Genomic DNA, 56,084 nt, shown 5'->3' with positions numbered 1-56,084 from the left:
GGTGAGCCAGGCGGGTGGCGTCAGGTGTTGCTGGTGCCCCAGTCGTCCCCGCCGCCGTCGTGCGAGCTGCGCTCCCGGAGCGACCGCACCCGGCCCGCGACCGCCTCCGGCATCCGCTCGCCGACCTTGACACTCACCGTGTGATACGCCACTCCGGCGTAGTGCCGGCCCTGCTGGGCGGCCGTCTCGGCGGTGTTGCGCACGGCGGGGTTCTGCGCGACCTGGCGCGCGGACTTCTTCAACTGCTCGTAACGCTCCCGCCCGGCCCGCGTGCCCAGTACATAACCCACGGCGAGTCCGACGACGAACGTGAGCCGGTAGCGCATGACAGCCACCCTCTCCCTTGTGTAGGTCCCTGGCACGGTCAGCGGCGCCGGGGGGAACCGATTGGCGGAGCACCCCCCTGCTTGCGCTAATGTATGTGTCGCAGCGAGCGAGCGCCCCCTGGCGAATACCCAGGTAGGTACGTTCGATGCAACGAGGCATTCCTCCGTAGCTCAATTGGCAGAGCAGCCGGCTGTTAACCGGCAGGTTACTGGTTCGAGTCCAGTCGGGGGAGCTCGGTCCTCCGTAGCTCAATTGGCAGAGCAGCCGGCTGTTAACCGGCAGGTTACTGGTTCGAGTCCAGTCGGGGGAGCATCGTGAACGAGGACCCCTAGAGGGTCCTTTTTCATGTGGTGTCACGCCCCCGCCGGCACGTCCCCCGCCGACGTCACCCCGACAGGGAACCGCGCAGGCCGCAGCGCAGTCTCCATGGTCATGCAGGGCCGACCAGCCGGAGCGTGAGATCGTATGAGCGGCTATGCTGCGGCAGACGGCGCGCACACATGTACGCGACACGCCGCTATGGGGCGGTAGCTCAGCCGGTTAGAGCAGCGGACTCATAATCCGTCGGCCGTGGGTTCGAGTCCCACCCGCCCCACTCTTCGCTACGCGAGCAGAATGCTTTCCACCTGCGGCACAGCATCAGGCCCCTTCCTGCGGAGGGGCCTTCGTCGTCTTGAGAAGGCTGAGGGCATGACAAGCCTCGACCATCCCCGACTCTCCGGGCTGGGGCGGAATCCGGCGGCCCCTCAGGACGTCCTGGTGCGCCTGGCCGCGCACAAGGCCGGGCGGCACGGGATGGCGTTGCGGCGCGGGCGGTTGGAGGACGTCGTGGTCGAGGCGCTGCTGACGCACGGCGGTGGCGACAGCGCGGTGGGCCTGCACGGGGACCGGATCTCCCCGGAGATGCGCCGGAGGATCACCGGGCATCCCGATCCGGCGATCCGGGACGCGTTCCCGGACTTCGTCCGCGGCACGGTGGAGCGCGAGGTGTCGATCGGCATCGACGCGCTGGAGGAGGCGTACGGCCGGCCCCGGACGGCACTCGTCGGCGCACCGAGTCCGAGCCTGCGGGCCGCGGTCGCCCGCGCCTGGTACGACCGCCCTCTCGCGGTACAGGCGGAACTGCTCGCCGACCCGGACCCGAAGGTCCGTGCGACGGCCACGGAGCATGAGCAGCCGGGTGTCCCGCCCGAGTGGAGGGACCGTTGCCTGGCCGACCCCGCCGTGCGCGTCAACGTGGCGCGGCATGTGCCGTTCACGGCGGAGCAGTTCGGGCAGCTCGTCCGGAGCGGGGACCTGGAGGTCCAGCGGGCCGTCGCCGAGAACCCGCACCTGCCGACGGAGACGGTCGCCCATCTCCTGCACGTCGACGACCCGCACGTACGGGTCGGGGTGGCGCGGAGTCGCCATGTGGACGGAGAGACCCGGGACCGCCTGTACGCCCTGGTTGAAGCCGAACGCGCGGCCGGGGACATCGAGGCCGAGATTGCCCTGACCTGGAACTCCCCCGGCCCGACCTGGCTGCGCGACGTGCCCCTTGCCGAGCGGCTGACCTACCTGGACTGCCCGCACACGGAATTCCGGCGTGTCCTGGCCTCCTGCCGTGACCTGCCCGAAGTGGCGTGGCGCCGCCTGGACGACGACCCCGAACTCGCGGTCCGCCGCGCCGCCGCCCGCCGTCCTGACACCCCACCACAGGTCCTGGAGCGTCTGGTACGCGCCCACGGCGACGTGTTCCACATCCGCCCCCTGCACGTGGACCACCCCAACTTCCCCCGCCACCTCCTGCGCACCTTCACCGACGAACCGACCCCGAACGCCCGCTACCTCGCCCTCCAGGACCCGGAACTCCCGGTCCCGGACCTCCGCCGACTGGCCACCGCCGCGGAGCCCTTCATACGCCGAGGAGTCGCACGCCACCCCAACATCACGGCCACCCTGCTGGAAGACCTGCTCTCGGACCCGGACCCCCAGGTCACGGACGAGGCCGCGGCCAACACCACGCTGCCACCGCCCCGTATGTATCGGATCCTCGCTGCGGCGGGCTTGTGACCCCTTGAGGGGCTCAGAGTTCCGGAGCGAGAAGCGTCAGCCGCAGCAGCGCGGCGGCGGCCAGGTACGCGATGACGACCAGATACGCCGTGCCGAGATGACCGACGGTCAGGACGAGCCTGCACACCAGGAGCCGAACCCGGCCTGGGCACGGTCCGGACAGGTGGACGGAGGTGCCGAAGTGTTCACCCGGGTGCTTCCTTCGCTTGATCCACGTTCTGGTCGAAGCCCCAGGGTGCCATTCACGCTTCGAAGCCGAGACCCCCCGCGTTACCTCAACAGAACTCAATTCTCCGGGAGCACCCCCTTGGCAACCCACCGCCTGACCGAACTCCCCGTCGACGTGCTGAAGGTGATCGAGGAAGCCGTGGGTCCCGTGGTCGGCGTCGAGATGGTGGGGGCCGGGCACAACAGTGAGATCGCTGCCCGGCTGCGTCTGGGCAGCGGAGGCTCCGTCTTCGTCAAGGGGCTCAGTCAGGACCATCCGCGCGTCTGGACTCAGCGGCGTGAGGCAGACGTCAATCACGCGACCTGTGGACTTGCCCCCGCTCTGCTTCGGCATATCCGGCGAGGTGGGTGGGACCTCTTGGTCTTCGAGGACCTCGGGGGACGGCACGCCGACTACGCGCCGGGATCCCCGGACATCGCACTCGTGCTGCGGGCCATGCGGAGTCTCGCCTCCGCCGTGGCGCCTCCGGACGTCGAGATCAAGACCATGTCGCAGCGCATGAGCAGCTACGTCACTGACCCTGACGACATGCGGTTCTTCGAGGGGCGGGCCCTGCTGCACACCGACTGGAAACCGGACAACGTCCTCGTCGCCGACGGGCGTGCCCGGCTCGTGGACTGGGCGTGGGCCTCCAGTGGGGCGCCCTGGATCGACCCCGCGTTGTGGGTGGTCTGGCTCATCGTCTCTGGGCACAGTGCCGGGGAGGCCGAGAGCCTGGCGGCGCTGCACCCCGCCTGGAACAGCACACCGGCGCACCACATCGACGCCTTCGCTCGCGCCCAGGAGCGGCTGTGGGAATCTATCGCGCGGAGCGACAGGCCCCACGAGTGGACGCATCAGGTGCATGCTGCGGCGGTGGTCTGGGTGGGGCATCGGTCCGCTTGACGTACACGTCACCCTCGGGAGTCTTGGACCATGACCCGCACCACCCCACCCCGCCCCCTCGACGTGGAAGCGGTCTTCCCGGAGCTCGGTGTCTTGCGTCGGGGCGCCACTCGGCTGCATCCGCGGCGCGGGGTTCCGACGGTGCGGGACAGTTCCGTCGGTGGACCGTTGCTGTGGCCCGACGGTGAGCCCTGGCCGGTCTGCGCGATTCCGCACAAGCGCGGCAGTGGCTACCGCTACTCCGATGTGGTGCGGGAGCGGGAGATCCTTGAGCGGGCCTGGCGGCGTGATCCGCGGTTCGGGCCGAATGCCGAGGAGGTCGATGAACTCGCCGGGTTCAGGCGTGGGCGGCATGCCCCGCATCTTGCCGACACGGACCCGGTTCCCATGATCGCCGTGGCCCAGTTGTACCGGCGTGACGTCCCCGGCCTGCCCGATATAGGGGAGGGGGACCTGCTCCAGGTGTTCTGGTGCGGTTTCGAGCGGCACGGGGACAGCCGTCACGACCTCCATGTGGAGTTGCGTTGGCGTCACTCCGAAGACGTCACTTCGCCGTTGGCGGAGCAGCCCGCTCCTCAAGTCGTGGGGCGGCGGGAACTCGTCCCCGCTCCCTGCGTGCTGCATCCCGAGGAGATCGTCGAGCACCCGGACCTCATGGCCCTCGCCCCCTCGCTGCGGGACCGTATCGACGTATGGGAAGGCCCGGAGGACGACGGAGGGCCTCAGTACCTCTCGGACGCGTCCACGGCTCCCGGCTGGAAGGTCGGCGGCCACATCGCCTGGCCGCTCACGGGACCGCGGCCGCTGCCCTGTTCCGTCTGCGGCGCGGAACTCGGTCCGCTCCTGACGGTCGACCACACCGAATGGGACCCCAGTACGAGGAGTTGGATCCCCTATGAGGACCGGGGGGAGGCGGACAGCATGGGGGCCAATGTCCCTACCGCGGTCTCACCGGGGCGCGGCCGGCTGACCATCGCCGCGTGCCCCCGCGACCCGCACCACCCCCTCGGCCTTGTCGGCCAGTAGCAGAGGATCAGTTCCGGAGATCGATCATGCGTACGGGCTGGCCGGTCGTGCGGGCGATCGTCTCGAAGTCGCGGTCGTGGTGGAGCAGTGTCAGCCCCGCCTCTTCCGCGGCAGCGGCCACCAGAAGGTCGACGGGGCCCGCGCTGCGGTGTTCGCCCTTGGCGGTGAGCAACTCCTGGACGACGCGTGCGCGTCGGAAGACGCCGTCGGGCATGGGGCACCAGGTGTAGTGAGCGTCGAGCGCGTGCTTCACGCGTTCCCGGTCCGCCGCCGAGCGCGCGGAGTAGAGGACTTCCAGTTCGGTGATGTCGCACAGGGCGACGAGTCCCGCGCCGATTCTGTCGTCCCACTCGGCCGTGGTCCGGCCGAGGAGAACGCGGGCGAGGGCGGAGGTGTCGATCAGGTAGTCGGCGACGGTCACTCGTCGGCTCCCGCGTCGCGGACGTCGCCCGGCTCGCCGACGGGACGGTACTTGCCCTTGTCGAGAAGCAGGCTGATGTCCAGGGCGCCTTCGGCGGTCAGTTCGCGCGCTTGCTCCAGGGCGCGCAGTCGCCGGTAGCGGGCCGTGACCTCCCGCAGGGCGGTGTTGATGGTGTCGCGCTTGGTCGTGGTGCCGAGCTCCTTGGCGGCGGCTTCCAGGGCCTCGTCGTCGAGATCGATCACGGTGCGGCTCATCCCGCCCCCTTATATACAGAGTCTTATATCAAGATACATGGCTCGGTATGTATTGGGTGCGAAGGCCGTCACTCGGCGTTCGTGCAGATGATTTCGTCCCGCGGCGTGTAGTGCGTGTGGAAGGGCTCTCGCTTTACTTCCTTGCCGTTCTGGTGGAAGACGCGGTCCACCTCGACGTCGAAGCCCTCCAGGGGGGTTTGCGGGACGCAGCGAGGGTCGTTGTTGACCATGTGGGCCGGCTGGTGGATGTTCGTGCGGGGGCCCGTCACCGAGGTGATCGCGTCGTACTTCTTCGTGCCCAGGAAGTTGATCGTCACCGAGTGGTCCGTGGACTCGGCCTGGATGTAGAGGGTGTGGCCCAGGTCGTTGGTGAAGCGGAGGTCGAGGCTGCCCCAGGCGACCGTCGCCTCGCGGCCCTCGGGGTAGCGCTCGATGTAGAAGGAGTGGGCGCCGTGTTCGACGGGCTTGACGCCGGCGAAGAACATCGCGTTGTAGACGGTCGTGGCGACCGCGGAGACGCCGCCGCCCGGGGCCTTCGTGAACTGGTCGTCGAGGATCATGATGCCCTCGACGAAACCGTTGCTCTCGGTGCGCTGGCCGACGGTGCGGTTGAAGCTCCAGGTCTCGCCCGGGGCGACGACGGAGCCGTTGATGAGTTCCACGGCCCGGCCGATGTTCTTCGTGCGGTACGGGGCCGGTTCGAAGTTGACCGTGAAGGAGGAGAGTTTTTCCTTCACGCCCAGGCGGGCGGCGTTCGCCCCGGTCAGCTTCGGCTCGGTGCGGATCGCCGCCACCTCGCCGGTGCGGGCCGCCGTGCCCGTCTTGGTGAGCAGGGGGAGGACCGCCTTGCCCAGGGCCTTGTCGGTGATGCGGATGCCGGTGCGGCCGTTGTCCGTGACCACGGCGCGGTCGCCGTTCAGGGCGAATGTGGCGTTCGCGGGTGTCGTCGTGACGCCGGCCAGGGCGCGTTGTACCGCGGGGGCGGAGTACAAACCCTTGGCGTCCAGGTGCGGGGTCAGGCTGCCGGAGGCGTCCGGGCGCAGGGTCAGGTGTGCGGCGAGGTCGGCGGGGGCGATCGTGATGCGTCTGCCCTCCGTGGTGAGGGTGACGGGAGCGGACACGGCCGGCTGCGCGATGTCGCGTATCGCCCGGCGTACCTCCTGCGCGTTCACCTTCGGCTCGGTCTCGTGGACCGGCAGGGCCGTCACCGCGTTCGCCGTGTCGCGCAGGAACGCGCTCCGGAGCGTGTCCACCGCCGCGTCCACGTCCAAGGCCGCCCCGCGCTGCGGCGTGACCTGCTGGATCTTGGTGCCGGAGAAGGAGACGGCGCCGTCCCGGACCTTCTGGTCGAGGGTCTTCGCCAGCTTGCCGAGCGTCGTGCGCGCCTTGTCCTCGTCCACGTCCACGACCGGCTCGACGGCCCCGCCGCCGCCCGAGCTGAACAGGCCGCCGATCACGCTGACCGGGTCGGAGGCCGTGCGTGACGCACGGTCCACGGTCCGCTCGGCGTCGTAGCTGATCCCCGCCTGCCGCGCGTCGACGGTTCCGCTGCGGTCGCCGACCGTCACGGACAGTTCCCGCGGGGCCGCCGCCGTCAGGCGTGCGTCCAGCTTGTGGACGGCCTCCGTACGGCTGAGGCCCCCGATGTCCACCCCGCGCACCGTCGTGCCCGCCTCGATGTCACCGCCCGTGAGCAGCAGCCCGGCCAGATACACACCTCCGACGCCGACGGTCAGCGCACCGCCCACGAGGGCGAGGGGCGGCACGGAGGCTATTCGGGGGCGGGGGCGCATGGATCTCCAAGAACGGACGGAGCAGAGGGGACTGCGGACGGATTAGCAGCGGCCCAATGTACCCATTCGTCGATATAGGTGCATATGTCATGCGACACCTTGTGGGTCGGCTCACATCGGTCAGAAGCGCAGCGGCACCACCGACGGCAGCTCCGGGTACACATGGCGCCACTGGCCCGTCACGCAGTCCACGACCTTCGTCTCGTCCTCGGCGGAGGCCGCGAAGTCGGCGAGGTTGCGCTCCCTGGTCGTCACGTGCACGCCCTGGCGTCTCACGCAGGCGCTGACCGCCGCCCTCAGCGGGCGGGCCATGACCTGGGTGTGGGCCTCCACGAAGGCCGGTTCGACCATCGACAGATGCGCGAGGTTGCAGGTCTGGACGGCCTCGTTGTAAGTGGTCGGGTCGCCGCTGGGCGTGATGTCGTAGATCAGCGTGAGGCCGTCCGCCGGGCTGCGGACCGGGGCGCCCACCGGGTATCCGGCGTCCCGTACGCAGGAGACGAACCGGTTCACCGCCGTACGGTATTCCGCGGCCGTGACCTTTCCGTCGCCCAGGGCCCATTCCTGGCCGGGGAGCGGTATGTCGCCGGAGTGCTCCCGGCCGCCGTCGCCGGCCGGGGCACAGCCCACGGCGACGGCGGCCAGGATCCCCGCGACGGCGATCGTCGCTCGGCGCACGGGTCAGGACCTGGTGACGTTGCAGGAGTCGCATCCCCAGTGCAGGCCGTAGCGGTCGGCCACCGGGTTGGTCGTGTCGGTGGCGTACGCGCGGCTGCTGGTGCCGTACACGCGGGGCGTCCAGTAGCCGTTGTTGCGCTCCAGGGCGGAGCTCAGCCGGCCCGCGCAGTCGCCCGACGCCTTCACGGTCAGCGCCCAGTTGTAGCTTCCGGTCCAGCCGCTGGAGACCCGGTTGGTGCCACAACTGCGCGACACCTCACGGTTGTTGCCCAGGGCATGGGCGTCGGTCGCGGCGATCACCGGCGCGACGACCATCATCGCCGTCACGGCGGCGGCCGCGGCGGACCTCCGCGGGGAGAAGGAGAATCTGCCTGCCATCGTCCTCACGCTTCCTTCCATGAAAGGGAGTTGTGCGTTCGGAGGGAACGCTACGGACGCCGTTCGCGTCGGCGTACCTATTGCGTGTTCAGGCAAAGGCGGCGCAACCGGGCCTGATGCGTGCCCGGTTCACGCGCCGTGCACCAGTTCCGTACCCAGGCGGGTGCGGGTGTGCAGGACGGACGCGCCCAGCCGTTCCGTCGCCACCAGGCCCGCCCGGCGCAGCGCGGCCGCGTGCCGGCTGGCCGTCGACGCGGAGACGCACAGCCGGCCGGCCAACGCGGTGGTGCTGTGGCCCGTGTCCAGGAAGCGCAGCGCGGCCGCGCGGGTCGGGCCGATCAGCTCCTCCAGGCCCTGTCCGACGCCCCGTTCCGCCGACGACGTCCGCGGGATCCACAGCGCGGTGCGCGCGACCGGATAGATCAGCACCGGTGGCAGTTCGGGGTCGGCGAAGCCGATCGGGTGGTTGTGGCAGAAGAAGCTGGGGACCAGGTAGAGGCCGCGCCCGGCGAGCCGGACGTTCCGGGCCACCGGGTAGCTGACCTCCAGCACGGGAGGGCGCCAACGCAGGCCGGGACAGAGGTCGTTGAGCATGGCCTCGCTGCCCTGCTCCAGGAGTACCGCGGCCCGGCGGGCCATGTCACGGCGGGCCCAGGCGAGCGGACCGGGGGCGTACGGGGCGAGCGCGACGGCGTGATAGCGGCGCAGGGCCGCGCCGAGCCGGTGCAGCGCGGGAGGCCGCCCGGCTCCGATGCCGTCGAGCCGCCCCGACGGACAGGACCGCGCCTCCAGCAGCCGGTCGATCTCGGCGCGCAGCCGGCGTCTCGCCGTGGACAGCACCCCGTCGATCCCGGTCTCCAGGGCCGTGGTGTGTCCGGGCGGGGTCAGGAAGTCGGGAAAGTAGGAGCTGATGGGCGCGATCGCCGTGAGCAGCCGGATGTCCGGGCCGAGCCCGGCGTCGGCCAGCGCCCGGCAGGCGGTCCGCCGCCACGGCGCGAAGAACGGGTCGGGACTGGCGAGTTGATGAAGACTCAGGACGGTCTCCCACATGACGTCCGGCTGTGTGGCCAGACGTAAGCGGCCGAGATCGGCACTGCTGAAGTGGATGCGAAGCACGGGTCCCCCTCCGGTCGCACGGCAGAGCTGAAGGCTCTGCGACTCCATGAGAAGCGAGCGGAGTAAACGTCCCCTAGGCGATTCCTTGCCGTCGTCGGCCGGGTGTCGCTGCATAGGGTGGAGCCCATGTCCACCACGACACCCGGTCAGACACCGTCCGTTGACACCGAGGAGCTGCTCGCCGACCCCTACGCGGTGTACGCGCGGCTGCGGGAGGCGGGGCCCGTCCACCGCTTCACCGGGACGGACGGTCTCCCCGCCTGGCTGGTCACCCGCTACGACGACGTGCGCCACGCCCTCGCCGATCCGCGGCTCTCCCTCGACAAGAGCCGTGCGAAACCCGGAGGTTACCGCGGACTCGCGCTGCCCCCGGCGCTCGACGCCAACCTGCTGAACATGGACCCGCCGGACCACACCCGCATCCGCCGGCTGGTGGTGAAGGCGTTCACCCCGCGCCGGATCGCCGCACTGCGCGAGCCCGTCCGCAGGACCGCGCACACGCTCCTCGACGCCGTCGAACCGCTGGGCCGCGCCGACCTGATCGCCGCGTACGCCGCCCCGCTGCCGATCACCGTCATCTGCGAACTGCTGGGCGTGGCCGAGGCCGACCGGCCGGACTTCCGGAACTGGACCGACGCCATCGTGATCCCCGACCCCGCCCGGCCGGAGCGGGCCAAGGACGCCGTCCGCGCGCTGATCGGCTTCCTCGCCCGTCTCCTCGCCGCCAAGCGGGCCGACCCCGCCGACGATCTGCTCTCCGACCTGGTCGCCGTACGCGACGACGAGGACCGGCTCAGCGAGGACGAGTTGATGTCGCTGGCCTTCCTCATCCTGTTCGCCGGGTACGAGAACACCGTCCACCTGATCGCGAACGCCACCCTCGCCCTGCTCACCCACCCCGGCCAACTGGCCGAGATCCGCGCCGAACCCGGGCGGCTCGGCGACGCGGTGTGGGAACTCGCCCGCTACGACGGTCCCGTCCCGCTCGCCATCCGGCGCTTCCCCGTCGAGGACGTCACCATCGGCGGGGTCACCGTCCCGGCCGGGGAGACCGTGCTGCTGTCGCTGGCCGCCGCGCACCGGGACCCGCGCCGGTTCGCCGACCCCGACACGCTCGACCTCGGCCGCGACGTCACCGGCCATCTCGCGCTCGGGCACGGCATCCACTACTGCCTCGGTGCGCCGCTCGCCCGGCTGGAGGCCGAGATCGCCTTGTCCGTCCTTCTGGAACGCTTCCCCCGGCTGGCGCTCGACGGATCACCGGACGAGGTGGAGTGGCGGCCTTCGATGCGGTCGCGGGGGCTGCGGGCGCTGCCAGTGCAGTTCTAGCCCCCGCGCTCACACCCCCGCCCCGACCTCCTCCGTCTCCCCCCGTGCCAGCGCCCTGTTCCGTCGTACCGACGACACGAACGACGCCGCGATCAGCAGGACGCCGATCAGTCCGGTGACGATCTCGTTCACCTCGTACCGGACGGTGACCAGCAGGATCCCCGCCAGCGCGCCGATCGCGTAGTGGGCGCCGTGCTCCAGATAGACGTAGTCGTCCAGGGTGCCCTGCCGGACCAGGTGGACGGTGAGCGAGCGCACGTACATCGCGCCGATGCCGAGCCCGAGGGCCATCCAGAAGATGTGGTTGGTGACGGCGAACGCGCCGATCACGCCGTCGAAGGAGAAGGAGGCGTCCAGGACCTCCAGATAGAGGAAGAGGAAGAACGCGGCCTTCCCGGCGAGGGCGACGGCGGACACCGGCCGGTCACCGGACGACGATTCCTCGTCCTCCAGCCGGCTCTCGAAATAGCCCGAGAGGCCGCCCACCACGAGATACGTGACCAGCCCGGCCACGCCCGCGAGCAGCACGGTCGCCGACTTGTCGGTGTGCCCCGTGCTGATGTGCGCGTGCGTCGCGAAGGCCGTCGCGGTGATCAGCAGCGCGCCCAGCGCGACACAGACCGACAGCATGTCGACCTTGCCGAGCCTGGCCAGCGGGCGTTCCAGCCGGGTGAGCCACTTGATGTCCCGGTCCTCCAAGACGAAGTCCAGGAAGATCATCAGCAGGAACATGCCGCCGAAGGCCGCGATCGCAGGGTGGGCGTCGGTGACCAGGGCCTCGTACCGCGCCGGTTCGTCGAGGGCGAGCCGGACCGCCTCCACCGGGCCGGTCTCGGCGCTGACCGCCACGATCACCACCGGGAAGACCAGCCGCATCCCGAAGACCGCGACCAGGATGCCGACGGTGAGGAAGACCTTCTGCCAGAAGGCGTTCATCTTCTTCAGGACCCCGGCGTTGACCACCGCGTTGTCGAAGGACAGCGATATCTCCAGCACGGAGAGGATCAGGACGATCCCGAACGCCTCCCAGCCCCACTGCCAGGCCGCGAAGGCGAGTCCGAGCGCCGTGACGGCGAACGACCAGCCGAATGTCCGCAGGATCATGCGCCGACCGCCGCCTTCACCGCGAGGACCGGGCAGCCGGCGCCCAGCAGGATCCGCTGGGCCGTCGAGCCCAGGAGCAGCTTGCCGACCGGGCTGCGCCGCCGCAGTCCGATCACCACCAGGGACACGTCGGCCCCTCCGGCGAGGTGGAGGAGCTCCTCGGCCGGGTCGCCGCCGCCGAGCATCTGGCGCAGGTCGAAGTCGATGCCGAGGGCGCCCAGGTCCTCGCGGACATGGTCCAGATCCGGTTCCTGAGCGAACCCGGGATCCACCGTCGCGTCCGCCCGCGAGGTGTTCACCACCAGCAGCTTCTCCCCGCGCCGCCGCGCCTCGTCGATCCCCGCGCGCAGGGCGGCCTCCCCCTCGGGCGAGGGGACGTATCCCACCAGGACGGTCATGCTCGTACTTCCTCTCGGGAGGACAGGGGACGTCGGACGAACCGCCGCAGCAGCGGCCAGACCAGCACCAGGGCGATCACCGTGTAGACGGTGTACGACACCGGGCCGCCCACCAGCCCCGACAGTTCGCCGCCGGACAGTTGGAGGGAGCGCCGGCCCTGGAGTTCGGCGCGCGGGCCGAGGATCACGCCGATGATCAGCGGCAGGACCGGCAGTCCGAAGCGGCGCATCGCGAAGCCGAGGAGTCCGAGGATCAGCAGCAGGAACAGGTCCAGCGGTTGGGCGTTGACGGCGTACGCGCCCATCGACGCGAAGAACAGGATGCCCGCGTAGAGGTAGGGGCGCGGGATCCGCAGCAGTCCGGTCCAGGCGGGCGCGAGCGGCAGGTTGAGCAGGAGCAGCAGCAGATTGCCGACGAACAGGCTGGCGATCAGCACCCACACCAGGCTCGCCTCGCGCTCGAACAGCAGGGGGCCGGGCTGGATGCCGTACGACTGGAAGGCGGCGAGCATCACGGCGGCGGTGGCGTTGGTGGGCAGGCCGATGGCCAGCATGGGGACCAACGTGCCCGCCGCGGAGGCGTTGTTGGCGGCCTCCGGTCCGGCGACGCCCTCGATGGCGCCCTTGCCGAACTCCTCGGGGTGCCGGCTGAGCCGTTTCTCCGTGGCGTAGGACAGGAAGGTGGGGATCTCGGCGCCGCCGGCCGGCAGCGCGCCGAAGGGGAAGCCGTACGCGGTGCCGCGCAGCCAGGGTTTCCAGGACCGTTTCCAGTCGTCGCGGCCCATCCACGGCCGGCCGACCGGGACGATCTCGGCGGGTCTGCGCCGCAGATGCGCGGCCACCCACAGCGCCTCGCCGACGGCGAAGATGCCCACGGCGACCACCACCACGTCGATGCCGTCGGCGAGTTGGGGGATGCCGAGGGTCAGCCGCTGCTGTCCGGACACCGCGTCGATGCCGACCAGGCCGATGGTCAGGCCGAGGAGGAGGGAGGCCAGACCGCGCAGCCGGGAGGCGCCGAGGACGGAGGTGACCGCGACGAACGACAGCAGCATCAGGGCGAAGTAGTCGGGGGCGCCGAGGGAGACCGCGAAGTCGACCACGAACGGGGTGACCAGGACCAGCAGCAGGGTGCCGATGGTGCCCGCAACGAACGAGCCGATCGCGGCGGTGGCCAGGGCCTGCGCGGCCCGGCCCGCCTTCGCCATCTTGTTGCCCTCGACGGCCGTCACCACCGACGACGACTCGCCGGGCGTGTTCAGCAGGATGGAGGTGGTCGAGCCGCCGTACATGCCGCCGTAGAAGATGCCGGCGAACATGATGAACGCCTGGACCGGCTCCATGCCGTAGGTGACGGGCAGCAGCAGGGCGACGGTCATCGCTGGGCCGATGCCGGGCAGGACGCCGACGGCGGTGCCGATGACGACGCCGATCAGGGCGAGCAGCAGGTTCATCGGGGCGAGGACGTCCGCGAAGCCCTGCATGAGGTTGTCGAGGTTGTTCAGGCTGTCCATCACTCGTCCGTCACAGGATTCCTTGCAGGACACCGGCCGGGAGGTTCACACCGAGCCCGATGGCGAAGGCGTAGAACGTGCCGAGCGACAGTGCCGCCGCGATCGCCAGATTGCGCAGGTGGTGCCGGTTGCCGAGGGCGAAGGCGCTGCCCCAGAAGAGCAGGGCGCCGCTGATCACCCAGCCGAGCCGCTCGATCAGCACCGCGTTCACCACGAACGCGCCGGTCAGCAGGGCGACCGTGCGCCAGTCGCCGCCCCGCGTCAGGTCGACGTCCTCGCCGCTCTCCGGCTCGCCGCGGCCGCCGCGCGCCACGTCGACGGCGTACAGGACGGCGACGATCACCAGCGCGACGCCGAGGGCCAGCGGGACCGCGCGCGGGCCGACCGGGTCGATGCCGCTGGTGAGGTGCGGGATGCCGAGGCCGTCCACGACCACCGCCGTGCCCAGCAGGGCGAGGAAGGCGCACACGCCGTACTGCGCGCGGTCCTCGCCCCGGGGCGGACGGGTGTCCCGGAGGACCGGCTCGTCCGTCTCATTCGTCTTGGTGCTCATGCCAGGCCGAGCTCGGTGAGCAGGCTGGCCACGGACTTGTCCTGGTTCTTCAGATAGACGCCGAAGTCGTCACCGGTGACGAAGGCGTCCGTCCAGCCGCGCTTGGTCAGCTCCGTCCGCCACTGCTTCGAGTCGTGCATCCGCGTGACGCTGTCGACCCAGGTCTTCTTCTCGGCGTCGCTGATCCCGGGAGGGGCCACGATCCCGCGCCAGTTGGTGAAGACCAGGTCGATCCCGGAGTCCTTGAGGGTGGGGGCCTCGGCGACCGCGTCGATCGGCTCCTCGCTGGTCACCGCGAGGATCCGGACCTGCCCTGCCTCGATCTGGTCGAGGAACTCGCCGAACCCGCTGGCCCCGAAGGCGATCTTGTTGCCGAGGACGGCCGGCAGCAGCTCGCCGCCGCCGTCGTAGGAGACGTAGTTGACGTCCTTGGGCTTGATGCCCACCGCCCGCGCGAGCTGCATCGGCAGCAGGTGGTCCGGGCCGCCCGGCGAGGAACCGCCGCCCACGGCGACCGACTTGGGGTCGTTCTTCCACGCGGTGACCAGATCGCCGATCGTCTTGTACGGCGAGTCCTTCGCGACGACGATCGCCCCGGCCTCCTCGATCAGCTTGGCGATCGGGGTGGTGTGCGTCAGCTTGGCCGAGGACTTCGAGGTGTACGCCGCCCCGACGACACCCAGGCCCATCTGCATGGCCAGCTTGCCGTTGCCGTCCTCGTTCACCAGCCGCTGGAGGCCCACCGTGCCGCCGGCGCCGGGCAGGTTGTACACCTGCATCCCGGTCGCCACGTCGGCGTCCTGCATCACCTGCGCGACGGTGCGGGCGGTGACGTCGTAGCCGCTGCCCGGGGTGTTGGGCACCATCAGCCGCAGCCCGCCGACGGGCTTGCCGCTCGCGCCCCCGCTCCCCGCGCCCTTGTCGGCGGTGGCCCCGCAGGCACTGACGGCGAGCAGCGACACCGCGACGAGGACAGGGGCGAGAACACGGGAGGGGAGACGGGCGGGAACACGGGCGGGAACACGGTCGGCAGCAGGGGCGGGAGCGGAGAGAAACGCGGCTCTGCGAGATCTCATGGCTCATCTCTTTCGCTTGGGCGGGTCCGGCGCCATGATTGTGCGATCCCTCGGACACCCCGTCTGCCTTGTGTGACCATTGAAGGTTGAGTTCATTGTGGTCGTGACGTCCCGCCGCCCCACGCTCGCCGGTGAGCTGCTGGTCCTCCAGCTCGCCATCGTGGTGGTCGTGCTCGTCGCGGTCGCCGCGGTGTCGCTGGCGCAGTCCAAGGCGACGTTCGACCGCGTCGAGGGCCGCCGGGTCACCGCCCTCGCCGAGGAACTGGCCGGAAACCCCCTGCTGCGCAGCCAGCTCGTCAGCCCCGCGCCCGCCGAGACGCTCGCGCCGCTGCTCCAGACCCGGCGCACCCAGTCGAACGTCTCCTCCGTCACCGTCGCCGACGCGTCCGGCGAGATCGTCGCCGCCACCGACCCCACCCTGATCGGCACCCCGCTGCCGGTCGCCGGCCCCGAACCGGCCCAAGCGCGCGGCTGGTCGGGGGAGTTGGAGGTGGACGGGGTGCGTGAACTGGTGGCCCAGGTGCCGGTGCTCGGCGACGACCGGGACCGGCTCGGCGACCATCTCGGCACGGTCATGATCGGCCGGGTCTCCCCGACCGTCTGGCAGCGGCTGAGCGGCGCCTCCTCCTATCTGCTCGCCTACCTCGGCATCGCGAGCGTCCTCGGCGTGGCCGGATCCTGGCTGCTGGCCCGGCGGATCAAACGCCAGACCCTCGGCCTGGAACCGCGCGAGATCGCCGGTCTCGCCGAACACCGCGAGGCCATGCTGTTCGGCCTCGCCGAGGGCGTCGTCGCGCTCGACCCGCAGCTACGGCTCACCCTGGTCAACGAGGTCGGCCGCGCCCTCCTCGACCTGCCCGAGGACTGCGTCGGCAGCAGCCTGTCCGACCTCGGCATCGAGGGGCGGCTGTACGACGTCCTGGCGGGCGGCACGGGAGGGGAGCGGCGGGACGACGGTGCGCCCCGCGGGGAGGTGGCGCCGAGGGACGAGGTGGTGCTGCGCCGGGGCCGGGTGCTGGTGATGAACCGGATGGACGTCACCAAGGACGGCCGTCGCCTCGGCTCGGTCACCACCCTCCGCGACCGCACCGAACTCGCCCAGTTGGAGCGCGAGTTGGGCTCCTTCCGGAGCAGTACCGAACTGCTGCGGGCGCAGGCCCACGAGTTCTCCAACCAGTTGCACACCATCTCCGGGCTGATCCAGATCGGCGAGCACGACGAGGTCGTACGGTACGTCCGCGCCCTGCGCCGGCACCGGGACTCGCTCGATCTGACCCTCACCAGCCGGGTCCGGGACCGGGCGGTCGCCGCGCTGCTGATGGCGAAGTCCGCGCTGGCCGCCGAACGCAAGGTGCGGCTGCGGATCTCGGAACGCACCGCGCTGGACAAGCTGGACCCGGCCGACTCGGCGGACGTGGCGACCGTGCTCGGCAACCTCGTCGACAACGCCCTCGACGCCGCCGCCACGTCGGCCGGCGACCAGGACGACGACGCCTGGGTGGAGGTCGAACTGCGCCAGGACACCTCCAGCGTGGAGATCGTCGTCCGCGACTCGGGCCCCGGCATCGCCCCCGAGCTGGCGCAGGAGGTGTTCCTGCACGGCTTCACCACCAAGGCCGCGCGCGGCGGCGACCGGGGGATCGGGCTGGCGCTCACCCGGCTGGTGTGCACCCGCCGGGGCGGCGAGGTGTCGGTGTCCAACACACAGGAAGGCGCGATGTTCGTCGCCTGGATGTCCGTGGGCCGGCCGACCGGTCCGCAGCCGGAGGGAGTCCGATGATCGACGTGCTCGTGGTGGAGGACGACTTCATGGTGGCGCGGATCCACCGCGGATTCGTGGACGGCGTCGACGGTTTCCGGGTGGTCGGCACCGCCGACTGCGGCGAACAGGCGCTCACCGCCGCCGCCGAACTCCAGCCCGACCTGGTCCTGCTCGACCTGTATCTGCCGGACATGTTCGGCCTGGACGTCGTCCCGCGGCTGCGCACCGCAGGACACGACTGCGACGTGATGGTGATCAGCGCCGCCCGGGAGGCGGAGGCGGTCCGCGCCGCCGTCCGCCAGGGCGTGGTCGACTATCTGCTGAAACCCTTCGACGCCGAGGACCTCAGGGAACGGCTGGCGCGCTACCGCTCCCGGCGCGGCGACCTGGCCGCCGGGACGGTCCGCGGACAGGCCGACGTCGACCGGGCGCTCGGCCGGGTCGCGGCACCGGTGGCGGCGCCCACGCTCCCCAAGGGCATGAGCGTCGAGACGTCCGAACTCGTCGAACGCGCCCTGCGCGCGGCCGACGGCACCCTGTCCGCGGCCGAGTGCGCCACCCGGGTCGGCGTCTCCCGGGTGAGCGCCCGCCGCTACCTGGAGCACCTCACCGTCACCGGCCGCGCGGAGGTCACCCTGCGGTACGGACAGGCGGGCCGGCCGGAGCGGCGCTACCACTGGCGGGTGCCGTAGGGGTGGACTCGGGGCGGCGTCGGCGGTCCTCGGCGTGCGCCGGGGCGCGGGCACCGCAGACTGGCCGTCGGCGTTTCCACAGATCACGCAGAACGGCCTGGAGGGCTGACCGCATGCACTACCTGATCCTGGGCCTCGTCAGCCTGTACGCCGGGCTCCGGGTGCTCGCGCTACGGCGCCGGATGCTCTCCGCGGCCACGGCCGGCGGGCCCGCCCCGAAGCTGATCCTGCGTCCGCCGGTGCTCGCCGCGATCGCCGCGGTCGTCGTCGTGGGCGGCGCCTTCCTGGTGGCCGGAGGGGCGCTCACGCTCGCCCAGGGAGGCTGAGCGCGGCGCCCGGGACCGCATGGCCCGCCCGGCATATTCACTGACGTGGGCATGCCTCGGTGGTGAGGTGGGTAAGGGACCGTCGGGAGGGGCGTCCTCCCGAACCGAGGCTCCGACGACGAGTCCCGATGCACCCAGGAGGGCGTCATGAACCGACAGACCCGCGTGCGTGTCATCCGCCGCCCGGCCACCCCTCGCGACATGCCGATCGACCGGCGCACCCCCTCGGGACGACTGCTGCCGTACTGAGCTACCCGGCCGCGGGCCGACGCCCCAACACCGCCAGCACGGACTCCAGTTGGCGCAGCGGCTCCGCCCCCACGATCCGCAGGACGACCGTGTCCGCGCCGGCCGTCGCCAGGTCGGCGACGCGGGCCGCGGCCTGTGCCGCGGTGCCGGAGACGGTGAAGACCTCCTCCGGCGGCCGGCCCAGCCAGGCGCCGTGACCCTCGACGTGCGGACGCAGCGTCCGGGACACCTCGGCCGGGTCGTCCCCGGCGTGGGCGAAGGCGAACACCGTCAGGGTGTGCCCGGGGCCCGCGCCGCCCTCGGCCGTCAGCGCCCGGATCTCCGCCAGGTCCCGCGGACCGTGCCCCTCGGCGACCAGCGTGCCGTCGGCGACCCGCCCGGACAGCTCCAGCGACCGGGGCCGCACCACACCGGCGACGACGGGCGGGACTTCGGCGGGCGGGTGCACCAACTCGATCCCGTCCAGCCGTACTTCACGCCCGTCCAGCGTGACGCGCTGCCCGCTGAGCAGCGCCCGTACGGACGTGATCGTCTCCTCCAGGAGCGCCAGCGGGGAGCGGGGCGCGACCCCGGCCTGGGCCATCCACTCCCGCACCCCGTGACCGATGCCCGCCACCAGCCGGCCCGGGAACACCCGGGCCAGGGTGGCCAGTTCCATCGCCAGCAGCGCCGGGCTGCGCAGCGGGGCGGGCGCGATCCCGAGCCCCACCCGCAGCCGTTCCGTCGCGCCCAGGGCCACGGCCGCCGCCGACACCCCGCCGTTCCAGCCGAGGTCCTCCACCACCCACAGGTCGTCCACCCCGAGCGCCTCGGCCGCCCGCGCGAACGCGGGCAGTCCGGCCGGGTCCCGGTCGCGGTCGTACATCACGCCGATCCGTACGTTCGTCATACGGCGGAACCTAGCGGAACCCGTAGAGCCGCCGGTGGCGGGTCAGGTCGCCAGGGGGTCCAGGGCGAGGGCGGCGATGCGGCCCTCCAGCATGGCGCCCAGGCCCTGGGCGGCGCAGATGTCGGGGCGTTCGGCGATGTGCACCGGCATACCGGTGGCCTGGCGGAGCATGTGGTCGAAGCCGGGCAGCAGCGCGGAGCCGCCGACCATCATGATGCCCCGGTCCGCGAGGTCGGCGACCAGATCGGGCGGGCAGTCCCGCAGCACCCGGCCGATACCGTCGAGGACCGCCGTCAGCGGGGTCTCGATGGCGTCCCGCACGGCCGTCGTGTCGACCTTGACCGAACGGGCCAGGCCGGTGGCCACGTCCCGGCCGTGGATCTCCGTGATCTGGGGACCGTAGGGGCTCAGGCCGTTGCCGGACAGGGCGAGCTGGAGCGGCCGTACGGACTGGCTGGGGAGCATCAGCTCGTGCTCGTGGCGCAGGTGCTGCACGATCGCGTGGTCCACCGCCTCGCCGCCGACCGGGACGCGCTCGGCGGTCACGATCGAGCCCAGGGAGAGCACGGCGACCTGCGTCGCGGCCGCCCCGCACACCATGATCATGGTGGCTTCGGGGCGTTCCACGGGCAGCCCGCAGCCGACGGCGGCGGCGATCAGCGTGTCGACGAGTTCCACGCGCCGGGCGCCCAGGCCGACCAGCGTCTCGATCGCCGCGCGCTGCGCGAGCGGATCGGCGTCGTGCGGGGTGCAGGCGGCGCCCCGCAGGAACGGCTTGCGGCGCAACTGGCGGCGGACCTTGTCGCCGAGCAGATGCCGCAGCATGCGCTGGGCCATGTCGATGTCGACGACCGTGCCGCCGGAGACCGGGCGCATCACCCGGATGTAGTGCGGGGTGCGGCCCGTCATCCGCTCCGCGAACTCGCCGACGGCGATCAGCGCGCCGGTGCGGGTGTTCACGGCGGCGACGGACGGCTGGTCCACGACCAGCCCGGCCCCCTTCACATACACCCGGGTCCGCGCCGCACCGAGGTCGACGGCGAAGTGGCAGCGGCGTAGCTGCTCCAGACTGGCGGTCATGGCAGGTCCTCCCGAGAGCGCAGACCGTGGGGGCCGCCGGGCGGGCGGGCCTCGTGTGCGTGGGGCCGCCTTGCGATCGGCCTCCTTCGCATCGTGCGCGGGCGCGGTGCGGGCCGCCTTTTCAGGTGGGCCGGGCGGGGCGCGCCCGAACGGGGGTTCCTCCCGCCGGGGCACCCGTCACAGGGCCCGGGCCGCCTCCAGGACCGGGGTGAGGGAGGGCACCGTCAGCGCGCAGCCCGCCTCGCGCAGCCGCTGCTCGATCGTGGGGTTGCGGGCCAGGCCCACGAACCGCAGGCCCACCTGCTGGGCGGCGGTCAGCTCGGCGACCGTGGAGCCGATCAGCACGGCGGCGCGCGCCGCCCCGTCCCCGGGCGGCAGCGCGCGCCGCAGACAGTCGGGGTGCGGCATCAGCCGGGTGAGGTCGGCGGCGCGGCCGTGCACCCCGGCCCGCAGCGGCATCAGGATCCCCTCCAGATACCGGTGGACGGCCGGTGCGCAGACGTCCGTGACGACACCGACCCGGCGCCCCGAATGGTGCAGGGCGCGGACCAGCGCGGCGGAGCGGTGCGTGACCGGCGCGTCCGGTACGGCGAGCAGCTCCAGCTCGTCCAGCCGGTCCCGCAGCAGCGGGCCGAGCCGGTCGTGCGCGAAGGCGCGCAGCACGTCCAGCGGATGCACGAACAGCTCCCGCGCCGCACCCCGGTCGCCCGCCGCACGCCCGGCCAGGGCGTCCTCGGGGTTGCGGTGCTCGACCACGAGCGCCATCAGGTCCCGGGCCGCGTCCCGGGCGGCCGCCGCCGGGAACAGCCTGGTCAACGGCCCGTCGAAGCCGAGCAGTACGGTCTCGGCGTCGGCCAGCAGCTCCGACAGCGGGACGGCGGCGGGGCCGGGCCCGGGCCCCGGTACCTCGGGCGGCGGGGCGTGTTCCGGGGCGAGGGTGGCCGTGCAGATCACCTCGACGCCCGGGACCGGCCAGCGGCCGAGCTGGGAGTTGAGGGCCCGTTGCGCACCGGCGGGGCGGCGCGGGGAGTGGTGCCGGGTGATCCGCGGACCGGCCGCCGCCAGATGGTCCAGCAGCCGCGCCTGTACGTCGGTGACCTCGGCCCGTACGAACGCCACCGGGTCGGTGACCCGCCAGGTCAGCGCCACGGCCGCGGTGAAGGTGCCCTTGCCCGAGCTGGGCAGCGGCAGATGGTGCAGCGCGTGCCGGGGGGTGAGGTCGACCTCGTAGTAGCTGGCGGGGCGGCGCGGTCCGGCACCGTACGGCGCCGCCGGGTCGAGGAGCGCCGGCGGGACACCCGGCCGGGTGTGCACGACGGCCGTCCGGCCGGGCGCGGGGACGCCGAGCTGCCGCAGATCACGGGTGATGAGCGGGCCCCGGACCAGGTCACGGGGCTCCTCCGCCGGGGGCAGCGGGCAGTACCAGGCGACGGGCGGGGCGCCCGGGCCGTCGCCGTACACGGGGTGGAAGCGGTGCGGTCCTGCGGCGGCGGAACTCCCGGCGAACGCCTCGAAGAGGGCGGGCGGGACGGTGAGGACGACGGGGGCCGGGTGGTCCGGCGGGGCGGCGCCGGCCGTCTCCCCGTCCCGGAACGTCACCCGCAGCCGAGGGGGGTCGGCCAGCTCGGCGAGCGGGCCGGGCAGCCAGCGCAGGGCCGCCGCGAGGAGGGGGAGGAGATACGCGTCGGGGGTGAACTCGACGGCGTACCCGTCCGGTCGGACCCGCATCTCGTACTGCTGCGCCGTCAGAGCACCCCGGGTGAGGACCTCGTGGACGGCGTATTCGAGGGTGATCCGGGACTCGGGGCGGGCGGTGAGGTCGGCGGTGGTCTCGATGAGGAGGGTGGGGGTGGCCGCGGGCGGGTGGTCGGCGGCGTGGCGTTCCCGGAGCCGGTCGTGGAGCTCCCGCAGCCGGGTCCGGGCGGCCTGGGCGGCGGGCCCGGGGACGCCGTCCAGGGGGTCGCCGTGGAAGAGGGCGAGGGCGTCGGAGGGGTCGGCCTCCTCGCAGGTGAGGGCGTCGATGTCGATGCCGGGGGCGTGCAGGGCGTGGCCGTCGGACGGGGAGGCCAGGGTGCCGGGGCCGAGCAGCTCGGCCAGCTCTCTGGCCAGCAGGTCGACGCGGGCGGAGGACCCGGCCCCCGGCTCCTCCCAGAGTCCGGCGGCCAGTTGGTCGTAGGAGATACGGCGTCCGGGGCGCTGGGCCAGCATGCACAGCAGTGCCTGGGCCTCCGGGGAGGGGAGGGGCAGGGACTCGTCGTGGCGTGTGATGCGCAGGGGGCCCAGCATGCGGATCCTCAGGGGGCCGGGGTCGAGGCCCACCAGCTCCGGTGTCCGGTGGTCGCCGTCCTGGACCAGGGCCCGTCGGGTCTCCGCGGGCACGCCGGGCAGGGTTCGGGCCAGCCCGGTCAGCAGACGGCGCAGGTCGTCCCGGTCGGACTCGGGACCCAGGTGTCCGGGCTTCTCGCCCAGGGCGAACCGGCTGAGGACGACCGTGCCGTCCGGCCGCAGCAGCAGGCCGTCGCGGTCGCCCTGGCCGCGCACCAGCCCGTGCCGGTGCAGAGTCCGCAGCCCTTCGTCGGCACCTCGGGCCAGCCGGACGAACACCGCCACGGACACCCCCGGACCGCTCCCGCGGATCAACTCGGTCAGTGTCACCCCGTCCACGAACTCCGCCACCAGATAAGGGGTTTTGCCCTCGACGCCGTAGTCCAGGATCCGCACCACATGGGGATCCTCGATGCCGGCCAGGGTCTCCGCCTCGCGCAGGAACCGCTCCTGCGGGGCCGGTTGCGGTGGGTAGCGGTGGACGACGACGGGACGGTCGGTGTGTTCGTCCACCGCCCGCCACATCCGCTGCCCGGGCCCCCGCCGCCCGAGCAGCCGGTACCGTCCCGCCACCAGCCCCGCATCCGGTGCCGGTGTGCCGCCCAGACGGCGTACCGTCTCCTCGCTCACCGTCGCGAACGCCGGGCCGGGGTCGGCGGTGCCCGTGCCGCCGCCGGGGGTCGCGCGGAACTCGCCCGCCGTCAGACCCGCGCGGGCGTCGATCAAGTGGCCCATCCGGTCCAGGAGTTCACGGGTGCGGCCGCGCGTCGTGCGAGGCAGGGTGCGCAGCAGGAGGTCGCGGACGCCGGGGCGGAAGTCGTAGGAGCCGGGCGGACCCGGTACCGCCGTGAGCATGCCGCTCAGGATGACCTCGGCGAGATGCTGCGGGCGCGGATCGCGTTCCACGGCCCGCTGCACGAGCCGCATCACCGGCACCGACGGCACGGCCAGCGCCAGATGCCCGGCGAGCCGGAACGCCTCCGGGGACGCCGTCGCCCGGAACCGCAGGACGAGGTCCTGGGCCGGCGGCACGACGGACGCCTCGGGCGGCACCGGCGCGGGCGCCACCGGCAGCCGGGCCGCCGCGCCCGGCACGTGACCGCCGCCCGGACTCGCCACCAGGGAGGCCCAGTTGGCGAGCCACGGCGCCCCCGGCTCCAGGACGGGCAGCGGGACCGCGCCCGGGGGTGCCGGTGCCGTGTCGGTGTCGTAGGGGGTGAACGTCAGGGCGGACAGCGGGGCCGCCGCGCCGGGGGACAGCAGCAGGCCCGGTTCCGCGGGCAACGCCGTGGTCGCCCACAGGTGTTCGGGCAGCGGCTGGACGACGGCCAGCGGCATCCGGGACGCCCAGTGCCGCAGGGTGCGGTACCAGCGGGCGCCCGCCGGGCCCGCGTGCCACTGCGGGCCCGTGCAGTCGCTGACGACGAGGGTGACGGTACGGCCGTCCCCCGGGTCGGGGACGTGCCGGGCGAGGCCGTCGGGGGTCGCGGTGTGCAGGGTGACCGTGCGGAAGACGCCCGACTGGGCCAGCACGGTGTGCAGTTCACGCACCAGGGGCCGCCAGACCGGCATGGTCGGGCCCGTGTCGTGCACCAGGCTGAGCCGCAGCCAGCGGTCCCGGGCCGGGCGGAACACGGGCAGCCAGACGTCCGGGTGGGCGTCGAGGCGGGCGATGCGGTCGGCGGTCGCCCGGTCGTCCAGCAGCCGGGTGCGGGGCGCGGGCACCGTGCGCTTGAGGGGGCGCAGGGCCCGCTGGAGGGCGAGCGGGCGGGGGAGCATCGGGGGCGCGGGCGCGAGGAGGGGGGAGGGGGAGCCCTGGCCGCCGCCCGTCCCCTCCGCCGTTCCGGGCTGTCCGGTGGGCGGGGCGGGCAGGTGGAGGGGGACGCGGTCGCCGGGGGTGGGGGCGGGGGTTCCGGGGACGGCGGGGGGGCGCCGGGTTCCGGGGTGCCGGGGGCGGGGTCGGGGCAGCGGTCGCCGGTAATGCCTCCGTCGCCGCCGTCGGGTGGGCCGCTGGCCCGTCCGGTGCCGCCCCGGTGTCCAACCGCCCCGCCAGCCACAGCAGTTCGGCCAGTTCGCGGGCCGTCGGCGCGGTGTCCGTCGCGGCGGTCAGGAGTGCCGTCAGCCGTTCGAGGGCGGCGCTGTCGCCGTCCCGTGTCCCCTCCGTCGTCATCAGAGGCCGTCGCCGTCCGCCGTCGCGCTGAGGTACGGCATGAGCTGCTCGGCCAGCGCGTCGCGCGAGTCCGCGTCGAGGCCGGCCACGCCGGTGAGGTAGAGGGCGTTGAGGAGCTGGTCGGTGGCGAGTTCGCCGTCGGCGGCGCGGGCCAGGAAGCGGTTGATGAGGTGCTCCGCCTCGCCGGCCGGGGTGTCGAGGTGGGCGCGCACGATGTCGGTGAGCTGCTCGCGGTCCGGGCGGCGCAGCTTGAGCCGGACGCAGCGGCGCAGGAAGGCGGGCGGGAACTCGCGCTCGCCGTTGCTGGTGAGGACGACGAACGGGAAGGCGCGGCAGCGGACCCGGCCCCGGGTGACGGTGACCGGGGCGTCGGTGCCGTCGGCGAGCACCTCGGCGGTGGTGCCGTCGGCCGAGTGGCGGGCGGCGCGCATCAGTTCGGGGATCTCGTACTGGCCCTCCTCCAGCACGTTCAGCAGGTCGTTGGGCAGATCGAGGTCGCTCTTGTCGATCTCGTCGACGAGGAGGACGCGCGGGCGTTCGTAGGGGAGCAGGGCGGTGCCGAGCGGGCCGAGGTGCAGATGGTCCTCGACGCCGTCGCCGCCCCGTACGCCCGCGCCGCCCCTGCCCGCGCCCGTGCCGGGGGCCGCCGCGCCGGTCCGGGCGGCCTGCCGGGCCGCGTAGAGCCGGGACAGCGGGTCGTACTGGTAGAGCCCGTCGGCCAGGGCGGAGCGGCTGGTGATGTTCCAGCGCAGGACCGGGCCGAGGCGCAGCTCGCGGGCGACCGCGTAGGCGAGGGAGGACTTGCCGGTGCCGGGCGGGCCGGTGACCAGCAGCGGGCGGCGCAGCACCAGCGCCGCGTTGACCAACTGCACGCTCTCCGGGGTCGCCACATAGGTCCGGGCGCGGTGGACGCGGTCGGGGGAGACGGCGGCCTCGTCGTCGGTGTCCCCGGGCGGCGGCAGCACGGGCTCGCCGTCGAACGCCCGCCAGGGCGGCGGCGGGGGCAGTCGGTCGATGCCGTCGTGGGGCTGGCTGTCGCTGTTGCCGGTGTAGACGGACCAGTCGGGCATGGTTCTCCGGGGTCGGGGGCGGTCGTGTGCAGGGCGGAGCGGGCGGGTCAGGTCACCGGCGAGCGGGGCAGGGCGCCGTCGCGGCCGTGGGGGTCGGTGAAGACGCGCGGGTCGTCCCACAGGAGCTGGATGTCCCGCGCCCAGTGGCCCTCCTCCGCGTCGGCCTCCTCCCGCAACGCCAGGACGGCGCGCGGGAGTTCGGCGGGCGGGACGCCGGACACGCAGGCGTCCAGCTCGTCCAGGAACGACTTGCCCGCACAGCCGTCCCCGCCCGCGCACGCCTCCTCGGCACCGGCGGCGCAGCCGCCCCGGGACCAGACGACCAGCGGCGCGGGCGCGGTGAGCGTGGTGTCGAAGTGCGGCCGGGTGCGCGGCGCGGCCGGGGCGGTGGCGAACCCCGCGAGACACGCCTCGGCGCGCCGCAGCCGCATCCGCAGCCGGGGCGGCTCCTCGGCGCTGCCGCACTCGACGCGCAGGACGCGGGCGCCCGGTACCGCGTCCAGTTGCCGCCAGGCGCGGGTCAGTTGATGCCGCGCACCGGCCCGGCGCCGTGCCTGGTCGGTGACGACGAGCGGGTAGACCGAGCCGAGCGGTGTGTCGTCGTCGGGCGCGCTGGCCCAGCGGTCGACGGGCAGGTCGATCCAGTCGCGGGGCAGCGCGAAGGCGATCAACTCGTCGCTGCCGGGCGTCAGATACCGGAAGGCGGCCTCGATCCGGTCCTGGACGTAGGCGCGCAGCCGGGAGCGGGGCACGGTGTCGGAGCCGACCGGATGGCGGCGCCCGCCGCTGTACGCCGACACCTCGACCCGGACCTGTTCGTCGCCCGCGCCGCTGTGCTGGAGGTCGACGAGGATCGGCGACCACTCGGGTGCCCCCGCGGGCTCCTCGGCCGGCCCCGGTCCTTCGGCGGCCGCCCGGACCAGCTCCTCCAGCCGGTCCGCGAACCTCGCGACGGTCGCCGCCGCGTCCGCCCCGTCGATCTCGCAGAGCACGAACAGCGCCGCCGACCACAGCGAGTCGAAGCCCTCCTCGGGCGCGGGCGGATCCAGCGGCGCGGCGGCGGCGCCGTAGAGCCGTACGGGGTCGCAGTCCAGGCCGGCGCGGACCGCGCGTTCGACCAGGCCGCGCAGCCGGGCGCGGTCGGCCGAACGGTGGTCGGAGGTGGGCACCAGGCCCTCCAGACCGGGCCAGTGCCGGGCCATGACCTCGGTCGGCATCATCCGCCCGTTGGCCACCCCGGGGTCACCGGCCGCCGCCGTCACCATGCCGACCACCTCGCCGGTGTCGACCAGGGTCACGGCGGCGCCGCTGAATCCCGGCGCCAGGGTCCGGCCGCCGGGCTGCCACGCCTCCAACTGGATCCACTCGCGGTTGAGCAACTGCGTGGCGGTGATGCGGTATTCGGCGAGGGTGCCCTCGTCGAAGCCGACCGGGAAGCCGTACACCAGGAGTTTGCGGGGCCGGTCGTGCCGGTCGGTGTGGGCCGCGTCGACGGGCGCGAGCGCGGCCGGGGCGATCGGCAGGTCGTGGTCCAGCTCCAGGACGGCGAGGTCGCCCGGGTCGGTGACCCCGCCGCGCCAGCCGCCGTCGGCGACCACCCGGGCGGGCACGGCGGCGCAGTCCGGGCGCTCGGGGAAGGTGACCGTCAGCGCGTCGGGCGGGCCCTCGCTCACCACATGGGCGCAGGTCAGCACCTTGCGCGGGGTCACCAGGAACCCGGCTCCGACGACCCGTCCCGCGGACTCGATCCGGGCGTGCCACTCGGCGCTCCTCATGACGCGACGACGGCGTCCGGCCCCTGATCGGCGGGTGGCGCGGCGGGGTTGCCGGGCGGCGACCAGGTCAGCCGTACGACGAGGTGTCCCTCGGCCGTCCCCTTGGCGATGACCGCGCCCGTCTCCGCCGTGAGCTTCACCCCGAACTCGATCTCCACGCCGTCGGGCCGCAGCGAGCCGTCGCGGAACACCCGCAGCGCGGACTCGGCGGCCGTGCGCACGCCCTCCAGGGCGCCCTCGAAGGTGCGGGTCGCCCGGACCGTGCCGTCGCGGGAGACCAGCCGGGAGCCGGGACGGCCCTCCGGGGCCGCCTCCACGGACACCACGGCCCCGCTGTCGGTCGTGAACTCCACCAGTCCTTCCACCGTTCCCCCGTCGTCCTCTCCGTGCGGTGCCGCGACTCACCGTGCACCGGTCCTGCGGCTCTGTGCATCCCCATTGTTACGGGGTCCGCCCGTCCCGTGTCCTGATCAGCCCCAGTTCGGCCACGTCCTGTGGCCGGATCCGGAGTTGACCGGCGGTCTCCGGTACCTGCGCCGGGGGGCGTTTGAGGATGGCGGCGGCGAGTTCGGGGGCGATGACGGAGAAGTAGCTGTCCGGCACCGCCCAGGTGCGGCCGGGCGCGGCGAGCGCCAGCGCGCCCCCGGAGCCGCCCTCGCCGATCACCAGCGTGGTCAGCGGGGTCCGGGCGGTGGCGACCGCGCCGAACAGCTCCGCGATCGCCGCGCCCGCCCCCTGCCGTTCCGCTTCCGCGTCGTTGGCGGCGCCCGGGGTGTCCACCAGGGTCAGCACCGGGATGCCCAGCCGGTCCGCGAGCCGGATCAGCCGGGTGGCCGTACGGTACCCGGCGGGCCGGGTCGCGGCCCCGGTCTGCGCGGCGTACGCGACGGTACGGCCCCGGTGTTCGCCGAAGCCGCACAGCATCCCGTCGGGGTCGGTGCCCCCGCAGCGGTCCCCGGAGATCGCGAGCCGGTACGTGAAGTAGGCGTCCAGATACCGCTCGGCCCGAGGCCGGTCGGCCGCGCGGGCCCGCCGTACGGCGTCCCAGCCGGAGGCGGGGAGGCCCGGGACCGTCCCCAACGCCTCCGGAACGGGGGCGGGTTCGGGCGGGGCGGTCGTCCCGTCCGTGAGCAGGCGCAGCCATCCTCCCAGCGTGCCGCGCAGTTCCCCCGGCGGTACGACCGTGTCCGCCGAGCCCGCCGCGACCTGGGCCTCGGCGGTGTACGCGGCCGGGTCGGCGTCCGAAGGGCGGACCCGGGAGCCGGCGAAGCCGATCTGGGCGCCGGGCAGGGCGAGGACGACATCGGCGCCGGCGCCGAGGGTGGCCCAGCCGCCGCCGGTCGTCGGGTCCCGCAGGACCGCGATCTGGGGCAGCCCCGCCTCCCGGGTGAGCGCCGACTGCCGTGCCACCCGCTGGAGTTGGGTGAGCGCGACCATGCCCTCCTGCATCCGGCTGCCGCCCGTCGCCACCAACGGCACGACCGGCAGCCGGTGTTCACGGGCGTACGTGAAGGCCGCCTCCAGGCGGTCGCCGGTGCGTTCGCCCAGCGAGCCGCCCAGGAAGCCGAACTCGAAGGCGATCAGGACGGCCCGGGTGCCCTCGACGGTGGCGGTGCCGCAGACCACGGACTCCGACTCGCCGGTGCGCTCGGCGGCGCGGGCGCGGGAGGCGTCGTAGCCGGGCCAGCGGAGGGGGCCGTCGGGGGTGGAGTCCCTGTGCGGATACGGGAGTTCGGTGAACGTGCCGGTGTCGGCGACCAGGATCAGGATCTCGCGGGCGCTCTCGCGGCCCGTCATGAGGGCAGCGCCCGCTTCATGATCTTCCCCATGTCGTTGCGGGGCAGCGCGTCCAGGTGACGGACCACGCGGGGGCGCTTGTGCGGGGCGAGCCGTCGGGCCACATGGTCCGCCAACTCGGCCGTGCCGGGCGGTGCTTGCGGATCCACCGGTACCACCCACGCCACGATCCGCTCCCCGAGGTCGGCGTCCGGCTCCCCGGTGACGGCGGCCTCGCGCACCCCCGGATGCTCCAGCAGGGCGTTCTCGATCTCCCCGGCCCCGATCTTGTAGCCGCCGCTCTTGATGAGGTCGGTGGCCTTGCGGCCGACGATCCGCACCTGGCCGTCCGGGTCGCGCACCGCCACGTCCCCGGTGCGGAACCAGCCGTCGGCGGTGAACGCGGCGGCGGTCGCGTCGGGCCGGTTGAGGTACTCGGTGAACAGGTTCGGGCCGCGCACCTGGATCTCCCCGACGCTCTCCCCGTCGAGGGCGGTGACGAGCGAGCCGTCCTCCTCCACCAGCCTCAGCTCCACGCCCGGCAGCGGCACGCCGACGGTGCCCGGACGGGCCTCGCCGTCGGCGCGCGCGGCGGTGTTCATCAGGGTCTCCGTCATGCCGTACCGCTCGATCACCCGCCGCCCCGTGGCCGCCGCGATCCGCTCGTGGTCGTGGACGGGCAGCGCGGCCGAGCCGGACACCAGCAGCCGCGCCCCGGCGAGCGCCTTCACCAGCTCCGGTTCGTCCGGGAGCGCCTCGGCGATCCGGTGGTACATCGTCGGCACCCCGAACAGCATGGTCGCGCCCGAGTTCAGCTCGCGGGCGACGCCCTCGGTGGAGAACCGCCCGAGGTGCCGTACCGACCCGCCCCGGCGCAGCGGGCCGAGAATGCCCAGCACCAGCCCGTGCACATGGAACAGGGGCAGCCCGTGCACGAGGACGTCGTCACCGGTCCACCGCCAGGCGTCGGCGAGCGCGTCCAGGGTGGTGGCGACGGCCCGGCGCGGGATGACGGCGCCCTTGGGCGGGCCCGTGGTGCCGGAGGTGTAGACGACGAGGGCGGGGGCCTCGTCGTCCACGGGAGCCGGAGCCGTCGCCGAAACGGGTCCTTCAACAGCGAGAGCATCGACATCGATCCGCTCCAACCCGCCCAGCGCCTCCGGCAGTTCGTCCCCCGGCGCCGCCAGCACCAGCGCCGGGGCGCTGTCGGACAGGATGTGCGCGAGTTCCTTCTCGCCCGACTTCGGGTTGAGCGGCACCGCGGCCGCCCCCGCGTGCAGGACGCCCACCACCGCGACGGCGGTCTCCAGCGAGGGCGTCGCCCACACCGCGACCCGCCCCGCCCCCCGGTCCCGCAGCCGTGCCCCGACACCCCCGGCCGCCGCCGCGAGCCGGGCGTACGTCAGGGAGCGGGGGCCGAACCGCAGCGCGATCCGGTCGGACGGATCATCGGCCAGGGCCGGGAAGAGAGAGGACACGTGGGTACTCCTGGGACTCGGGTCGACGGCGACGTGGGCCTTCCTACCCTGCCTCCTCCCCACTCACCGCCTCGACCACGTCCGCCACGACACAGCTCACATTGTCCGGGCCGCCGGCCTCGTTCGCCGCGTCGATCAGGGCGGTGACCGCGGCGGCGGGGTCGGGGGCGGCGGAGAGCAGGGTGCGGAGGGTGTCCTCGGGGAGGGTTGTCGACAGTCCGTCGGAGCAGAGCAGATAGCGGTCGCCGCGCCGGGCCTCGTGCAGCCGCAGATCGTAGGACCCGGACGCGCCACCCGTTCCCGCCCCCGTCCCGGCGGCCCCGGTGAGCGCCTTGAGCAGCAGGGTCCGCTGCGGATGGGTCTCGGCCTCCTCCGGGGTCAGCCGCCCCTCGTCGACGAGCGACTGGACGAGCGTGTGGTCGTGGGTGACCCGGAACAGCGCGCCGTCGCGCAGCAGGTACGCCCGCGTGTCGCCGATGTGCACGAGCGCGAGCTGCGATCCGGTCCACAGCAGGGCGGTGAGCGTGGTGCCGACCTCGTCCGAGCCGTCCGCGACGTCCCGTACGGCGTCCGTCGCCGCGCGGACCGCGTCCTCCAGCAGGTTGAGCACGCCGCCGGCCGGGGGCGCCTCGGTGTCGAGGAACCTCAGGGCCTCGACGGCGGCGCTGCTCGCGGGACCGCCCGCCGGGCCGAACCCGTCGGCGACGGCGAGCAGCCGGCCGCCCGCGTAGGCGGTGTCCTGGTTGACGGGCCGGACCCGGCCGCGGTCGGAGTGGGCGCTGTGGCGGAGTGTGAGCATGGTGGTGGGTTCCCTTTCCGTGGTGCCGGACAGTTGGTCGACCAGGAACAGGGCCAGATCCCGCCGGGCCGCCGTCTCCGCCTCCACCCGCGCCCAGTAGGCGCGGATCTCGCGGGCGGCGTCGGCCGGGTCGGTGAGCGCGCAGACCTCACGGATGCGGGCCAGGGGCATCCCGAGCCGCCGCAGCCACGCCACCAGCCGAGCCTGTTCGAGCTGCGCGACCGCGTAGTGGCGGTAGCCGGTGTCCGGGTCCACCCGGGCGGGGCGCAGCAGGTCCAGTTCGTCGTAGAGGCGCAGGGCCTTCGGGGACAGCCGGGCGGCGCGGGCGAAGGCGCCGATCGTGAGCATCCGCATGGGAACCCCGTTCCTTTCTCGTTTCCGGGACCGATGCTGCGGCTTCACCGAAGGGGAAGGTCAAGCGACCGGAGCGGGGGCCGGTGCCGGGGCCGCGGCCGGGGTGGGCCGGGGCCGGTAGAGGCGCCCCTTGTTAGCCTGCCGGGGATCGGACAATCGTACGAACTGGAGCCCGCCGTGCCCCGCATCGCTCTCGTCACCTGCCGGCCAGGACCCGAGGTGGCCGCCGACCGCGATCTGCCGGTGCTGGAGGCGGCGCTGCGCGCGGCGGGGGCGGACGCGCGGACCGTGACGTGGGACGAGCCGGGCACCGACTGGGCCGCCTTCGATCTCGCGCTGATCCGTTCGACCTGGGACTACAGTTGGAGGGCCGCCGAGTTCCTGGCCTGGGCGCGCGAGACCGCCGCGGTGACCCGGCTGGCCAATCCGGCCGAGGTGGTGGCCTGGAACGCCGACAAGCGGTACCTCGGCGAGCTGGCGGCGGCCGGGGTGCCCACCGTCCCGACGGCCTATCTGGCGCCGGGGGAGGCCGTGGCGCTGCCCGACGGCCGGGAGTTCGTGGTCAAGCCGACCTCCGGCGCGGGCGCGCGCTTCGCCGCCCGCTACACGCCGGACGAGCACGACACTGCCGTACGGCAGCTCGCGCGCATGCACGCGGAGGGCTTCACCGCGATGGTGCAGCCCTATGTGAAGGGCATCGACAGCGGCGGGGAGCGGGCGCTCCAGTTCTTCGGGGGCCGGCTTCTGCACGCCAGCCGCAAGGGCCCGGTGCTCGCCCCCGGCACGCCGTACGACGCCCGCAAGGTGGCCCACCCGGACCTCACCCGCCACCGCCCTACCGCCGATGAACGGGCCGTCGCGGAGGGGGCGTTGGCGACCGCCCTGGCCGCCGTCCCCGTCGCCGCCCACGAGTTGCTGTACGCGCGCGTGGACCTGGTGGACGACGAGGACGGCCGCCCGCAGGTGATGGAGCTGGAACTGGTCGAACCGAACCTGTTCCTGTTCCTTCACCCGGAGTCGGTGGCCGGGGTGGTCGAGGGGATCCTCGCCACGGCCTGAGCCGGAGTCGTCAGTAACCCCCGCCGTACGGCCCGTGCCCGTGCCCGTACGGCGATTCGTCCCGCGACCCGTCGTCCACCGAGACCCGCTGGAGCAGGCCCCAGGTGAACTCGGCCGTCGCCTCCCGCTGTTCGCCGTTGCCGTCCGGGGCGGTGAAGGCGAGGCCCCAGCGGGTGGGGGCGGTGCCCTCCAGGGGGCGGGCGGGGGCGAAGGCGCGGGCGACCTCGTCCACCGTGCAGGACCAGGGGGTGAGGTCGTCGAGGGTGTGCAGGTCGGGGGCCTTGGCGCCGGGGGCGCGCACCAGCCACTCGTTGGCCACGGACCGGTTGCCGGTGACCAGCACCTCGAAGCGCAGGTCGGGCCAGAGCGGGAGCGGCCAGAGCCATGCCTCGCAGTCGAGGTCGCCGATCCGGCGGGGGGTGCGGGACTCGGGTTCGCCGAGGACCGAGTGGTAGCGGGGCAGGGCGCCCCGGGCGTGCGGTGAGTGGATCATGGCCTGCCAGCGCTTGCTGGCCTCGCGTGCCTGTGCGAGGGTGACGCCGAGTCGATGACGTGCGTCCTCGACCAGGTCATGGTTGTGATCGGCCATCCGGCGCAGCAGGACCAGTTGGAAGTCGAGCGCCGTGAACGAGCCGGTGAGGCGTTTCTGGGTCGGCATGCGTCCCATCCTGGCGTACCGCGCGTTTCCCGACCATTGCCCGGTGCGGGCCGATGTGACTAGCCTGTGTTCGTCATGCCGATCGCCTGTTGATATTTCGAACACAGGCCGACGAACAGGGAGGGGGCCGGTCGTGGGACGTCTTGTACCAGCCGTGACCCGGGCTCTCGACATTCTCGAGCTCTTCCTCGACGGGGACGGGACGCTCTCCGCCCCCGACATAGTGCGCCGACTGCAACTTCCGCGCACCACCGTGCACGAGCTGGTCACCACGCTCGCCGCCCGCTCCTACATCGTGCCGCTGCCCGGGCAGCCCGGACGCTACCGCCTCGGCGTCCGCCCGTACCAGCTCGGCAGCCGCTACGCGGAGCAGCTCGACCTCGCCGCCGAGGGTCAGCATGTCGCCCGCAGTGTCGCCGAGACGTGTGACGAGACGGTCCACGTGGCGATCCTGGAGGGCACCGACGTCATCTACATCGCCAAGGTCGACTCCACGCACGCGGTGCGGATGGTGTCGGCGGCGGGCCGTCGGCTGCCCGCCCACTGCACCTCCGTCGGCAAGATGCTGCTCGCCTCCCTCCCCGAGCCGGAGCTGGCCGCGCGTATTCCCGACGACGCCGAGCTGGCCGGGATGACGCCGAACAGCATCACCGAACCGGCCGTGCTGCGCGAGGCGTTGGCGGAGATCCGGGAGCGGGGCATCGCCGTCGAGAGCCGGGAGTCCAACCCGGACGTGAGCTGTGTCGCCGCGCCGGTCCGCGACCGCACCGGGCAGGTCGTGGCCGCGCTGTCCATCTCGGTGCCCATGATCCGCTGGAGCGAGGCGCGCCGGGCCGAGCTGGAGCAGCTCGCGGCCAAGGGCGCGGCGGAGCTGTCCGAGCTGCTGGGGCACCGGAGCGTGGCGTGACGGCGACGTCCTCGGCCTTCTCGTCCTCGGCCTTCTCCTCGTACGAGGTGGCGGTCCGGGCCGAGGCGACGCTCGGCGAGGGGCCGACCTGGGACGCGGCCGCCGGGCGGCTGCTGTGGATCGACATCCTCGGCTCCCGCGTGCACGGCTACGACCCGGCGACCGGCCGGCGCACGGTCCGGGTGACCGACCAGCACGTGGGCGCCGTCAAGCCCCGCGCGGGCGGCGGCCTGGTGCTGAACCTGCGGGACGGCGTGGGGCTCCTCGACCCGGACGACACCTTCCGCTGGCTGCACCGCGAGCCGGTCCCGGGGCGCCGCGCGAACGACGCCGCCGTGGCCCCCGACGGCACGCTGTGGGCCGGCACGATGCGCTACGACGAGGCTCCCGGCGGCGGCACGCTGACCCGCTACGGCGCGGACGGCCCCGTCGAGACCGTCCTCGACGACGTGACGGTCAGCAACGGCACGGGCTGGAGCCCGGACGGCACGCGCATGTACTACATCGACTCGCCCACCCGCCGGATCGACGTGTTCGACGTCGACCCCGCGGACGGCCGCGTGTCGCACCGCCGCCCGTTCGCGGAGATCGAGGAGGGCGCGGGCTTCCCCGACGGCCTCACGGTGGACGCGGACGGCTGCGTCTGGGTGGCCCTGTGGGACGGTTCGGCGATCCGCCGCTACACCCCCACCGGCACCCTCGACCGCGCGATCCCCCTCCCCACCCCCCGCGTCACGGCCTGCGCGTTCGGCGGCCCCGCCCTGACCGACCTGTACGTCACGACAGCCCGCGTGGGCCTCGACTCCCCCCACCCCCTGGCGGGTTCCCTCCTGGTGATCCCGAACGCGGGCCGGGGCCTGCCCCAACTGGCGTTCGCGGGGTGACGGCCCCCGGGCCGGTTTCCCCGCCATCACCTGCCCGTCCTCACCCTCCCGTCTTCACCTCGTCGTCCTCGTCCGTCGTCCGGTCCAGGCTCCGCAGGGTCTCGCGTTCCTGGTCCGTCAGGGGGGCGCTGGAGGACGGCGGGAGCGGGGGGCCGGTCAGGGTGGCCAGGACGGTGGTGGGGTGGAGGAGGCGTTCCGGCCCGGAGGTCATGCTGGTGACGTCCCAGACGGCGGAGGCCGCGCGGTAGGAGCCGGTCGCCGTGCGGATCAGACGGCGGCTGTAGCGGGTCAGCAGGCGGTCGGCGACGGTCGGGGAGCCGCCCTGGGTCTCCGGGAACCAGACGTCCTGGCTGACCGCCATCGTCCAGGCCGCGTTGACCGACCCGGCCGCCCCGCGCTGCACCCGCCGGGCCAGGCCGGGCTCGGTGAGAGAGGTGCGGGTCAGCTCACGGCTCAGCACCCGCGCCCCCAGCGCCGCCACCGACATACCCTGCCCGTAGGCCGGGTTGAACGTGGCCAGCGCGTCGCCGAGGACCACGAACCGCTCCGGCCACCGCCGGGACTTCTCCAGATAGCGCCGGTGGTTGCTGGTGCTGCGGCTGACGTGGATGTCGGTCAGCGGCTCCGCCCCCGAGATCAGCCGGCCCACGATCGGGTCGGGCAGATCGAGCGTGTACCGCAGGAAACCCTCGGGATCCGACGGGGGTTCACCGCCGCCCCGGGTCCCCGCGAGGCTCACCATCCACCGGTCGCCCTCGATCGGCAGCACCATGCCGCTGCGCCCCGGCCGGGACTGATACGGGTTGGCCTGGATGATCGTCAGCGGGAAGTCCCCGGCGCCCTCGGGCGTGCGGTACACCCGGGTGGCGTTGACCAGACCGGCGTCCACGGTCTTCTCACGTATTCCCGATATACCAAGTGAATCAAGCCAGTTGACGACCCGTGAGCCGCGGCCGCTCGCGTCCACCACGAACTCCGCCGCCAACTCCTCCTCGCCTTCGGCGGAAGAGACCCGTACGCCCGTCACCCGGTCGGCGCCGCCCAGGAGTTCGGTCACCTGCCCCTTGCGGATCCGGACGTCCGTATGGTCGAGGAGCGCGCTCCGCACCGCCCAGTCCAGCAGCGCCCGGCTGCACGTCAGCATCTGCGGACCCTCGTGACGCCAGCGCCGGAACCAGCCCTCGGGCGTCAGCGCCACCATCCCCGAACTGATCGAGATCTCCCGCGCACCCGCCGCGAGCAGGTGCTTGCGCATGCTCACCCCCGGCACCAGATCCTCCATGGCGGCCAGGCCACCGGCCATGAGGAGATGGGCGTGACGCCCCTGCGGCAGGCCCTTGCGGTGCTCCGGCCCCTCGGGCAGTTCGTCGCGCTCCAGGACGACGACCTCGTCCACGGCGGTGGACAGGGCCGCCGCGGCCAGCATGCCGGCCAGACCGGCACCGATGACGACAGCTCTACGCGACATGGGGCTCCTCGAACTCGGCCATGAAGCCCTCGGCCATGAAGGCACCGGGCGGAAGGGGCAGGTATTCAGCCATGGAAGGCTTTCACCGTACCTTCACGCGCCGTGTCCGAGGCAGGGGTTCGGCCCAGAGCCTGTGCCAATTCGACCAGGCCACCGGCACCGGAGACCTCCGTCGCGTGCAGCCGGTACGTGCTCAATGTCTCCTGCGGAGCCTCCGCGGCGGCGGCCCGGCGGGCCGCCTCGGCCAGCATCGCGGCCTCCGCGACGACCCGCGCCTCGTGTTCACCGCGCCCCTCCCGCAGGGCGCCCGCCCGCGCCCGCTCCCGGACCGTGTCGTCGAAATAGGGCGCCAGCGCGAGCAGCGCGTCATGGATGGCGACCTCCCGCCAGTGCAGCCGCTCCTCCGGCAACCGCCACCAGGACGCGGGCGGTTTGGGCGCCGTCGACACGAACCCCACCCGGGACCACAGCGGTCCGAGCCGCCGGTGGTCGCGCAGCCCCCGCCAGTGCGCCCCGGCGGCCGGCAGCAGCCGCGGCAGCACGAACCCGGCGGAACAGATCAGCGCGGCCAGCGAGGCCATCGGCGGGGCCACCGAGGTGGACAGGAAGTCCAGGTCGTGACCGGTCCAACGGGCCACGACCGCCGTGTACTTGGTCGCCTGGAAACCCAGCAGGTCGAGCAGCGCCCCGGCCAGGATCAGCCGCAGCCCGGTCCGCAGCAGCCCGGTGACCTCGCGCCCCCACTTCACGCACACCACCGACATGGCCACGATCACGGCCGTGTGCCCGAGCAGATAGAGCAGGATCATCTCCCGCATGCAGGGCGTGTTGGCGTAGTACGTGTCGAGATCGGTGAGCCGCTCGGTGGGCGCGTCGGCGAACACGAACAGCAGCACGACGGCCACCACCAGCGGCGCGTAGACGGCGATGGAGCGCAGCACCAGCCGCCGCACCAGCTCGGGCGGCCCGCCCCGCCAGTTGATCAGCAGGATCAGCAGCGAGCAGGAGTACGCGGTGAGCATGCCGTACGTCAGCGGGGCGCCGAAGTTCGGTACGCCGGTGAGAGAGTTGACGGCGGCCAGGGTCACCGGCGCCGAGCAGACGAACACGATCGCGCCGAGCAGGATCGCCACGCAGGTCGACACGGTCAGCGGATTGCGGACGGCCGTGCGCGGGCGGCGGAAGAGGACGGCGGAGGAGAGGGCGAGGACGGCGGCCGCCAGATAGACCACGACACTCATGCGCGCGAACTCCGTTCGGCAGCTACGGCTTTGGCACCGGAACCGGCACCGGAACCGGATCCGAAACCGGAAGCAGCCGCCGCCCGGACCAGCGGCGAGGTCGCCAGCGCGTCGGCGATCCGCTCCAGCGCCGCCGGGTCCGGTGCCCGCCCGTGGAACCAGTCGGACGCGGCAGGGCCCGGCTCCGGCCCCCGGGCGGCCGCCTCGTCCCGCGCCGCCGCCGCGATCACCGTCGCCCACGCCGTGGCCGTGGCCCGCCGGGGGTCGCCGGTGAGCCGCAGCGCCGCCCGCAGGGTCTCCTCGTACAACTCCCGGTCGGCGTAGGCGTCCAGATGGCTCAGCGCGTTGTGGATGCTCGTGCGGCGCCACACCAGCCGGGTGACGGGGGAGGCCCAGCGCGGCCGGGGCAGGCGCAGGGCGTGGCGGGCGAGGACGCCGTCCAGTGCGCGCTCCAGGGGTTCGAGGCGGACGTAGTGGTGCCGGGCCCGCCGCCGTTCGGCGAGACGGGGCCCGACGAGCGGGATCATCACGCCGGTGACGCTCAGCAGCGCGCCCGCCCCGGCCGCGGCCGGCGAGACCCAGCCGCTGAGCGCCGACCAGTCCCGCCCGGACCAGTGGGCGGCCATCGCGGCGAGCTTGGTGGTGCTGAAGCCGATCCCGCACAGGGTGCCCAGGCCGAGCGTGGTCAGCCCGGCCCGCAGCCCGCCGCGCACCCGGCGGGCCCAGCGCAGCGCCGCGACCGTGGTGGAGCCGACGGCGGTCAGATGCGCGAGCAGATAGAGCAGGATCATCTCCCGGATGTACGGGGTGCTCGCGTAGTAGGTGTCGAGGTCGGTGCGGCGCTCCACGGGGGCCTCGCCCAGCGCGAAGGTGACCGCGATCCCGGCGGCGACGCACGCGTACGCCACCAGCCAGCGCCGCGCGGTGCGGCACACCCGCGCCCCGCCGCGCCAGCGCACGATCAGCATCTGCGCGGCCGCGCTGTACGCCGTGACGGCCGTGTACGTCAGCGGCGCGGCCAGGTTGGGTATCCCGCTGAGGTCGTTGACCGCGCCGACGGTCGGCGGGGCGCCGAGGAAGAAGCACAGGCCCGCCAGGCCCAAGGCGGCGCACAGGGTGCGCAGCGAGGGGTCGTGGCGGTGGCGCAGCAGCTCCGGCGTCCGGACGGTGAGGCAGAGCCAGAGGACGCCGGCGCTGCCGTAGTGCGTCACGGTGGTCGCCGTCGTGACGGCGGTCACCTGCGGTTGCCCCGGTAGTTGAGGGCGGCGCCGATCCGGGCCGCGAGGTCCCGGGCGTCGTCGCCGGGGACCGCGTACACGGACTCGGGCGGGGCCTCCAGCCAGGTGCGCAGGCGGCGGCCCATCAGGATGCCGAAGCGGTCGGCCTCCTGCTCGTCGGCGAGGGTGAAGTCGGAGCGGGCGGCGGCGTGCAGGGCGCCGTCCGGCGCGTGTGCGCGCCGCTGGTGCATGTGCCACACCTCGTGGCAGAAGATCACGATCTGGTGCCAGACGGCGGCCCGCTTGTCCACGATGACGTCGTCGTGGGTCTCGCGCTCCAGCCACAGTCCGCTGGCGGTGTGCGGAGGGAACACCTCCCGGTGCACGACGATCCGCCGGCCGCGCCAGCGTTCGGCCGCCCCGACGACCGCGTCGAACAGGATCTCGGGGTCCGCGGGCACGGGGACGTGGACGCCGTCGACCAGCAGGTCGGCGAGACGTCGCATCTCCCTCTTCGTACGCACGGCTCTCCCCGTGACTGCGCGGGTGTTCGATCCCGTGCAATATGCCAAGTCCCGTACGGCTTCAGCTACCACGGCCCGGTCGGGCGGGGGCGGGGCGCGGGGGAGGAAGTGGGGTGCAACGGATGAAGCGGCGGCGCGGGCCGCCCCGAGGTGGCCGAAAACGCCGCCCGTGCCGTGGTCAGAGGTCGTCGTCGCCCGAGGCGCTGCGCTCCGTGACCATCTCGGCCCACTCCGCGAGCGCCTGGAGTTTGCGCGGGGACATGTGGGGCGCGCGCCGGGCCAGCCGGTAGAAGCCCGGGGTGCGCAGCGGCGCCAACGGGTCGCTCTTCGCCTCCAGTTCGCGCAGCACGGGCTGGAGCGCGGCGTGCAGGGCCTCGGCGTCGTCGGCGGTGAAGAACCCGGCGGGCAGGTCGAAATGGCGGCGGAGGCGGTCCGCGTGCTCCAGGCTGGGCAGCCCGTGGGTGCGCCATTCGCTCAGCCACTGCCGGCTGGTGCCCGCGATCCGGGCCAGTTCGTCCAGCGAGTATCGCTTGCCGTCGGGCCGGCGCCGGGTCTCGCGCACGAAATCCAGCCTTTGTCGGACGCGCGCGCCGAGAGCGGTCTCCGGGACGTCCCCGCCCGCCAGCAGCGCGGCGACGGTCCCGGCGGGTATGCCGGTGCGGTACGACAGGTCGCCGACGTCGAGCGCCTCGGCCAGCCGGCCCCGGCTGTCGGTCAGTTCCTCAAGGCGTTCCCGTGCCTCGGCGAGGGAACCATGGGCGTCGCTCACCGAGTCTCCCCTGTTCTCCCGGTCGTCCCGTGCCGGTGCGCCTGGTCGGGGCGCGCGGCTGAGCGGAGGCTATCGGGTCGCGTCGCCGTACCACCAGTGACGGCAGCTATAGCTGCCCAATTAAGCAGCGTTGGTTGACAGTTGAGGATCCCCGAGGAAATGATCGACCCACGGCGCCGGACCAGCTCCGCCCGCCGGGGGCCCGGTGGCGAGGAGCGCCACCACGGGGGAGTGACGTACGGGACACCGGGCCCCGCCTCCGCACGAGCAACCGGCGCCCACGCTCAGTTGGTGACCCGCACGTCCTCGTCCGGGGTCGTCGTCGCCAGGGAGTGGACCCTGCGGACGTCCTCGTCGTGGCGGAGTTCGCGGGAGACCGCGCCGATCTCGCGGAGGAGGTCCGTGGTGTCCGGGTCGGCGGTGCGGTCGGGGGTGCCGGGGCCGCTGCGGGCGGTCGTGGCGGCGAGGATGGTCACCGCGGCGGCCAGGGCCTTCGCGCGGGGGGCCGGGAAGCCGAGGCCGACGGCCGCCTCGTAGGAGCGCCGGCGCAGGTCCTCGTCGATGAAGCGGGCCAGGGACAGCAGGGTGTCCCGGATGAACGTCTCCCGCCGGATCAGCCGGAGTTCGGCGCTGGCGCGCAGCACGAACGGCACGCCGCGCCCGCTGACCGACCGCATCAGCAGATACAGCGGCCGCAGCTCGTACAGTGCCAGCCGGACCCGGCAGCGGTCGTGCAGATACTGGCCGGCGTGCGGCAGGATGAAGCCCACCGCCACCAGGATCGCCGCCAGACAGGCCAGCGGCGGCGCGACGGCCGTGCTCAGCCAGTCGAGGTCCCGGTCGTTCCAGCGGGCCACCAGCGCCGTCAGCTTGGCCGCGTCGAAGGCCAACTGGAGCGCGTAGCCCACCCCGAGGAACTTCAGCCCCCAGCGCAGCCAGGCGTCGAGCCCGTCGGTGCGGATCCAGTTCCAGATCAGATAGTTGGTGATCAGGCTGGAGTTGGTGTGCGCGAGCAGGTACAGCAGGATCAGCTCGCGCATGTACGGCGTGTTGGCGTAGTACGTGTCGATGTCCCGCAGCCGCTCCACGGGCACGTCCGCGAGGGCGAACAGCACCCACAGCGCCGCGATCACCCCGGAGTACCCGATGATCACCCAGCGCATCGCACGCCGGGTGCGGGCCGAGCGGTCGGACAGGCCGTTGCGCCAGGTGATGATCAGCAGCAGACAGGCCCCGCCGAACGCGGTCAGCAGCGAATACACCCACGGCGCGGAGATGTTGGACACCCCGGTGAGCCGGTTGACCCCGGCGATCGTCGACGGCGCCACGAACACGAACACCGCCAGCGCGAGCAGCAGCAGGCCGCCCACCGCCCGCAGCATCGGGTCCTTCCACAGCCGGATGATGCTCGGCAGCTTGATGGCCAGCGCGGCGGCCAGGATCCCGGCGGGGATCCACCAGAACGACGGGTAGAACTCGTTGACGAACCCCGCCGGGCTCAGCGCGAGTTCCGTCATCGCCGCGCCCCGCCCCCGCGCCCCCGGTACCCCAGGGACCGCTGCACGGGCGCCAGCGGCTCGTCCGCGTCCGCGCCCGGAAGGCCGCCCGGACCGCCCGCCTCGCCGGTCAGCAGCGGCCGGAACGCGGCCGCCAGCCGGTGCCCGAACTCGTCGGCCTCCGCCTCGTCCCGCTCCCGGGAGCCGTCACGCGCGGCCACCGCGAGGGCCGCCTGCGGCCAGCCCGGCCGGTCGGACAGCGCGTCGGCGGCCGCCGAACCGACCGAGTGGTGATGGCCGTGCCCGGCGTGCAGATGCCACAACTCATGTCCCAGTATGACCAGTTGCTGCACGGCCTCGGCCCGCTCCTCCACGATCACCAGATCGAAGTCATGGAACTCCAGCCACAGCCCGGTGACCTCGATCTCGTCGGGGAACCGCTCGAAACGCAGTTCCACCCGACGCCCGCCGCGCCGCGCGCTCATCTCCTCGCACAGCGCGTCGCACAACGCCCGTATCCCGGTGGGCGGACGGGGCCGTGCGCGCAAGGCCGCGGTCAGCTCCGAGGCGAGGTCGCGCATGCCGGAGACCGCACGAGGGCGGAGCAGGGCCGAGGCGACCCGGGCCGCCTTCCTCCGCGCGCCCGCGATGTCCATCGCACCCCCTCACCTTCCCGCGTCGCTGCGAGCTGCCGTTCGAGACTACGCGGGCGGACGTGTCCGCGTCACGCGAAGCCCGCACCCCGAGGGCCCGTCGCCCTCTTGACGCGCGCCGCGACGGATCCTACGGTCACGTTCGAAGTCACGAGCGTCATCCGAAATGCCGAACAGTGAACACCGAACACCGGGAACCAGGCAGATGCGAAAGGCGTCCATGGGAACCGCCCGCCTCACCCTCCACCCCGCCTTCACCGTCGGCCGGGTCAGCCCCCGCCTCTTCGGCTCCTTCGTGGAACACCTCGGCCGCTGCGTCCACACCGGCATCCACGAACCCGGCCACCCCGCCGCGGACGCCGACGGCCTGCGCACCGACGTCCTCGACCTGGTCCGCGAACTCGGCGTCACCACGATCCGCTACCCGGGCGGCAATTTCGTCTCCGGTTACCGGTGGGAGGACTCGGTCGGCCCGAAGGACGAGCGCCCCCGCCGCCTCGACCTCGCCTGGCACTCGACGGAGACCAACCGCTTCGGCCTCTCCGAGTACATCGCGTTCCTGCGCAAGCTCGGCCCGCGCGCCGAGCCGATGCTCGCCGTCAACCTCGGCACCCGCGGCGTCGCCGAGGCCCTCGCACTCCAGGAGTACGCCAACCACCCCGCCGGCACCGCCCTGTCCGACCTGCGGATCGCGCACGGCGACAAGGAACCCTTCGGGATCAGACTCTGGTGCCTGGGCAACGAGATGGACGGCCCCTGGCAGACCGGCCACAAGACCGCCGCCGAGTACGGCCGCCTCGCCGCCGAGACGGCCCGCGCGATGCGCCAGATGGACCCGTCCGTCGAACTCGTCGCCTGCGGCAGCTCCAGCCAGGCCATGCCGGCCTTCGCCGCCTGGGAGGCCACGGTCCTCGCCGAGACCTACGACCTCGTCGACCACATCTCCCTGCACGCCTACTACGAGCCGCACGACGGCGACCTCGACTCCTTCCTCGCCTCGGCCGTCGACATGGAGTCCTTCATCGAGAACGTCGTCGCCACCTGCGACCACGTGGGCGCCCGTCTCAAGTCGAAGAAGCGGATCAGCCTCTCCTTCGACGAGTGGAACGTCTGGTACATGTCCCGTTGGCAGCAGCAGGAACGCGCCGCCGACCCCGCCGACTGGCCGGAGGCCCCGCGCCTCCTGGAGGACAACTACAGCGTCCTGGACGCCGTCGTGTCCGGCTCGCTCCTCATCGCCCTGCTGCGGCACGCCGACCGCGTCACGGTCGCCTGCCTCGCCCAGCTCGTCAACGTCATCGCGCCGATCATGACCGAGCCCGGCGGCCCGGCCTGGCGCCAGACCACCTTCTTCCCCTTCGCCCAGGCGTCCCGGCACGGCCGCGGCGAGGTGCTCGACGTCCGGGTGGACTCCCCGACGTACGCGACCGCGAAGTACGGCGAGACGGACCTCCTGCACGCCACCGCCGTACGCGCCGACGACGGCTCGGTCACCGTCTTCGCCGTGAACCGCGGCCGCACCGGACCGCTGCCGCTGGAGGTGACCCTGACCGGCCTCGGCCTGACCGAGGTGGTCGAGCACAGCGCCCTCGCCGACGCCGACCCGGACGCCCGCAACACGCTCGCCGAGCCCGACCGGGTCGTCCCGCACCCGGTGACCGGCACCACCCTGGCCGGCGAGCGGCTCACCGCGACCCTCGAACCCCTCTCCTGGAACGTGATCCGGCTGGCCCGAACCGCGACCTGACCCGCCCCTGACCCACAATGGGCGCATGAGGATCTCGGCACGGGCGGACTACGCGGTACGGGCGGTACTGGAGCTTGCCGTACGGCACTCCGACGACGCCCCGGTCAAGGCGGAGACGATCGCCGCCGCCCAGGACATCCCGCACAAGTTCCTGGAGGGCATCCTCGGCGACCTCCGGCGCGGCGGGGTCGTCGAGAGCCGGCGTGGCGGAGGCGGCGGCTACCGCCTCGCCCGCGACGCCGCGTCGATCACCGTCGCGGACGTGATCAGAGCGGTGGACGGCCCCATCGTCTCCGTCCGCGGCGAACGCCCCACCGGCCTGACCTACACCGGCTCCGCACAGCCCTTGCTGCCCCTGTGGATCGCGCTGCGCGCCAACGTCCGCCGGATCCTGGAGGGCGTCACGATCGCCGACATAGCGGCCGACGCGCTGCCCGCCCATGTGACCGCGCTGGCGGCGGAACCGGCCGCCTGGGAGAACCCGTGAGGTTGCGCGCGTGACGCTGTGAACGGGCCGGGGTGAATGGCCGGGGATCGTCCTGCCCCGGCAACAGGCCGGTTCCTACGATGCGTTCGCCAAGGTTCTTCACAGCAACTTCACAGTTGGGAGAGACCCCCCATGGCAAGTGGCCTGCTCCTCGGCGGCGCCGTCGTCGCACTCGTCACCGCCGCGCTTCCGGCGAACAGCTCGCCGGTGTTCAGCGACCCGCCCCCGGACAAGATCGTCATCGACGTCGCCACGGTGAACGGCTCCGGCTGTCGCCCCGGTACGGCCGCCGTGGCCGTGTCGGAGGACAACACCGCCTTCACCGTGACCTACAGCGAGTACCTCGCCCAGGTCGGCGGCAACTCCGACCCCACGGCCTTCAGAAAGAACTGCCAGCTCAGCCTGGTCGTGCACGTCCCGTCGGGCTTCACGTACGCCATCGCCCAGGCGGACTACCGAGGGTTCGCCTCGCTCCAGGCCGGCTCCAGCGCGGTGCAGCGGGCCTCGTACTACTTCCAGGGCTCGTCGCAGACGGTGTTCAAGAACCACAACTTCACCGGCGCGTACAACGACAACTGGCAGGCGACGGACACCACGGACTGGGCGAACCTCGTCTACGCGCCGTGCGGTGTGCAGCGCAACTTCAACATCAACACCGAGATCCGGGTGAACGCGGGCACGTCCTCGCCGAGCAAGGTCAGCTTCATGACCATGGACTCGACCGACGGCGACATCAGCACGGTGTACCACATGGCGTGGAAGGAGTGCCCGCGGAAGTGAACGGCGGGGCCGTCCGTCTCCCGGCGGGGCGACGGACGGCCCGTACGTTCACTGCGCCGCGTGCGTGACGAAGTCCGCCCAGGCGGTGGGGGAAAGGGTGAGCTGAGGGCCGGACTTGTCCTTGGAGTCACGGACGTGGATATGGGCGGGCAGTGCGGCGACCTCGACGCAGTTGTCTCCGGACCCGCTGCTGTAGCTGGACTTCTGCCAGTTTTCCGCGACCTCGACGCAGTCCCCGTCACCACTGCTGCTGTAGCTGGACTTGTACCAGTCGAGAGCGACCTCGACGCAGTCTCCAGAGCCGCTGCTGCTGTAGCTGCTCTTGAACCAGGCCAGTTCAGACGTGTTCATAGGTCTCCTCGTATCCGCTGCAACAGGCCCACGGAGTCCTCGCTTGAGAGTGCCTGTGAACGCATACTTGCATACCGCGATTGCAGCGCACTGATGGCTTTCGCGTCGGAGATGAGCTGCCCGCTTCCCGGGGCTTCCAGGTAGGCGAACCACTTGTGCTGAGGGGTCTCCAGCAGTTGCATCGGGCCGTGCAGTCCGGAGTGCGACCACTTCACCAACGGCATGATCTGGATGGCGATGTTCCGCAGTCTCCCCAACGCCAGCAGGTGGTCGATGGCTTCGCGGGTGACGTCCAGTCCGCCGGTCTGCCGTAAGAGCACGCTCTCTTCGATGACGAAACTGAAGGCGGTGTTCGGCAGCTCCCGCAGCAACTTCTGTCGCTCGGCCCGTGCCGCCCAGTTGACCTCGATCTCCTCGTCGGTGAGCGGCGGCAGTTCGTCGACGAAAAGCTGCCGTGCGTACGCTTCCGCTTGCAGCAGCCCCGGAAGCATCCGGCACTCGTACATGTACAGGGTGATGGCGGTCTGCTCCAGCCTCGCCCACCGTTGGAACCAGTCCGCCAGGCCCGCCTGGCGCTCCACGAACCCGGCGGCCCGCCGCAACGCACCCGTGTTGCCCAGGACCAGTTCCGCCGCCTCCACGAACTCCTCGTCCGGCATCCGGCGGCCCAACTCGACCGACGCCACCGTGTGTTTGGAGAAGCCCACGACGTCGCCGAGTTCCTCCCTGCTCAGCCCGTGATGTTCCCGCAGGCCCTGGACCACCGCCCCGAACGTCCGCAGACTGTCCGACGACTCCGGCTCACCGCTGACCGCCATGGTCACCTCCCGCCCCCCATGGTCACGACCCGTGACCGCCGGTGTCCAGTACGTCACCGTGTACGCTCGCGCAGCGTACGCGGCGGACACCTGGTGAACCCCCCTGGTCACCCGCCACATTGGCCCCATGACCGCACGACCCACCCCCCAACCCGCCGTCACCGTACGTGTGTTCTCCCAGCGCCTCAGCGCCACCCCGAGAGGGGCCCGGCTGGCCCGGCGGCTCGCGCTGACGCAGCTCGACGCCTGGGGCATTCCGCACGGCACGGTCGTCTCGGACACGGTCGCCCTGCTCGTGGCGGAGCTGGCGGCGAACGCCGTGACCCACGGACGCGTCCCCGGACGGGACTTCGAGCTGAGGCTGTCCCTCGTGCCGGGCAGTGTCCGGATCGAGGTGACGGACACGCACACCGGTGAGCGCCCGCCGGGACCCGGTGCCGTACGGCCGCCCGCGCCGCTGGCCGAGAACGGGCGGGGGCTGGTCCTCGTGGACGCGCTGGCGGCCCGCTGGGAGGTGCTGGACCGGCAGCCGCCGCCGGGCAAGACGGTCCGCGCCGAGGTCGACGTACCGAACTGGCTGGCCCTGGTGAAGGCGACCCCGCTGTGGCCGCTCGGCCGGAGCGCCAGACGGTAATTGCCTGTTCGGCGTGGCCTCGGGGTGTCTATGCTCCCCGGATGACCTTGGAATGGGAACAGGTGATCGTCCACTCGACGGACCCGGCGGCGCTGGGGCAGTGGTGGGCGGAGGCGCTCGGCTGGGTCGTCGTGTACACCTCCGACGACGAGTTCGAGATCCGCCCGGCGGCGGACCGTACGCCGGGCCTCGACTTCGTCCGGATCGACGAGGTCAAGAAGTCCAAGAGCCGACTGCACCTCGACTTCCGGCCCGACGACCAGGAGGCCGAGGTGGCGCGGCTGCTGGCGCACGGGGCTCGGCGCGTCGACATCGGCCAGGGCGACCAGTCGTGGGTCGTCCTGGCCGATCCCGAGGGCAACGAGTTCTGCATCCTCGGCAGCCGACGCCAGTAGGGCTCGCTCAGCCGGTCTGGCCCATGCCCGCCGCGTTCGGCCAGCTCTGGGCGTTGGGCCAGCCGGTGGCCGCCGCCGGGGCGAGGCCGTTGGTGCCGCGGACCTGGGCGGCGGTGAGGCCGCCGCGGGCCGGGACACCGGGCGGCGTGGGGCCGGGTGCCGGAGCGGGCGCGGGGGCGGGCGGCATGGGAGCCATCGCCGGGGTCATCGCGGCCGGGCTCATGGCCGGTGCCATCGCGGGCGCCATGGCCGCCGGGGTCATCGCCGCCGCCGGGGCCATCGGCATCGGGGCGGGGGCCGGGGCGGGGATCGGCGCCGGGGCCGGTGCCGGCATGGACTGCGGGAAGACCTGCGCCGCGGCGGGCAGCGGCATCCCGGCACCGTCGGACGGCGCCGGCATGGCGACCGGCGCGGGGGCCGCGGCCTGGGCCTGCGCCTGGGCGGCCGCCATGGCGACGGCCTGGGAGGCGAGGTCGAGACCGGCCCCGTTGGTGGCCTCCACCAGCCGGTCCACGGCCGCCGTGCCCGAGCTGTAGCTGGTCCCGGTGCTCAGCTCGGGCACGGCGGCTCCCCTCCTGGTCCCGTAGAGCACCTGTTCCAGGCCGGACACCAGGCGACGCACGTCGACCTGGGGGCGCACCACGAGCCGCAGGAAGCGGCTGGAGGAGCCGATCTTGTTGCCGCACTCGCGGACCAGGATCCGGTGCTCGGTGAGCAGCCGGTCGCGGACCACGGTCCCCTCCGCGCCGACGGGCAGACGCACGAAGAGGAAGTTCCCCTGCGAGGGGTAGACGGTGAGGCCGGGCAGCGCGGAGAGCTGGCTGGCCATCTCCAGACGGTCCCGGCGCACCTGCATCAGGCTCTGCGCGTACTCGGGGCCGTGGTCCTTCAGCATGAACACCACGTGCTCGGCGAAGGAGTTGAGGTTCCACTTGGGCAGCATCGAGCGGACCCGCCCGGCCAGCGAGGGGTTCGCCACCAGATAGCCGAAGCGGATGCCGTGCAGGCCGAAGTTCTTGCCGAGGCTGCGCAGCACGACGACGTTCGGGCGGAGCATGGCCTCCTGGACGACGCTCGGCTCCTGCTCGGCGTCGGCGAACTCCAGGAACGACTCGTCGATGACGATCAGGTCCAGGTCCGCCATGGCGTCCATGAACTGCACCAGTGCGTGCTTGTGCAGGAAGCCGCCGTCGGGGTTGTTCGGGTTGCAGATGACCGCGACCCGCGTGCCCCGGGTGCGGATGAACTCGGCGTACTGGGCGAGGTCGAGGGCGAAGCCGCTGGACTCCTGGAGCGGGAACATGTCGACCCGCTTGCCGGTCTCCATGGGCTGGTCGGTCCAGCGGCCGAAGGTGGGGACGGGGACGGCGAGGGACTCACGGACCAGCAGATGGTCGATCCAGGTGATCAGCTCGGTGGAGCCGTTGCCCATCGCCACGGCCTGCGGCGGGAGTTGGAGCAGATTGCACAGCTCGGAGGTGATGGTGTCGGCGCTGCTCGGGTAGTACGTGATGATGTCGCGGAACCTGACCGACATCTCGTCGAACATCGCCGGGGTGGGGAAGTAGGGGTTGCAGGGGATGCAGAAGTCCACCGGGCCGGTTCCCTCGCCGCCTTCTCGTGTCAGCGCCGCCATCGACGGGCTGTGCGCCGCCGTGCTGCGGAACAACGAGGTGACGTTGTCGGCCATGGAACCTCCGTATGGGGCGGGCCCGGTGGGGACGTCCGGGCCCGTCGTCTTGGGGTGGCCCGCGCGGGGGAGCGCGGGCCACTTCTAGATACGGAGGGGTGCCTCACCCTGTTCAAGGGGTGTGAAAGAAATGTGTGCTCATCCCCGGGTGCTGAAGGTGTGAACCGTCGTCGTCCGGTATGTCTGACCTGGCCGAAGGGTGGTCGACGGGAAGGACGGCTTGTTCGGCGAGTCCGGGAAGTGCTGGGTCTCCAGGCACAGTCCGTCGCCCTGGCGGTAGACGTGTCCGCCGGGGCCGACGAGGGTGCCGTCGAGGAAGTTGCCGGAGTAGAACTGGAGCCCCGGCTCGGTGGTGGCGATGCCCAGGGCGCGGCCGGAGGACGGGTCGCGCAGGGTCGCCACCGGGACCGGCTGTGCGGTGATCCCCTTGTCGAGGACCCAGTTGTGGTCGAAACCCTTGCCGTACAGCAGTTGGGGGTGGGCGGTGCGGATGTCCCGGCCGACCGCCTTGGCCCGCCGGAAGTCGAAGGGCGTGCCCGCGACCTTCGCCAGTTCGCCGGTGGGGATCAGCCCCGAGTCGACGGGGGTGTAGCGGGCGGCGGCGACGGAGAGTTCGTGGTCGTGGATCGAACCGCTGCCCTCGCCGGCCAGGTTCCAGTAGACGTGGCTGGTGAGGTTGACGACCGTGGTCTTCGTGGTCGTCGCCGCGTAGTCGATCCGCCAGTCGCCGTGCCGGGTGAGGGTGTAGGTCACCTTCACCTTGAGGGTGCCCGGGTAGCCCATCTCGCCGTCGACGCTGGTGTAGTACAGGTACAGGCCGACGTCGGAGCCCTTCACGAACGGCTCCACGTCCCAGACCCGCTTGTCGAAGCCCTGGGCGCCGCCGTGCAGGCTGTTCACGCCGTCGTTCACGTTGACCTGGTACGACGTGCCGTCGAGGGTGAACCGCCCGCCGCCGATACGGTTGCCGTAGCGGCCGATCAGCGCGCCGAAGTACGGGGTCTTCGCGACGTACTCCTCGATGGTGCCGAAGCCGAGGGAGACGTTGCGGTACCGGCCGTGCCGGTCCGGGATCTCCAGGGACTGCACGACGCCGCCCCAGGAGAGGACCTTCAGCCGGGTGCCGCCGTTGGCGAGCGACCAGACGTGGACCTTGGTGCCGTCGGCGAGCGTGCCGAAGAGCCTGCGCGACGGGGTCCGGCCGGTGGCGGCCTCCGCCGTGGAGCCCAGAGTGGTCGCGGCGAGACCCGCCGCCGCGCCCGCGATGACCGTGCGTCTGTTCAGTTCCATGTGCGGCTCCCTCTGTAAGGGTCAGGCCCCGCCGTGCGGGCGGGGCCTGATCGTCGACCTACGAACCGGACTTGCGCTTGTTCCACACGTCGAAGCCGACCGCGGCCAGCAGGGCCAGGCCCTTGATGACCTGTTGCCAGTCGGTGCCGACGCTGAGGAGGTTCATGCCGTTGTTCAGCACACCGAGGACCAGACCGCCGATGATCGCGCCGAGGACGGTTCCGACACCGCCGCTCATGGACGCGCCACCGATGAACGCCGAGGCGATCGCCTCGAGTTCGAAGCTCAGTCCCGCCTTCGGCGAGGCCGCGTTCAGACGGGCGGCGACCACCAGACCCGCCAGGGCCGCGAGCACGCCCATGTTGAGGAAGACCAGGAAGGTGACCTTCTTGTCCTTGACGCCGGACAGCTTGGCCGCCGGCAGATTGCCGCCGATCGCGTAGATGTGCCGGCCGAAGACGGCGTTGCGCATCACATAGCCGTAGCCGACCACCAGCACGCCCAGGATCAGCAGCACGATCGGCGCGCCCTTGTAGCTGGCGAGCAGCAGGGTCACGGTGAGCATCGCGGCGACGATGGCGACGAGCTTGAGCAGGAAGAGGTTGCGCGGCACCACGTCGAGCGCGAACTCCTGCTGCCGCCTGCGGTCGCGGACCTCCTGGAGGACGACGAACACCACCAGGACGAGCCCGAGCAGCAGCGTGATGTTGTGGTAGTTCGTCTCCGGGCCCGCCTCCGGCAGGAAGCCGTTGCCCATCTTCTGGAGGCCGTCCGGGAACGGGCCGAGGGTCTGGCCCTCCAGCAGGATCTCCGTCAGACCCCGGAAGAGCAGCATGCCCGCGAGGGTGACGATGAACGACGGTATGCCGAGATAGGCGATCAGGAAGCCCTGCACCGAGCCGGCCACCGCGCCCACCAGCAGACACAGCAGCAGGGCGAGCGGCCACGGGATGTCGTGCTGGACGGTGAGCACCGCCGCGAAGGAGCCCACGAACGCCGTCAGCGACCCCACCGACAGATCGATGTGCCCCGCGATGATCACCAGCATCATGCCGATCGCGAGGATCAGGATGTAGCTGTTCTGGAGCACCAGGTTGGAGACGTTGCGCGGCAGCAGCAGGTCGCCGCCGGTCCACACCTGGAAGAGGAGCACGATCAGGCCGAGGGCGATCAGCATGCCGTACTGGCGCATGTTGCGGCGCAGACCGTCCAGCACGAGCCGGAGCAGGTTGCCGGCGGCCGGTCCGCCGCCCTTGCCGGGCGGCGCGGCCGCCGGGCTCTTGTCCGTCACATCGGTGCTCATCGCGTTACCTCTTTGTCCTTCGTCATCTGACGCATCAGCACTTCCTGCGTGGCCTCGGCCCGCGGGAACTCGCCCGTGAGCCGTCCGGCGGCCATGGTGTAGATGCGGTCGCACATGCCGAGCAGTTCGGGCAGCTCGGAGGAGATGAAGACGACCGCCTTGCCCTGGGCGGCCAGTCGGTCGATGACCGTGTAGATCTCGAACTTGGCGCCGACGTCGATGCCGCGCGTGGGCTCGTCCAGGATCAGCACATCGGGACCCGCGAAGATCCACTTGCTGAGGACGACCTTCTGCTGGTTGCCGCCGGACAGCTTGCCCACCGGCTCGAAGACGGTCGGCGCCTTGATGTTCATCGACGTGCGGTAGCCCTCGGAGACCTGCCGCTCCTGGTGCTCGTCGACGATCCCGCGCCGGGCCACCTTGCCCAGGGCGGTCAGGGAGATGTTCCGGTTGATGGTGTCGATGAGATTGAGGCCGTAGTGCTTGCGGTCCTCGGTGACATACGCGATGCCGTGCCCGACGGCCTCCGCGACCGTCTTCGTACGGATCTCCCGGCCGTCCTTGAGGACGGTGCCGGCCGCGTGCCGGCCGTACGTCCGCCCGAACACGCTCATCGCGAGTTCGGTGCGGCCCGCGCCCATCAGCCCGGCGATACCGACGATCTCCCCGCGCCGGACATGCACCGACACGTCGTCCACGACCTTGCGCTGCTGGTCGAGCGGGTGGTGCACGGTCCAGCCGCGGATCTCCAGCGCGGGGGCCGTGCCCTCCTCGGTCTCGTGCGGGGTGCGCTCGGGGAAGCGGTGGTCGAGGTCGCGGCCCACCATGCCGCTGATGATCCGGTCCTCGGTGGTCTCCGGCGCCTTCACGTCGAGGGTCTCGATCGACCGGCCGTCCCGCAGGATCGTCACCGAGTCGGCGACCTTGCGGATCTCGTTGAGCTTGTGGGAGATGATGATCGAGGTGATGCCCTGCTTCTTCAACTCCAGGATGAGATGCAGGAGTTTGTCGCTGTCCTCGTCGTTCAGGGCCGCCGTCGGCTCGTCGAGGATGAGGAGCTTCACCTTCTTCGACAGCGCCTTGGCGATCTCCACGAGCTGCTGCCTGCCCACGCCGATGTCGGCGACGCGGGTCTCCGGGTGGTCGTCGAGACCGACCCGGCGCAGCAGTTCGGTGGCGTGCCGCAGGGTCTCGCGCCAGTTGATGAACCCGCCCCGGGCGTGTTCGTTGCCGAGGAAGATGTTCTCCGCCAGCGACAGGAACGGCGACAGCGCCAGTTCCTGATGGATGATCACAATGCCGCGCTGCTCGCTCGCCCGGATGTCCTTGAAGGCGCAGACCTCGCCCTCGAAGAGGATCTGGCCTTCGTAACTGCCGTGCGGATGGACGCCGGAGAGCACCTTCATCAAGGTGGACTTGCCGGCGCCGTTCTCCCCGCAGATGGCGTGGACCTCGCCCTGACGCACGGTCAGCGTGACGTCCGACAGCGCCTTGACGCCGGGAAAGGTCTTGACGATCGAGCGCATTTCCAGGACGGGTCCCGCCATGGTCGTGCCTTCCAATCCGTAGGGAACGAGGCTTACTTCAGCTCGTCCGCGGTGTAGTAGCCGCCGTCGACCAGGACCTTCTGGTAGTTGGTCCTGTCGACGCTCACGGGCTCCAGCAGATAGGCGGGCACGACCTTCGAGCCGTTGTCGTAGGTCTTGGTGTCGTTGGTCTCCGGCGTCTTGCCGTCCAGGGCCGCGGCGACCATGTTCGAGGCGACCTTGGCCAGTTCGCGGGTGTCCTTGTAGACGGTCATCGTCTGCTCGTCCGCGATGATCGACTTCACGGAGGCCAGCTCGGCGTCCTGGCCGGTCAGCACCGGCAGCGGCTTGCTCTTGGAGCCGTAGTCGTCCGACTTCAGGGCGGACAGGATGCCGATGGAGATGCCGTCGTACGGCGAGAGGACCGCGTCGACGCGCTTGCTGGAGTACGACTTGGTGAGGATGTCGTCCATGCGCTTCTGCGCGGTGGCGCCGTCCCAGCGCAGCGTCGTCACCTGGGTGAGGCCGGTCTGCCCGGACTGCACGACGAGCTTCTTGCTGTCGATGTACGGCTGGAGGACGCTCATCGCGCCGTTGAAGAAGTACTTGGTGTTGTTGTCGTCGTTGGAGCCGGCGAACAGCTCGATGTTGAAGGGGCCCTTGCCGTCGGCCAGGCCCAGCTTCTCGACGATGTAGTTGGCCTGCAGCTCGCCGACCTTGGTGTTGTCGAAGGAGGCGTAGTAGTCGACGTTCTCCGTGCCGAGGATGAGACGGTCGTAGGCGATGACCGGGATGTCGGCGTCGGCGGCCTGCTGGAGCACGTTGTTGAGCGACTTGTTGTCGATGGCGGCGACGATCAGCGCCTTGACGCCCTGGGTGATCAGGTTCTCGATCTGCGCGACCTGCTGGTCGGGGTCGTCCTCGCCGAAGACCAGCTTGGTCTTGTAGCCCTTGGACTTCAGGTCCTTCACGACGTTGTCGCCGTCGGCTATCCAGCGCTCGGAGGACTTGGTCGGCATCGCGATGCCGATGGTCCCGCCCTTGCTGCTGCCCTTGTCCTCCTCGCTGCCGCCCTCGCTGCTCTGGCCGCAGGCGGACAGGGTCAGGGCGAGGGAGGCGGCGGTGGCGATCGCGGCGAGTGCGGCTCTGCGGTTACGCATGATCATCATCCTTGATGTGCGAGGGGAAGGCCGGAGAAGAGTTGTGTGGGATTCTGCGCGCCTGTGTCGGCTTCTGTGAAGCCAGGTGTCCGGAACGTTATGACCCGATGTCGAATCTGTTCAGTTCGCCGGGCAGGCGTGAACCGAGCGGTGCCATACCGCCGTTCGCGCCATGACGCGCGAGCAGATCGAGGGCGAGCCGGCCGCGCCGCACCCGCTCCCGGGCGGTCGCCAGGGCCAGATCCCTGAGGTGATGTCCGTAGGGATAGAGGCCGGGGGCCTTGGACAGGCCGAACTTGAGATACAGCGGTGCGCCGCGCCGGATCAGCTCGGCCACCTCGTACATCCGGATGTACCCGCCGAGATCGTCGGGGGCCTCGATGTACATGTCCATGGGGGCGCCGGAGACCCGGCGGATCTCGGTGACATGAGCCAGCGTCAGATCGCTGGGCACATTGACCGAATCGGCCCCTAGCCGCTCGTACACCGCGTACGAGGCCGGGTTCACGGGACCGATGAGCGCCGACACCTTGAGCGTCGTGTCGGCCGGGACGATGCCGGCGCGCCGCGCCCGGTGCAGCGTCCACAGCACGCCCTCGTCGGCGACGAGCAGGCACTTGACGCCCAACTCCGTCGCCCGCACGGCGTCTTCGACACATCCGGCGACCGCGTCGTGCCCCCGGGCGCGCAGTCCGCCGCCGCGGGAGTCGGTCCGGGTCGAGCCGCCGATGTCCCAGGTGCCGCGCGGACCGGTGAACAGGCACAGCTCGATGTCCCGTTCGGCGGTCGCCTCGACCATCTCGGTGATCTCGGCGTCGGTCAGCATCCACACCCCGCTGCCCTGGCTGATCCGGTGGATCGGCACGTCCAGCCGGGACGCCTCCTTGAGGATCACGGCCAGCGCCTCGGGCCCCTCACAGGACGGGACCTCGGTACGCCAGCGGCCGCCGCCCGGGAAGCGGTGGGTGGAGGCATCGGCGGGATCGAGAGCGGGCGCGCCCAGGCCGAGCGAGGTGAGGGCCTGCTCTCCGGGCCTGCGGGCTGCCGTGGCGGAAGCGTCGGTCGTCACAGGGCTGTCCTTCGCGATCGATACGTTCGGTATTTCGGACGAGGTTCGGGGGTGGGGGTGTGCGGGGGCCTGGGCGGGGG

At 72.3% G+C, this 56,084-nt stretch carries 52 protein-coding genes and 3 tRNA genes; 18 read left to right on the top strand and 37 right to left on the bottom strand.

Features of this window, described 5'->3' with window-relative positions; translation table 11 throughout:
- Positions 1-20: 20 nt before the first annotated feature.
- Positions 21-326, bottom strand: a complete 306-nt coding sequence (locus AFM16_RS12945; protein WP_030796240.1) for a hypothetical protein — start codon at positions 324-326, stop codon at positions 21-23.
- 160 nt (positions 327-486) lie between these two features.
- Between AFM16_RS12945 and AFM16_RS12940 the strand changes: the two genes are divergently transcribed.
- The 6 genes from AFM16_RS12940 (at position 487) to AFM16_RS12915 (ending at position 4,519) form a co-directional block, all read left to right on the top strand.
- Positions 487-559 (top strand) — tRNA-Asn (locus tag AFM16_RS12940).
- Positions 560-564: 5 nt separating this feature from the next.
- Positions 565-637, top strand: a tRNA-Asn gene (locus AFM16_RS12935).
- Positions 638-848: 211 nt separating this feature from the next.
- A tRNA-Ile gene (locus AFM16_RS12930) sits at positions 849-922 on the top strand.
- Positions 923-1,017: 95 nt separating this feature from the next.
- The gene (locus AFM16_RS12925) at positions 1,018-2,379 is read left to right on the top strand and encodes a hypothetical protein (protein WP_209313221.1); all 1,362 of its coding nucleotides are present in this window, start codon (positions 1,018-1,020) and stop codon (positions 2,377-2,379) included.
- A 307-nt stretch (positions 2,380-2,686) separates the two neighbouring features.
- A complete protein-coding gene (locus AFM16_RS12920) occupies positions 2,687-3,493 on the top strand; it encodes a hypothetical protein (RefSeq protein WP_078633394.1) in 807 nt (268 codons plus the stop codon).
- Between the two features lie 30 nt (positions 3,494-3,523).
- Positions 3,524-4,519, top strand: coding sequence for a hypothetical protein (locus AFM16_RS12915; RefSeq protein WP_078633393.1), 996 nt, complete (start codon positions 3,524-3,526; stop codon positions 4,517-4,519).
- A 7-nt stretch (positions 4,520-4,526) separates the two neighbouring features.
- On the opposite strand, the gene AFM16_RS12910 is transcribed toward AFM16_RS12915, so the two are convergent.
- The 6 genes from AFM16_RS12910 to AFM16_RS12885 all read right to left on the bottom strand — a co-directional run bounded on the left by AFM16_RS12910 (position 4,527) and on the right by AFM16_RS12885 (position 9,159).
- Positions 4,527-4,940: a PIN domain nuclease gene (locus AFM16_RS12910; RefSeq protein WP_078633392.1), complete on the bottom strand. Its 414-nt coding sequence runs from the start codon at positions 4,938-4,940 to the stop codon at positions 4,527-4,529.
- Entirely contained in the window at positions 4,937-5,194 is a 258-nt protein-coding gene (locus tag AFM16_RS12905; RefSeq protein WP_030796230.1) for a type II toxin-antitoxin system VapB family antitoxin, read from the bottom strand. The genes AFM16_RS12910 and AFM16_RS12905 overlap by 4 nt, the downstream gene beginning before the upstream one ends.
- 68 nt (positions 5,195-5,262) lie before the next feature.
- Complete coding sequence (locus AFM16_RS12900) at positions 5,263-6,987, bottom strand: VanW family protein (protein ID WP_078633391.1); 1,725 nt, start codon at positions 6,985-6,987, stop codon at positions 5,263-5,265.
- Positions 6,988-7,107: 120 nt separating this feature from the next.
- Positions 7,108-7,665: a hypothetical protein gene (locus tag AFM16_RS12895; RefSeq protein ID WP_078633390.1), complete on the bottom strand. Its 558-nt coding sequence runs from the start codon at positions 7,663-7,665 to the stop codon at positions 7,108-7,110.
- A gap of 3 nt (positions 7,666-7,668) precedes the next feature.
- Positions 7,669-8,043 (bottom strand): hypothetical protein, encoded by a 375-nt coding sequence (locus AFM16_RS12890; protein ID WP_030796224.1) that lies wholly within the window; start codon positions 8,041-8,043, stop codon positions 7,669-7,671.
- Positions 8,044-8,172: 129 nt separating this feature from the next.
- On the bottom strand, positions 8,173-9,159 hold the full coding sequence (locus AFM16_RS12885) for an ArsR/SmtB family transcription factor (RefSeq protein WP_167797182.1): 987 nt from the start codon (positions 9,157-9,159) through the stop codon (positions 8,173-8,175).
- 126 nt (positions 9,160-9,285) lie between these two features.
- On the opposite strand from AFM16_RS12885, the gene AFM16_RS12880 reads away from it, so the two are divergent.
- A complete protein-coding gene (locus tag AFM16_RS12880; RefSeq protein WP_078633388.1) occupies positions 9,286-10,488 on the top strand; it encodes a cytochrome P450 family protein in 1,203 nt (400 codons plus the stop codon).
- A gap of 9 nt (positions 10,489-10,497) precedes the next feature.
- On the opposite strand, the gene AFM16_RS12875 is transcribed toward AFM16_RS12880, so the two are convergent.
- From AFM16_RS12875 to AFM16_RS12855, 5 genes are read right to left on the bottom strand one after another with little or no spacing between them, the layout of a single operon-like run.
- Positions 10,498-11,592, bottom strand: coding sequence for a DUF475 domain-containing protein (locus tag AFM16_RS12875; RefSeq protein ID WP_030796219.1), 1,095 nt, complete (start codon positions 11,590-11,592; stop codon positions 10,498-10,500).
- Positions 11,589-11,990 (bottom strand): universal stress protein, encoded by a 402-nt coding sequence (locus AFM16_RS12870; RefSeq protein ID WP_030796217.1) that lies wholly within the window; start codon positions 11,988-11,990, stop codon positions 11,589-11,591. The genes AFM16_RS12875 and AFM16_RS12870 overlap by 4 nt, the downstream gene beginning before the upstream one ends.
- Positions 11,987-13,495, bottom strand: a complete 1,509-nt coding sequence (locus AFM16_RS12865) for a tripartite tricarboxylate transporter permease (RefSeq protein ID WP_030796215.1) — start codon at positions 13,493-13,495, stop codon at positions 11,987-11,989. The genes AFM16_RS12870 and AFM16_RS12865 overlap by 4 nt, the downstream gene beginning before the upstream one ends.
- A gap of 19 nt (positions 13,496-13,514) precedes the next feature.
- A complete protein-coding gene (locus AFM16_RS12860; protein ID WP_030796213.1) occupies positions 13,515-14,057 on the bottom strand; it encodes a tripartite tricarboxylate transporter TctB family protein in 543 nt (180 codons plus the stop codon).
- Entirely contained in the window at positions 14,054-15,133 is a 1,080-nt protein-coding gene (locus AFM16_RS12855) for a Bug family tripartite tricarboxylate transporter substrate binding protein (RefSeq protein ID WP_078633387.1), read from the bottom strand. Before AFM16_RS12855 ends, AFM16_RS12860 begins: the two co-directional genes overlap by 4 nt.
- A gap of 97 nt (positions 15,134-15,230) precedes the next feature.
- On the opposite strand from AFM16_RS12855, the gene AFM16_RS12850 reads away from it, so the two are divergent.
- The 3 genes from AFM16_RS12850 (at position 15,231) to AFM16_RS12840 (ending at position 17,913) form a co-directional block, all read left to right on the top strand.
- The gene (locus tag AFM16_RS12850; RefSeq protein WP_107419073.1) at positions 15,231-16,913 is read left to right on the top strand and encodes a sensor histidine kinase; all 1,683 of its coding nucleotides are present in this window, start codon (positions 15,231-15,233) and stop codon (positions 16,911-16,913) included.
- Positions 16,910-17,587 (top strand): response regulator, encoded by a 678-nt coding sequence (locus AFM16_RS12845; protein WP_030796208.1) that lies wholly within the window; start codon positions 16,910-16,912, stop codon positions 17,585-17,587. The genes AFM16_RS12850 and AFM16_RS12845 overlap by 4 nt, the downstream gene beginning before the upstream one ends.
- 113 nt (positions 17,588-17,700) lie before the next feature.
- Positions 17,701-17,913, top strand: coding sequence for a hypothetical protein (locus AFM16_RS12840; RefSeq protein WP_078633386.1), 213 nt, complete (start codon positions 17,701-17,703; stop codon positions 17,911-17,913).
- Between the two features lie 250 nt (positions 17,914-18,163).
- On the opposite strand, the gene AFM16_RS12835 is transcribed toward AFM16_RS12840, so the two are convergent.
- The 9 genes from AFM16_RS12835 to AFM16_RS12795 form a co-directional block, all read right to left on the bottom strand.
- The gene (locus tag AFM16_RS12835) at positions 18,164-19,051 is read right to left on the bottom strand and encodes an LLM class flavin-dependent oxidoreductase (protein ID WP_030796204.1); all 888 of its coding nucleotides are present in this window, start codon (positions 19,049-19,051) and stop codon (positions 18,164-18,166) included.
- Between the two features lie 42 nt (positions 19,052-19,093).
- Positions 19,094-20,131 carry a rod shape-determining protein gene (locus AFM16_RS12830; protein ID WP_078633385.1) on the bottom strand — a complete coding sequence of 346 codons (1,038 nt, stop codon included), beginning with the start codon at positions 20,129-20,131 and terminating at the stop codon, positions 19,094-19,096.
- Positions 20,132-20,308: 177 nt separating this feature from the next.
- Entirely contained in the window at positions 20,309-24,424 is a 4,116-nt protein-coding gene (locus AFM16_RS38515) for an SAV_2336 N-terminal domain-related protein (protein WP_306293489.1), read from the bottom strand.
- Positions 24,425-24,625: 201 nt separating this feature from the next.
- Positions 24,626-25,696: an AAA family ATPase gene (locus tag AFM16_RS12820; RefSeq protein WP_078633384.1), complete on the bottom strand. Its 1,071-nt coding sequence runs from the start codon at positions 25,694-25,696 to the stop codon at positions 24,626-24,628.
- Positions 25,697-25,743: 47 nt separating this feature from the next.
- Positions 25,744-27,471, bottom strand: coding sequence for a VMAP-C domain-containing protein (locus AFM16_RS12815; RefSeq protein ID WP_078633383.1), 1,728 nt, complete (start codon positions 27,469-27,471; stop codon positions 25,744-25,746).
- On the bottom strand, positions 27,468-27,836 hold the full coding sequence (locus tag AFM16_RS12810; protein ID WP_078633382.1) for a CU044_2847 family protein: 369 nt from the start codon (positions 27,834-27,836) through the stop codon (positions 27,468-27,470). The genes AFM16_RS12815 and AFM16_RS12810 overlap by 4 nt, the downstream gene beginning before the upstream one ends.
- A gap of 76 nt (positions 27,837-27,912) precedes the next feature.
- Positions 27,913-29,268 (bottom strand): carboxyl transferase domain-containing protein, encoded by a 1,356-nt coding sequence (locus tag AFM16_RS12805; protein ID WP_078633381.1) that lies wholly within the window; start codon positions 29,266-29,268, stop codon positions 27,913-27,915.
- Positions 29,265-30,725 (bottom strand): acyl-CoA synthetase, encoded by a 1,461-nt coding sequence (locus AFM16_RS12800; protein WP_078633380.1) that lies wholly within the window; start codon positions 30,723-30,725, stop codon positions 29,265-29,267. The genes AFM16_RS12805 and AFM16_RS12800 overlap by 4 nt, the downstream gene beginning before the upstream one ends.
- Positions 30,726-30,768: 43 nt before the next feature.
- Positions 30,769-31,878, bottom strand: a complete 1,110-nt coding sequence (locus AFM16_RS12795) for a MerR family transcriptional regulator (RefSeq protein ID WP_078633379.1) — start codon at positions 31,876-31,878, stop codon at positions 30,769-30,771.
- Between the two features lie 177 nt (positions 31,879-32,055).
- Between AFM16_RS12795 and AFM16_RS12790 the strand changes: the two genes are divergently transcribed.
- Positions 32,056-32,937 carry an ATP-grasp domain-containing protein gene (locus AFM16_RS12790; protein WP_078633378.1) on the top strand — a complete coding sequence of 294 codons (882 nt, stop codon included), beginning with the start codon at positions 32,056-32,058 and terminating at the stop codon, positions 32,935-32,937.
- Positions 32,938-32,947: 10 nt separating this feature from the next.
- Here the strand turns inward: AFM16_RS12790 and AFM16_RS12785 are convergent, their stop codons facing one another.
- Positions 32,948-33,595 (bottom strand): hypothetical protein, encoded by a 648-nt coding sequence (locus tag AFM16_RS12785; RefSeq protein WP_107419072.1) that lies wholly within the window; start codon positions 33,593-33,595, stop codon positions 32,948-32,950.
- Between the two features lie 133 nt (positions 33,596-33,728).
- Here AFM16_RS12785 and AFM16_RS12780 point away from each other — a divergent pair, with 133 nt between their 5' ends.
- Positions 33,729-34,502: an IclR family transcriptional regulator gene (locus AFM16_RS12780; protein ID WP_030796182.1), complete on the top strand. Its 774-nt coding sequence runs from the start codon at positions 33,729-33,731 to the stop codon at positions 34,500-34,502.
- A complete protein-coding gene (locus AFM16_RS12775) occupies positions 34,499-35,386 on the top strand; it encodes an SMP-30/gluconolactonase/LRE family protein (protein ID WP_078633376.1) in 888 nt (295 codons plus the stop codon). Before AFM16_RS12780 ends, AFM16_RS12775 begins: the two co-directional genes overlap by 4 nt.
- A 40-nt stretch (positions 35,387-35,426) precedes the next feature.
- Here the strand turns inward: AFM16_RS12775 and AFM16_RS12770 are convergent, their stop codons facing one another.
- The 7 genes from AFM16_RS12770 to AFM16_RS12740 all read right to left on the bottom strand — a co-directional run bounded on the left by AFM16_RS12770 (position 35,427) and on the right by AFM16_RS12740 (position 42,757).
- The gene (locus AFM16_RS12770; RefSeq protein ID WP_078633375.1) at positions 35,427-36,854 is read right to left on the bottom strand and encodes an FAD-dependent monooxygenase; all 1,428 of its coding nucleotides are present in this window, start codon (positions 36,852-36,854) and stop codon (positions 35,427-35,429) included.
- A 65-nt stretch (positions 36,855-36,919) separates the two neighbouring features.
- Entirely contained in the window at positions 36,920-38,095 is a 1,176-nt protein-coding gene (locus AFM16_RS12765; protein ID WP_078633374.1) for an MAB_1171c family putative transporter, read from the bottom strand.
- Positions 38,092-39,333: an MAB_1171c family putative transporter gene (locus AFM16_RS12760; protein ID WP_078633373.1), complete on the bottom strand. Its 1,242-nt coding sequence runs from the start codon at positions 39,331-39,333 to the stop codon at positions 38,092-38,094. The genes AFM16_RS12765 and AFM16_RS12760 overlap by 4 nt, the downstream gene beginning before the upstream one ends.
- Positions 39,330-39,836 carry a hypothetical protein gene (locus AFM16_RS12755; RefSeq protein WP_030796172.1) on the bottom strand — a complete coding sequence of 169 codons (507 nt, stop codon included), beginning with the start codon at positions 39,834-39,836 and terminating at the stop codon, positions 39,330-39,332. The genes AFM16_RS12760 and AFM16_RS12755 overlap by 4 nt, the downstream gene beginning before the upstream one ends.
- Positions 39,837-40,014: 178 nt before the next feature.
- Complete coding sequence (locus AFM16_RS12750) at positions 40,015-40,605, bottom strand: hypothetical protein (protein ID WP_030796170.1); 591 nt, start codon at positions 40,603-40,605, stop codon at positions 40,015-40,017.
- A 284-nt stretch (positions 40,606-40,889) separates the two neighbouring features.
- Positions 40,890-42,122, bottom strand: coding sequence for a DUF6545 domain-containing protein (locus AFM16_RS12745; RefSeq protein ID WP_030796168.1), 1,233 nt, complete (start codon positions 42,120-42,122; stop codon positions 40,890-40,892).
- The gene (locus AFM16_RS12740; RefSeq protein WP_179123269.1) at positions 42,119-42,757 is read right to left on the bottom strand and encodes a toxin-antitoxin system, toxin component family protein; all 639 of its coding nucleotides are present in this window, start codon (positions 42,755-42,757) and stop codon (positions 42,119-42,121) included. The genes AFM16_RS12745 and AFM16_RS12740 overlap by 4 nt, the downstream gene beginning before the upstream one ends.
- A 217-nt stretch (positions 42,758-42,974) precedes the next feature.
- Here AFM16_RS12740 and arfA point away from each other — a divergent pair, with 217 nt between their 5' ends.
- From arfA to AFM16_RS12725, 3 genes are all read left to right on the top strand, one after another.
- On the top strand, positions 42,975-44,501 hold the full coding sequence (gene arfA, locus AFM16_RS12735) for an arabinosylfuranosidase ArfA (RefSeq protein ID WP_078633372.1): 1,527 nt from the start codon (positions 42,975-42,977) through the stop codon (positions 44,499-44,501).
- Between the two features lie 25 nt (positions 44,502-44,526).
- Positions 44,527-44,988 (top strand): RrF2 family transcriptional regulator, encoded by a 462-nt coding sequence (locus AFM16_RS12730; protein ID WP_030796162.1) that lies wholly within the window; start codon positions 44,527-44,529, stop codon positions 44,986-44,988.
- Positions 44,989-45,120: 132 nt separating this feature from the next.
- A complete protein-coding gene (locus tag AFM16_RS12725) occupies positions 45,121-45,768 on the top strand; it encodes a DUF4360 domain-containing protein (protein ID WP_030796160.1) in 648 nt (215 codons plus the stop codon).
- Positions 45,769-45,816: 48 nt separating this feature from the next.
- On the opposite strand, the gene AFM16_RS12720 is transcribed toward AFM16_RS12725, so the two are convergent.
- Together AFM16_RS12720 and AFM16_RS12715 are read right to left on the bottom strand one after the other, a co-directional pair.
- Complete coding sequence (locus AFM16_RS12720) at positions 45,817-46,119, bottom strand: DUF397 domain-containing protein (protein WP_078633371.1); 303 nt, start codon at positions 46,117-46,119, stop codon at positions 45,817-45,819.
- Positions 46,116-46,937, bottom strand: coding sequence for a helix-turn-helix domain-containing protein (locus AFM16_RS12715; protein WP_030796156.1), 822 nt, complete (start codon positions 46,935-46,937; stop codon positions 46,116-46,118). Before AFM16_RS12715 ends, AFM16_RS12720 begins: the two co-directional genes overlap by 4 nt.
- Before the next feature lie 127 nt (positions 46,938-47,064).
- Between AFM16_RS12715 and AFM16_RS12710 the strand changes: the two genes are divergently transcribed.
- Positions 47,065-47,571, top strand: a complete 507-nt coding sequence (locus AFM16_RS12710) for an ATP-binding protein (RefSeq protein WP_078633370.1) — start codon at positions 47,065-47,067, stop codon at positions 47,569-47,571.
- Between the two features lie 41 nt (positions 47,572-47,612).
- A complete protein-coding gene (locus tag AFM16_RS12705) occupies positions 47,613-47,966 on the top strand; it encodes a VOC family protein (protein WP_030796152.1) in 354 nt (117 codons plus the stop codon).
- Between the two features lie 7 nt (positions 47,967-47,973).
- Here AFM16_RS12705 and AFM16_RS12700 read toward each other — a convergent pair whose 3' ends face one another.
- From AFM16_RS12700 to AFM16_RS12675, 6 genes are all read right to left on the bottom strand, one after another.
- Positions 47,974-49,656 carry a pyridoxal phosphate-dependent aminotransferase gene (locus tag AFM16_RS12700; RefSeq protein ID WP_078633369.1) on the bottom strand — a complete coding sequence of 561 codons (1,683 nt, stop codon included), beginning with the start codon at positions 49,654-49,656 and terminating at the stop codon, positions 47,974-47,976.
- Between the two features lie 138 nt (positions 49,657-49,794).
- Positions 49,795-50,946: an aldose epimerase family protein gene (locus AFM16_RS12695; RefSeq protein ID WP_078633368.1), complete on the bottom strand. Its 1,152-nt coding sequence runs from the start codon at positions 50,944-50,946 to the stop codon at positions 49,795-49,797.
- A 58-nt stretch (positions 50,947-51,004) separates the two neighbouring features.
- Positions 51,005-52,249: a multiple monosaccharide ABC transporter permease gene (gene mmsB, locus AFM16_RS12690; RefSeq protein WP_030796146.1), complete on the bottom strand. Its 1,245-nt coding sequence runs from the start codon at positions 52,247-52,249 to the stop codon at positions 51,005-51,007.
- Positions 52,246-53,796, bottom strand: a complete 1,551-nt coding sequence (gene mmsA / locus AFM16_RS12685; RefSeq protein WP_078633367.1) for a multiple monosaccharide ABC transporter ATP-binding protein — start codon at positions 53,794-53,796, stop codon at positions 52,246-52,248. Before mmsA ends, mmsB begins: the two co-directional genes overlap by 4 nt.
- Before the next feature lie 32 nt (positions 53,797-53,828).
- Entirely contained in the window at positions 53,829-54,935 is a 1,107-nt protein-coding gene (gene chvE / locus AFM16_RS12680) for a multiple monosaccharide ABC transporter substrate-binding protein (RefSeq protein ID WP_078636921.1), read from the bottom strand.
- A 97-nt stretch (positions 54,936-55,032) separates the two neighbouring features.
- Positions 55,033-56,004, bottom strand: coding sequence for a hypothetical protein (locus AFM16_RS12675; RefSeq protein WP_030796140.1), 972 nt, complete (start codon positions 56,002-56,004; stop codon positions 55,033-55,035).
- Positions 56,005-56,084 lie beyond the last annotated feature (80 nt).

The sequence above is a fragment of the Streptomyces antibioticus genome (genome assembly GCF_002019855.1).
In the GTDB taxonomy this organism is placed as follows: Bacteria; Actinomycetota; Actinomycetes; order Streptomycetales; family Streptomycetaceae; genus Streptomyces; species Streptomyces antibioticus_B.
Note: the sequence above shows the minus strand (reverse complement) of the source record. Positions and strands in the feature narration are given on the sequence as shown.

Bases quoted from the DNA above. Each gene is read 5' to 3' on its own strand.
- chvE (WP_078636921.1), bottom strand. From the start codon at position 54,935: ATGCGTAACCGCAGAGCCGCACTCGCCGCGATCGCCACCGCCGCCTCC.
- AFM16_RS12745 (WP_030796168.1), bottom strand. From the start codon at position 42,122: ATGACGGAACTCGCGCTGAGCCCGGCGGGGTTCGTCAACGAGTTCTAC.
- AFM16_RS12925 (WP_209313221.1), top strand. From the start codon at position 1,018: ATGACAAGCCTCGACCATCCCCGACTCTCCGGGCTGGGGCGGAATCCG.
- AFM16_RS12905 (WP_030796230.1), bottom strand. From the start codon at position 5,194: ATGAGCCGCACCGTGATCGATCTCGACGACGAGGCCCTGGAAGCCGCC.
- AFM16_RS12770 (WP_078633375.1), bottom strand. From the start codon at position 36,854: ATGTCGCGTAGAGCTGTCGTCATCGGTGCCGGTCTGGCCGGCATGCTG.
- AFM16_RS12710 (WP_078633370.1), top strand. From the start codon at position 47,065: ATGACCGCACGACCCACCCCCCAACCCGCCGTCACCGTACGTGTGTTC.
- AFM16_RS12855 (WP_078633387.1), bottom strand. From the start codon at position 15,133: ATGAGATCTCGCAGAGCCGCGTTTCTCTCCGCTCCCGCCCCTGCTGCC.
- AFM16_RS12870 (WP_030796217.1), bottom strand. From the start codon at position 11,990: ATGACCGTCCTGGTGGGATACGTCCCCTCGCCCGAGGGGGAGGCCGCC.
- AFM16_RS12875 (WP_030796219.1), bottom strand. From the start codon at position 11,592: ATGATCCTGCGGACATTCGGCTGGTCGTTCGCCGTCACGGCGCTCGGA.
- AFM16_RS12730 (WP_030796162.1), top strand. From the start codon at position 44,527: ATGAGGATCTCGGCACGGGCGGACTACGCGGTACGGGCGGTACTGGAG.
- AFM16_RS12695 (WP_078633368.1), bottom strand. From the start codon at position 50,946: ATGGAACTGAACAGACGCACGGTCATCGCGGGCGCGGCGGCGGGTCTC.
- AFM16_RS12860 (WP_030796213.1), bottom strand. From the start codon at position 14,057: ATGAGCACCAAGACGAATGAGACGGACGAGCCGGTCCTCCGGGACACC.
- AFM16_RS12835 (WP_030796204.1), bottom strand. From the start codon at position 19,051: ATGACGAACGTACGGATCGGCGTGATGTACGACCGCGACCGGGACCCG.
- AFM16_RS12830 (WP_078633385.1), bottom strand. From the start codon at position 20,131: ATGACCGCCAGTCTGGAGCAGCTACGCCGCTGCCACTTCGCCGTCGAC.
- AFM16_RS12820 (WP_078633384.1), bottom strand. From the start codon at position 25,696: ATGCCCGACTGGTCCGTCTACACCGGCAACAGCGACAGCCAGCCCCAC.
- AFM16_RS12890 (WP_030796224.1), bottom strand. From the start codon at position 8,043: ATGGCAGGCAGATTCTCCTTCTCCCCGCGGAGGTCCGCCGCGGCCGCC.
- arfA (WP_078633372.1), top strand. From the start codon at position 42,975: ATGGGAACCGCCCGCCTCACCCTCCACCCCGCCTTCACCGTCGGCCGG.
- mmsA (WP_078633367.1), bottom strand. From the start codon at position 53,796: ATGGCGGGACCCGTCCTGGAAATGCGCTCGATCGTCAAGACCTTTCCC.
- AFM16_RS12900 (WP_078633391.1), bottom strand. From the start codon at position 6,987: ATGCGCCCCCGCCCCCGAATAGCCTCCGTGCCGCCCCTCGCCCTCGTG.
- AFM16_RS12725 (WP_030796160.1), top strand. From the start codon at position 45,121: ATGGCAAGTGGCCTGCTCCTCGGCGGCGCCGTCGTCGCACTCGTCACC.
- AFM16_RS12715 (WP_030796156.1), bottom strand. From the start codon at position 46,937: ATGGCGGTCAGCGGTGAGCCGGAGTCGTCGGACAGTCTGCGGACGTTC.
- AFM16_RS12945 (WP_030796240.1), bottom strand. From the start codon at position 326: ATGCGCTACCGGCTCACGTTCGTCGTCGGACTCGCCGTGGGTTATGTA.
- AFM16_RS12785 (WP_107419072.1), bottom strand. From the start codon at position 33,595: ATGCCGACCCAGAAACGCCTCACCGGCTCGTTCACGGCGCTCGACTTC.
- AFM16_RS12795 (WP_078633379.1), bottom strand. From the start codon at position 31,878: ATGCGGATGCTCACGATCGGCGCCTTCGCCCGCGCCGCCCGGCTGTCC.
- AFM16_RS12705 (WP_030796152.1), top strand. From the start codon at position 47,613: ATGACCTTGGAATGGGAACAGGTGATCGTCCACTCGACGGACCCGGCG.
- AFM16_RS12740 (WP_179123269.1), bottom strand. From the start codon at position 42,757: ATGGACATCGCGGGCGCGCGGAGGAAGGCGGCCCGGGTCGCCTCGGCC.
- AFM16_RS12815 (WP_078633383.1), bottom strand. From the start codon at position 27,471: ATGAGGAGCGCCGAGTGGCACGCCCGGATCGAGTCCGCGGGACGGGTC.
- AFM16_RS12700 (WP_078633369.1), bottom strand. From the start codon at position 49,656: ATGGCCGACAACGTCACCTCGTTGTTCCGCAGCACGGCGGCGCACAGC.
- AFM16_RS12915 (WP_078633393.1), top strand. From the start codon at position 3,524: ATGACCCGCACCACCCCACCCCGCCCCCTCGACGTGGAAGCGGTCTTC.
- AFM16_RS12765 (WP_078633374.1), bottom strand. From the start codon at position 38,095: ATGAGTGTCGTGGTCTATCTGGCGGCCGCCGTCCTCGCCCTCTCCTCC.
- AFM16_RS12840 (WP_078633386.1), top strand. From the start codon at position 17,701: ATGCACTACCTGATCCTGGGCCTCGTCAGCCTGTACGCCGGGCTCCGG.
- AFM16_RS12720 (WP_078633371.1), bottom strand. From the start codon at position 46,119: ATGAACACGTCTGAACTGGCCTGGTTCAAGAGCAGCTACAGCAGCAGC.
- AFM16_RS12805 (WP_078633381.1), bottom strand. From the start codon at position 29,268: ATGACGGGCCGCGAGAGCGCCCGCGAGATCCTGATCCTGGTCGCCGAC.
- mmsB (WP_030796146.1), bottom strand. From the start codon at position 52,249: ATGAGCACCGATGTGACGGACAAGAGCCCGGCGGCCGCGCCGCCCGGC.
- AFM16_RS12845 (WP_030796208.1), top strand. From the start codon at position 16,910: ATGATCGACGTGCTCGTGGTGGAGGACGACTTCATGGTGGCGCGGATC.
- AFM16_RS12880 (WP_078633388.1), top strand. From the start codon at position 9,286: ATGTCCACCACGACACCCGGTCAGACACCGTCCGTTGACACCGAGGAG.